The 55150-nt window shown below is 49.1% G+C and carries 63 protein-coding genes, 1 tRNA gene and 1 rRNA gene (1 of these 65 cut by a window edge); 8 read left to right on the forward strand and 57 right to left on the reverse strand.

Annotated features, from left to right (window positions below):
• Positions 1 to 167: 167 nt before the first annotated feature.
• The 10 genes from AC6R03_RS15885 to AC6R03_RS15930 form a co-directional block, all read right to left on the reverse strand.
• A tRNA-Ile gene (locus AC6R03_RS15885) sits at positions 168 to 244 on the reverse strand.
• A gap of 182 nt (positions 245 to 426) precedes the next feature.
• Positions 427 to 1980, reverse strand: a 16S ribosomal RNA gene (locus tag AC6R03_RS15890).
• Positions 1981 to 2576: 596 nt separating this feature from the next.
• Positions 2577 to 3353: a phosphoadenylyl-sulfate reductase gene (locus AC6R03_RS15895; RefSeq protein ID WP_334554553.1), complete on the reverse strand. Its 777-nt coding sequence runs from the start codon at positions 3351 to 3353 to the stop codon at positions 2577 to 2579.
• Positions 3346 to 5079, reverse strand: coding sequence for an assimilatory sulfite reductase (NADPH) hemoprotein subunit (gene cysI, locus AC6R03_RS15900; RefSeq protein WP_334554555.1), 1734 nt, complete (start codon positions 5077 to 5079; stop codon positions 3346 to 3348). Before cysI ends, AC6R03_RS15895 begins: the two co-directional genes overlap by 8 nt.
• Positions 5079 to 6932 carry an assimilatory sulfite reductase (NADPH) flavoprotein subunit gene (locus tag AC6R03_RS15905; protein ID WP_500627539.1) on the reverse strand — a complete coding sequence of 618 codons (1854 nt, stop codon included), beginning with the start codon at positions 6930 to 6932 and terminating at the stop codon, positions 5079 to 5081. The genes cysI and AC6R03_RS15905 overlap by 1 nt, the downstream gene beginning before the upstream one ends.
• A 215-nt stretch (positions 6933 to 7147) precedes the next feature.
• Positions 7148 to 7378 (reverse strand): hypothetical protein, encoded by a 231-nt coding sequence (locus tag AC6R03_RS15910; RefSeq protein ID WP_334554559.1) that lies wholly within the window; start codon positions 7376 to 7378, stop codon positions 7148 to 7150.
• A 241-nt stretch (positions 7379 to 7619) separates the two neighbouring features.
• Positions 7620 to 8285: a TIGR04219 family outer membrane beta-barrel protein gene (locus AC6R03_RS15915; protein WP_500630371.1), complete on the reverse strand. Its 666-nt coding sequence runs from the start codon at positions 8283 to 8285 to the stop codon at positions 7620 to 7622.
• A 100-nt stretch (positions 8286 to 8385) separates the two neighbouring features.
• A complete protein-coding gene (gene pspG, locus AC6R03_RS15920; protein WP_334554563.1) occupies positions 8386 to 8598 on the reverse strand; it encodes an envelope stress response protein PspG in 213 nt (70 codons plus the stop codon).
• 156 nt (positions 8599 to 8754) lie between these two features.
• Positions 8755 to 9777, reverse strand: coding sequence for a tRNA dihydrouridine(20/20a) synthase DusA (dusA, locus tag AC6R03_RS15925; protein WP_500630370.1), 1023 nt, complete (start codon positions 9775 to 9777; stop codon positions 8755 to 8757).
• Positions 9778 to 10054: 277 nt separating this feature from the next.
• The gene (locus AC6R03_RS15930; RefSeq protein WP_500630369.1) at positions 10055 to 12178 is read right to left on the reverse strand and encodes a methyl-accepting chemotaxis protein; all 2124 of its coding nucleotides are present in this window, start codon (positions 12176 to 12178) and stop codon (positions 10055 to 10057) included.
• A gap of 413 nt (positions 12179 to 12591) precedes the next feature.
• Here AC6R03_RS15930 and AC6R03_RS15935 point away from each other — a divergent pair, with 413 nt between their 5' ends.
• The gene (locus AC6R03_RS15935) at positions 12592 to 13800 is read left to right on the forward strand and encodes an IS256 family transposase (protein ID WP_500625857.1); all 1209 of its coding nucleotides are present in this window, start codon (positions 12592 to 12594) and stop codon (positions 13798 to 13800) included.
• A gap of 56 nt (positions 13801 to 13856) precedes the next feature.
• Here AC6R03_RS15935 and AC6R03_RS15940 read toward each other — a convergent pair whose 3' ends face one another.
• The 4 genes from AC6R03_RS15940 to AC6R03_RS15955 form a co-directional block, all read right to left on the reverse strand.
• Positions 13857 to 14069, reverse strand: coding sequence for a hypothetical protein (locus AC6R03_RS15940; protein WP_500627535.1), 213 nt, complete (start codon positions 14067 to 14069; stop codon positions 13857 to 13859).
• A 15-nt stretch (positions 14070 to 14084) separates the two neighbouring features.
• The gene (locus AC6R03_RS15945) at positions 14085 to 14228 is read right to left on the reverse strand and encodes a hypothetical protein (RefSeq protein WP_500627534.1); all 144 of its coding nucleotides are present in this window, start codon (positions 14226 to 14228) and stop codon (positions 14085 to 14087) included.
• Between the two features lie 378 nt (positions 14229 to 14606).
• Positions 14607 to 14819 (reverse strand): transcription antiterminator/RNA stability regulator CspE, encoded by a 213-nt coding sequence (gene cspE, locus AC6R03_RS15950; RefSeq protein WP_500627533.1) that lies wholly within the window; start codon positions 14817 to 14819, stop codon positions 14607 to 14609.
• A gap of 229 nt (positions 14820 to 15048) precedes the next feature.
• Positions 15049 to 16110 (reverse strand): sensor domain-containing diguanylate cyclase, encoded by a 1062-nt coding sequence (locus tag AC6R03_RS15955; RefSeq protein ID WP_500630332.1) that lies wholly within the window; start codon positions 16108 to 16110, stop codon positions 15049 to 15051.
• Between the two features lie 274 nt (positions 16111 to 16384).
• Here AC6R03_RS15955 and zur point away from each other — a divergent pair, with 274 nt between their 5' ends.
• Positions 16385 to 16843, forward strand: coding sequence for a zinc uptake transcriptional repressor Zur (gene zur / locus AC6R03_RS15960; RefSeq protein ID WP_487903286.1), 459 nt, complete (start codon positions 16385 to 16387; stop codon positions 16841 to 16843).
• Positions 16844 to 16893: 50 nt separating this feature from the next.
• Positions 16894 to 17355, forward strand: coding sequence for a chemotaxis protein CheX (locus AC6R03_RS15965; protein WP_500627531.1), 462 nt, complete (start codon positions 16894 to 16896; stop codon positions 17353 to 17355).
• Positions 17356 to 17473: 118 nt separating this feature from the next.
• Here the strand turns inward: AC6R03_RS15965 and cysC are convergent, their stop codons facing one another.
• The 5 genes from cysC to cobA are packed head-to-tail and all read right to left on the reverse strand — an operon-like array spanning position 17474 to position 23215.
• The gene (gene cysC, locus AC6R03_RS15970; protein ID WP_487903287.1) at positions 17474 to 18091 is read right to left on the reverse strand and encodes an adenylyl-sulfate kinase; all 618 of its coding nucleotides are present in this window, start codon (positions 18089 to 18091) and stop codon (positions 17474 to 17476) included.
• A 59-nt stretch (positions 18092 to 18150) separates the two neighbouring features.
• Positions 18151 to 19875 (reverse strand): SLC13 family permease, encoded by a 1725-nt coding sequence (locus tag AC6R03_RS15975; RefSeq protein ID WP_500627530.1) that lies wholly within the window; start codon positions 19873 to 19875, stop codon positions 18151 to 18153.
• A gap of 29 nt (positions 19876 to 19904) precedes the next feature.
• A complete protein-coding gene (gene cysN, locus AC6R03_RS15980) occupies positions 19905 to 21338 on the reverse strand; it encodes a sulfate adenylyltransferase subunit CysN (RefSeq protein WP_500627529.1) in 1434 nt (477 codons plus the stop codon).
• A 20-nt stretch (positions 21339 to 21358) separates the two neighbouring features.
• On the reverse strand, positions 21359 to 22333 hold the full coding sequence (cysD, locus tag AC6R03_RS15985) for a sulfate adenylyltransferase subunit CysD (protein WP_334554971.1): 975 nt from the start codon (positions 22331 to 22333) through the stop codon (positions 21359 to 21361).
• A gap of 6 nt (positions 22334 to 22339) precedes the next feature.
• Entirely contained in the window at positions 22340 to 23215 is an 876-nt protein-coding gene (gene cobA, locus AC6R03_RS15990; RefSeq protein ID WP_334554583.1) for a uroporphyrinogen-III C-methyltransferase, read from the reverse strand.
• A 262-nt stretch (positions 23216 to 23477) separates the two neighbouring features.
• On the opposite strand from cobA, the gene AC6R03_RS15995 reads away from it, so the two are divergent.
• Both AC6R03_RS15995 and AC6R03_RS16000 read left to right on the forward strand, forming a co-directional pair.
• Entirely contained in the window at positions 23478 to 25439 is a 1962-nt protein-coding gene (locus tag AC6R03_RS15995; protein ID WP_500630333.1) for a bifunctional 2',3'-cyclic-nucleotide 2'-phosphodiesterase/3'-nucleotidase, read from the forward strand.
• Positions 25440 to 25582: 143 nt separating this feature from the next.
• Complete coding sequence (locus tag AC6R03_RS16000) at positions 25583 to 26038, forward strand: GNAT family N-acetyltransferase (RefSeq protein ID WP_500630334.1); 456 nt, start codon at positions 25583 to 25585, stop codon at positions 26036 to 26038.
• A gap of 46 nt (positions 26039 to 26084) precedes the next feature.
• Here AC6R03_RS16000 and AC6R03_RS16005 read toward each other — a convergent pair whose 3' ends face one another.
• Positions 26085 to 26780 carry a LysM-like peptidoglycan-binding domain-containing protein gene (locus AC6R03_RS16005; protein ID WP_500627526.1) on the reverse strand — a complete coding sequence of 232 codons (696 nt, stop codon included), beginning with the start codon at positions 26778 to 26780 and terminating at the stop codon, positions 26085 to 26087.
• A 247-nt stretch (positions 26781 to 27027) separates the two neighbouring features.
• Here AC6R03_RS16005 and bamJ point away from each other — a divergent pair, with 247 nt between their 5' ends.
• Both bamJ and AC6R03_RS16015 read left to right on the forward strand, forming a co-directional pair.
• The gene (bamJ, locus tag AC6R03_RS16010) at positions 27028 to 27648 is read left to right on the forward strand and encodes a BamJ family beta-barrel-assembly machinery protein (RefSeq protein WP_500627525.1); all 621 of its coding nucleotides are present in this window, start codon (positions 27028 to 27030) and stop codon (positions 27646 to 27648) included.
• A 203-nt stretch (positions 27649 to 27851) separates the two neighbouring features.
• Positions 27852 to 28331 carry a DUF2780 domain-containing protein gene (locus AC6R03_RS16015; protein WP_500630335.1) on the forward strand — a complete coding sequence of 160 codons (480 nt, stop codon included), beginning with the start codon at positions 27852 to 27854 and terminating at the stop codon, positions 28329 to 28331.
• Positions 28332 to 28461: 130 nt separating this feature from the next.
• Here AC6R03_RS16015 and rplQ read toward each other — a convergent pair whose 3' ends face one another.
• The 37 genes from rplQ to kefG form a co-directional block, all read right to left on the reverse strand.
• The gene (rplQ, locus tag AC6R03_RS16020; RefSeq protein WP_005383141.1) at positions 28462 to 28842 is read right to left on the reverse strand and encodes a 50S ribosomal protein L17; all 381 of its coding nucleotides are present in this window, start codon (positions 28840 to 28842) and stop codon (positions 28462 to 28464) included.
• Between the two features lie 26 nt (positions 28843 to 28868).
• Complete coding sequence (locus AC6R03_RS16025) at positions 28869 to 29861, reverse strand: DNA-directed RNA polymerase subunit alpha (RefSeq protein WP_334554594.1); 993 nt, start codon at positions 29859 to 29861, stop codon at positions 28869 to 28871.
• 24 nt (positions 29862 to 29885) lie between these two features.
• On the reverse strand, positions 29886 to 30506 hold the full coding sequence (gene rpsD, locus AC6R03_RS16030; protein ID WP_334554596.1) for a 30S ribosomal protein S4: 621 nt from the start codon (positions 30504 to 30506) through the stop codon (positions 29886 to 29888).
• Positions 30507 to 30533: 27 nt separating this feature from the next.
• A complete protein-coding gene (gene rpsK, locus AC6R03_RS16035) occupies positions 30534 to 30923 on the reverse strand; it encodes a 30S ribosomal protein S11 (protein WP_001118870.1) in 390 nt (129 codons plus the stop codon).
• An 18-nt stretch (positions 30924 to 30941) separates the two neighbouring features.
• Complete coding sequence (rpsM, locus tag AC6R03_RS16040) at positions 30942 to 31298, reverse strand: 30S ribosomal protein S13 (RefSeq protein ID WP_005435100.1); 357 nt, start codon at positions 31296 to 31298, stop codon at positions 30942 to 30944.
• 148 nt (positions 31299 to 31446) lie between these two features.
• Positions 31447 to 31560, reverse strand: coding sequence for a 50S ribosomal protein L36 (gene rpmJ / locus AC6R03_RS16045; protein WP_000868186.1), 114 nt, complete (start codon positions 31558 to 31560; stop codon positions 31447 to 31449).
• Positions 31561 to 31599: 39 nt separating this feature from the next.
• Complete coding sequence (gene secY / locus AC6R03_RS16050) at positions 31600 to 32934, reverse strand: preprotein translocase subunit SecY (RefSeq protein WP_500627523.1); 1335 nt, start codon at positions 32932 to 32934, stop codon at positions 31600 to 31602.
• Positions 32935 to 32954: 20 nt separating this feature from the next.
• On the reverse strand, positions 32955 to 33389 hold the full coding sequence (gene rplO / locus AC6R03_RS16055) for a 50S ribosomal protein L15 (protein WP_500627522.1): 435 nt from the start codon (positions 33387 to 33389) through the stop codon (positions 32955 to 32957).
• Between the two features lie 5 nt (positions 33390 to 33394).
• Positions 33395 to 33571 (reverse strand): 50S ribosomal protein L30, encoded by a 177-nt coding sequence (rpmD, locus tag AC6R03_RS16060; protein ID WP_000201159.1) that lies wholly within the window; start codon positions 33569 to 33571, stop codon positions 33395 to 33397.
• A gap of 7 nt (positions 33572 to 33578) precedes the next feature.
• Positions 33579 to 34082 (reverse strand): 30S ribosomal protein S5, encoded by a 504-nt coding sequence (gene rpsE, locus AC6R03_RS16065; protein WP_500627521.1) that lies wholly within the window; start codon positions 34080 to 34082, stop codon positions 33579 to 33581.
• 14 nt (positions 34083 to 34096) lie between these two features.
• On the reverse strand, positions 34097 to 34450 hold the full coding sequence (gene rplR / locus AC6R03_RS16070; RefSeq protein WP_334554606.1) for a 50S ribosomal protein L18: 354 nt from the start codon (positions 34448 to 34450) through the stop codon (positions 34097 to 34099).
• Between the two features lie 9 nt (positions 34451 to 34459).
• Positions 34460 to 34993 (reverse strand): 50S ribosomal protein L6, encoded by a 534-nt coding sequence (rplF, locus tag AC6R03_RS16075; protein WP_334554608.1) that lies wholly within the window; start codon positions 34991 to 34993, stop codon positions 34460 to 34462.
• A 12-nt stretch (positions 34994 to 35005) separates the two neighbouring features.
• On the reverse strand, positions 35006 to 35398 hold the full coding sequence (rpsH, locus tag AC6R03_RS16080) for a 30S ribosomal protein S8 (RefSeq protein WP_500627520.1): 393 nt from the start codon (positions 35396 to 35398) through the stop codon (positions 35006 to 35008).
• Between the two features lie 29 nt (positions 35399 to 35427).
• Positions 35428 to 35733, reverse strand: coding sequence for a 30S ribosomal protein S14 (rpsN, locus tag AC6R03_RS16085; RefSeq protein ID WP_334554612.1), 306 nt, complete (start codon positions 35731 to 35733; stop codon positions 35428 to 35430).
• 17 nt (positions 35734 to 35750) lie between these two features.
• A complete protein-coding gene (rplE, locus tag AC6R03_RS16090; protein WP_334554615.1) occupies positions 35751 to 36290 on the reverse strand; it encodes a 50S ribosomal protein L5 in 540 nt (179 codons plus the stop codon).
• A gap of 24 nt (positions 36291 to 36314) precedes the next feature.
• Positions 36315 to 36632 carry a 50S ribosomal protein L24 gene (gene rplX / locus AC6R03_RS16095; RefSeq protein ID WP_334554617.1) on the reverse strand — a complete coding sequence of 106 codons (318 nt, stop codon included), beginning with the start codon at positions 36630 to 36632 and terminating at the stop codon, positions 36315 to 36317.
• A gap of 13 nt (positions 36633 to 36645) precedes the next feature.
• Positions 36646 to 37017 (reverse strand): 50S ribosomal protein L14, encoded by a 372-nt coding sequence (gene rplN, locus AC6R03_RS16100; RefSeq protein ID WP_334554619.1) that lies wholly within the window; start codon positions 37015 to 37017, stop codon positions 36646 to 36648.
• A 163-nt stretch (positions 37018 to 37180) separates the two neighbouring features.
• Positions 37181 to 37435, reverse strand: coding sequence for a 30S ribosomal protein S17 (gene rpsQ / locus AC6R03_RS16105; protein ID WP_500627519.1), 255 nt, complete (start codon positions 37433 to 37435; stop codon positions 37181 to 37183).
• On the reverse strand, positions 37435 to 37626 hold the full coding sequence (gene rpmC / locus AC6R03_RS16110; protein ID WP_334554623.1) for a 50S ribosomal protein L29: 192 nt from the start codon (positions 37624 to 37626) through the stop codon (positions 37435 to 37437). Before rpmC ends, rpsQ begins: the two co-directional genes overlap by 1 nt.
• A complete protein-coding gene (gene rplP / locus AC6R03_RS16115; RefSeq protein WP_005379577.1) occupies positions 37626 to 38036 on the reverse strand; it encodes a 50S ribosomal protein L16 in 411 nt (136 codons plus the stop codon). Before rplP ends, rpmC begins: the two co-directional genes overlap by 1 nt.
• Before the next feature lie 11 nt (positions 38037 to 38047).
• Positions 38048 to 38746, reverse strand: a complete 699-nt coding sequence (rpsC, locus tag AC6R03_RS16120) for a 30S ribosomal protein S3 (protein WP_334554625.1) — start codon at positions 38744 to 38746, stop codon at positions 38048 to 38050.
• A 17-nt stretch (positions 38747 to 38763) separates the two neighbouring features.
• The gene (gene rplV / locus AC6R03_RS16125) at positions 38764 to 39096 is read right to left on the reverse strand and encodes a 50S ribosomal protein L22 (protein WP_334554973.1); all 333 of its coding nucleotides are present in this window, start codon (positions 39094 to 39096) and stop codon (positions 38764 to 38766) included.
• A 10-nt stretch (positions 39097 to 39106) separates the two neighbouring features.
• On the reverse strand, positions 39107 to 39385 hold the full coding sequence (gene rpsS / locus AC6R03_RS16130; protein ID WP_005435078.1) for a 30S ribosomal protein S19: 279 nt from the start codon (positions 39383 to 39385) through the stop codon (positions 39107 to 39109).
• Between the two features lie 20 nt (positions 39386 to 39405).
• Positions 39406 to 40230: a 50S ribosomal protein L2 gene (gene rplB / locus AC6R03_RS16135; RefSeq protein WP_334554627.1), complete on the reverse strand. Its 825-nt coding sequence runs from the start codon at positions 40228 to 40230 to the stop codon at positions 39406 to 39408.
• 16 nt (positions 40231 to 40246) lie between these two features.
• Positions 40247 to 40549: a 50S ribosomal protein L23 gene (gene rplW, locus AC6R03_RS16140; RefSeq protein WP_004398471.1), complete on the reverse strand. Its 303-nt coding sequence runs from the start codon at positions 40547 to 40549 to the stop codon at positions 40247 to 40249.
• Positions 40546 to 41148, reverse strand: a complete 603-nt coding sequence (gene rplD / locus AC6R03_RS16145; protein WP_005379556.1) for a 50S ribosomal protein L4 — start codon at positions 41146 to 41148, stop codon at positions 40546 to 40548. Before rplD ends, rplW begins: the two co-directional genes overlap by 4 nt.
• A gap of 17 nt (positions 41149 to 41165) precedes the next feature.
• Complete coding sequence (rplC, locus tag AC6R03_RS16150) at positions 41166 to 41795, reverse strand: 50S ribosomal protein L3 (protein WP_500630336.1); 630 nt, start codon at positions 41793 to 41795, stop codon at positions 41166 to 41168.
• A gap of 14 nt (positions 41796 to 41809) precedes the next feature.
• Positions 41810 to 42121 carry a 30S ribosomal protein S10 gene (gene rpsJ / locus AC6R03_RS16155; RefSeq protein WP_001181007.1) on the reverse strand — a complete coding sequence of 104 codons (312 nt, stop codon included), beginning with the start codon at positions 42119 to 42121 and terminating at the stop codon, positions 41810 to 41812.
• Positions 42122 to 42634: 513 nt separating this feature from the next.
• Entirely contained in the window at positions 42635 to 43372 is a 738-nt protein-coding gene (rlmB, locus tag AC6R03_RS16160) for a 23S rRNA (guanosine(2251)-2'-O)-methyltransferase RlmB (protein ID WP_334554633.1), read from the reverse strand.
• Positions 43373 to 43428: 56 nt separating this feature from the next.
• Positions 43429 to 45909 (reverse strand): ribonuclease R, encoded by a 2481-nt coding sequence (rnr, locus tag AC6R03_RS16165; RefSeq protein WP_500630337.1) that lies wholly within the window; start codon positions 45907 to 45909, stop codon positions 43429 to 43431.
• Between the two features lie 300 nt (positions 45910 to 46209).
• Positions 46210 to 46848: a flagellar protein MotX gene (gene motX, locus AC6R03_RS16170; protein WP_500627516.1), complete on the reverse strand. Its 639-nt coding sequence runs from the start codon at positions 46846 to 46848 to the stop codon at positions 46210 to 46212.
• A 345-nt stretch (positions 46849 to 47193) separates the two neighbouring features.
• Complete coding sequence (locus AC6R03_RS16175; protein ID WP_334554640.1) at positions 47194 to 48510, reverse strand: adenylosuccinate synthase; 1317 nt, start codon at positions 48508 to 48510, stop codon at positions 47194 to 47196.
• A gap of 161 nt (positions 48511 to 48671) precedes the next feature.
• Positions 48672 to 49613 (reverse strand): isoaspartyl peptidase/L-asparaginase family protein, encoded by a 942-nt coding sequence (locus AC6R03_RS16180; RefSeq protein WP_500630338.1) that lies wholly within the window; start codon positions 49611 to 49613, stop codon positions 48672 to 48674.
• A 151-nt stretch (positions 49614 to 49764) separates the two neighbouring features.
• Positions 49765 to 50349 (reverse strand): peptidylprolyl isomerase, encoded by a 585-nt coding sequence (slyD, locus tag AC6R03_RS16185; protein WP_487903342.1) that lies wholly within the window; start codon positions 50347 to 50349, stop codon positions 49765 to 49767.
• Between the two features lie 97 nt (positions 50350 to 50446).
• Positions 50447 to 50641, reverse strand: a complete 195-nt coding sequence (locus AC6R03_RS16190; RefSeq protein WP_334554646.1) for a YheV family putative zinc ribbon protein — start codon at positions 50639 to 50641, stop codon at positions 50447 to 50449.
• Between the two features lie 75 nt (positions 50642 to 50716).
• The gene (gene kefB / locus AC6R03_RS16195; protein ID WP_500630339.1) at positions 50717 to 52510 is read right to left on the reverse strand and encodes a glutathione-regulated potassium-efflux system protein KefB; all 1794 of its coding nucleotides are present in this window, start codon (positions 52508 to 52510) and stop codon (positions 50717 to 50719) included.
• Entirely contained in the window at positions 52494 to 53138 is a 645-nt protein-coding gene (gene kefG / locus AC6R03_RS16200; protein WP_500630366.1) for a glutathione-regulated potassium-efflux system ancillary protein KefG, read from the reverse strand. The genes kefB and kefG overlap by 17 nt, the downstream gene beginning before the upstream one ends.
• Before the next feature lie 226 nt (positions 53139 to 53364).
• Between kefG and AC6R03_RS16205 the strand changes: the two genes are divergently transcribed.
• Positions 53365 to 55150: the 5' portion of an ABC transporter ATP-binding protein gene (locus AC6R03_RS16205; RefSeq protein WP_500630340.1), read on the forward strand. The gene runs 143 nt beyond the window's last position; the window shows 1786 of its 1929 coding nt (coding positions 1–1786); its start codon is at positions 53365 to 53367; its stop codon lies beyond the right edge, outside the window.

Genomic DNA, 55150 nt, shown 5'->3' on the forward strand with positions numbered 1-55150 from the left:
ACCTCCTGCGTGCAAGGCAGGCGCTCTCCCAGCTGAGCTATAGCCCCATCGATGGATAAATCCATTAACAGTCTTATGACCGGGATAATTTCTCTTTAGGCAAGGCAGATTGTGAGGCCGTGTACACCAGTACACAACGAGCAATCTAACGCAGCATAAAGATAAATTGGTGGGTCTGAGTGGACTCGAACCACCGACCTCTCGCTTATCAGGCGAACGCTCTAACCACCTGAGCTACAGACCCAATTTCTTGCTTCGTGCTTTTCCTTATTTATTCGTCAGGCTGCGCTCTTCGCTCAGTTACATACCTATGTATGCGCCTTCGCTCATCGCTTCCCTTCCTCTAACTAAGAAAAATCACTGTGCAATCATCTCTTTTACAAACCATATCAATCTGTGTGGACACTCATAACGATAATCATCGTATAAGGAGGTGATCCAGCGCCAGGTTCCCCTAGCGCTACCTTGTTACGACTTCACCCCAGTCATGAACCACAAAGTGGTGAGCGTCCTCCCCGAAAGGTTAAACTACCCACTTCTTTTGCAGCCCACTCCCATGGTGTGACGGGCGGTGTGTACAAGGCCCGGGAACGTATTCACCGTGGCATTCTGATCCACGATTACTAGCGATTCCGACTTCATGGAGTCGAGTTGCAGACTCCAATCCGGACTACGACGCACTTTTTGGGATTCGCTTACTCTCGCAAGTTCGCCGCCCTCTGTATGCGCCATTGTAGCACGTGTGTAGCCCTACTCGTAAGGGCCATGATGACTTGACGTCGTCCCCACCTTCCTCCGGTTTATCACCGGCAGTCTCCCTGGAGTTCCCACCCGAAGTGCTGGCAAACAAGGATAAGGGTTGCGCTCGTTGCGGGACTTAACCCAACATTTCACAACACGAGCTGACGACAGCCATGCAGCACCTGTCTTACAGTTCCCGAAGGCACCAAAGCATCTCTGCTAAGTTCTGTAGATGTCAAGAGTAGGTAAGGTTCTTCGCGTTGCATCGAATTAAACCACATGCTCCACCGCTTGTGCGGGCCCCCGTCAATTCATTTGAGTTTTAATCTTGCGACCGTACTCCCCAGGCGGTCTACTTAACGCGTTAGCTCCGAAAGCCACGGCTCAAGGCCACAACCTCCAAGTAGACATCGTTTACGGCGTGGACTACCAGGGTATCTAATCCTGTTTGCTCCCCACGCTTTCGCATCTGAGTGTCAGTATCTGTCCAGGGGGCCGCCTTCGCCACTGGTATTCCTTCAGATCTCTACGCATTTCACCGCTACACCTGAAATTCTACCCCCCTCTACAGTACTCTAGTCTGCCAGTTTCAAATGCAATTCCGAGGTTGAGCCCCGGGCTTTCACATCTGACTTAACAAACCACCTGCATGCGCTTTACGCCCAGTAATTCCGATTAACGCTCGCACCCTCCGTATTACCGCGGCTGCTGGCACGGAGTTAGCCGGTGCTTCTTCTGCAGCTAACGTCAAATCCATACGCTATTAACGCATGAACCTTCCTCACTGCTGAAAGTACTTTACAACCCGAAGGCCTTCTTCATACACGCGGCATGGCTGCATCAGGCTTGCGCCCATTGTGCAATATTCCCCACTGCTGCCTCCCGTAGGAGTCTGGACCGTGTCTCAGTTCCAGTGTGGCTGATCATCCTCTCAGACCAGCTAGGGATCGTCGCCTTGGTGAGCCCTTACCTCACCAACTAGCTAATCCCACCTGGGCATATCCTGACGCGAGAGGCCCGAAGGTCCCCCTCTTTGAGCCGAAGCTATTATGCGGTATTAGCCATCGTTTCCAATGGTTATCCCCCACATCAGGGCAATTTCCCAGGCATTACTCACCCGTCCGCCGCTCGACGCCCTTAACGTTCCCCGAAGGTTCAGTTAAGTCGTTTCCGCTCGACTTGCATGTGTTAGGCCTGCCGCCAGCGTTCAATCTGAGCCATGATCAAACTCTTCAATTTAAAGTTTTGTTCGGCTCAATGAATACTGATAAGTTCCTAGTGACTAGAAGCTAGTTCCTAGAAAACTTGAATTGACTGTGCTGAGTCCTAAGACTCAATGGTCACTCAGTTCATTGAAACCTAATTTGAAACCGCTCTTTATTAAGAGAAATTTCTAATTGGATTATCATCAACGAGTGCCCACACAGATTGATAGGTTTATATTGTTAAAGAGCGTTCTTGGCTGTGACTCAGGTCACTCACAAGAGGCGGCCATTCTAGCGACTTAATTTTCAGTGTCAAACACTTTTTTAAGTTTTTATTTCAACGTTACCGCTGAGCTAGTTGACCCTGTCGATAACGCTGAACCCTTATGAGCTCTGCCCTGTCGACGAGGTGGCATTATAGAGATCGAAATCACATTGGCAAGTGATATTTTCATAAAAATGTAAAAATAGAGCCTAAATGAGCAATTAGCGCTCAAGCTCCTATTTATCCAACTTTACCCAACTATTTACCACATAATAACCACAGAGTTATCCACAGCGACTAATTCCAAGCGATAAAAAAGGCCGCATACGCGACCTTTTTTGAGGTTCATTGACGCAATTACCGCATCAAATACCCGAGCCATCGAGTTCGTTATCTTCTTCATGCAGACCACACTCTCTCTTTAAGCCGAAGAAACGTGTTTCTTCTTCTGCCATTCCAGGCTCCCACTTCTTAGTGGTATGCGTATCACCGACAGAGAGATACCCTTCATCCCAAAGTGGGTGGTAAGAGAGACCGTGCTCTTCTAGGTAATAGTGGATGTCCTTATTACTCCAATCAATCACTGGTAGAAACTTGAACACGCCATTTTGAATCGACAAAATGGGTAGTCCAGCTCGCGACTTAGATTGCTCGCGGCGTAAACCGGAGAACCAAGTGCTGACATTAAGCTCCTCTAGCGCGCGGCGCATAGGTTCCACTTTGTTTATCTTGTTGTACTTCTCGATGCCCTCTATACCTTGCTCCCAAAGTTTGCCATAGCGCGCCTCTTGCCATTGCGGGCTCTCTTTAGCGCGATACACTTTTAGGTTGAGGTTCAATTTCTCTGTCAATTGATCGATAAAACGGTACGTTTGCGGGAACAAGTAACCGGTGTCGGTCAAAATGACTGGCACGTCCGGTTTCTGCTCAGTGACGAGGTGAAGCATCACCGCCGCTTGGATACCGAAACTCGACGAGACCGCGAACTCGCCATCGAGGTTTTCAAGCGCCCATTTTACTCGCTGCTGTGCTGACAGTTGCTCAAGCTCGACATTGATCTGGGCAAGATGAAGACTTTGCTCGGTCTTGGTCAGTTTAAGCAGTTCTGCCAGCTCCGGTTTTGAAGCTACAGAATCAAGCATAAAAATCTCTCTTAGATACCAATACTTCTTGGATGATGCCAACACGGATAACGAAGTCACCGAAACACTCACCTTGCTCACGCTCAGTAGCCCAGCGACCGACCAGTTGATCTATCTCTTCGAGTATCTGACTATCTGTAATGTTCTCTTTGTACATTTTCGGCACGCGTGTTCCAGCGCGGTTGCCCCCTAGGTGCAGGTTGTATCGACCTGGCGCCTTACCCACTAGACCAATTTCAGCCAGCATCGCGCGGCCACATCCATTAGGACAACCCGTCACGCGCAGAATGATGTTGTCTTCTTTTGGTAGATTGTGTTTCGCCAAAATGCCTTCTACGTCGGTCACGAACTGCGGCAAGAAACGTTCCGCTTCCGCCATGGCGAGCGGACAAGTTGGGAAGGCCACACACGCCATCGAGTTTTTACGTTGCTCGCTGACCGCGTCGTCCATCAAACCGTGTTCGCGCGCAATTTTCTCGATCTTCGCTTTGTTGCTTTTCGACACACCCGCCACAATCAAGTTTTGGTTGGCCGTCATGCGAAAATCGCCTTTATGGATTTTGGCAATTTCAGCCACACCGGTTTTAAGGGGCTTGCCTGGGTAATCCAATAGTCGGCCGTTTTCGATAAACAAGGCGAGATGATGTTTACCATCAATGCCCTCTACCCAGCCGATACGATCGCCACGTTCTGTGAATTCGTATGGACGGCTAGCTTGGAACTGAACACCGGCACGTTTTTCCACTTCCGCTTTAAACACATCAATACCGACGCGATCAAGCGTGTATTTGGTTTTGGCGTTCTTACGGTTTGAACGGTTACCCCAGTCACGTTGCGTAGTCACAACCGCGGCTGCCACATCCAACGTTTTTTCAAGTGGAATAAAACCAAAGTCATCCGCTCGACGTGGATAGGTCGACGTATCACCGTGAGTCATCGCAAGACCACCACCAACTAAAACGTTGAAACCCACCAGCTTGCCGTTATCGGCTATCGCGACAAAGTTCAAATCGTTCGCATGCACATCCACATCATTTTGCGGCGGAATCACCACGGTGGTTTTGAACTTACGCGGTAGGTAATTACTGCCAAGGATCGGCTCTTCGTCTGTGGTCTCAACCTTCTCACCGTCTAGCCAGATCTCTGCGTACGCGCGCGTCTTAGGCAGCAGGTGCTCACTGATCTTTTTCGCCCACTCGTACGCCTCTTGGTGTAACTCAGATTCCACAGGGTTAGTGGTACACAATACGTTTCTGTTCACGTCACCTGCGGTGGCGATAGAGTCAATTCCAATACTGTTGAGCGTTTGGTGCATCAATTTGATGTTTGGCTTTAATACGCCGTGGAACTGGAACGTTTGTCGAGTCGTTAGACGGATACTGCCGTACAGAGAGTGCTCTGTAGCAAACTTGTCAATCGCCAACCATTGCTTCGGCGTGATAATGCCGCCCGGCATGCGCGCACGAAGCATCACATTGTGTAGAGGCTCCAGCTTTTGTTTCGCACGTTCGTTGCGAATATCACGGTCATCTTGCTGATACATACCGTGGAAACGGATCAGCTGGAAGTTATCCGCCGTAAATCCACCGGTGATGCGATCTTGCAGATCCGCTTCGATCGTCCCACGTAGGAAGTGACTTTCTCTTTTAAGACGTTCGTTATCGGAAAGCGGCCCTAACTCTTCGCCCAGTACCACCTGCTTGTTATTTTCAGTAGAAAAAGTCATTAGTACACATCCCTTTGATAACGTTTTGCTTTGCGTAACTCATTAATAAATTCTTCTGCGTCATCACGCGATAGATTGCCTTGCTGCTCAGCGACGATGATCAGCGCGTCATGAACGTCTTTTGCCATACGAGTGGCATCACCACAGACATACAGATACGCGCCATCTTGAATCCACTGCCACACTTGTGCCGCGTTCTCTAAAATGCGGTGCTGAACATACACTTTCTCGGCTTGATCGCGGCTAAAGGCCACATCCAAACGGCTGAGTACCCCTGATTTTAGGTATTTCTGCCACTCCACTTGGTAGAGGAAGTCCTGAGTAAAGGTACGATCGCCAAAGAACAACCAGTTCTTTCCAGACGCATCACGGTTCTCTCGCTCCTGGATAAAACTGCGGAATGGGGCAATCCCAGTGCCTGGGCCAATCATGATAATCGGCGTGCTGTCATCTTGAGGTAATTTGAAGTTGTTGTTGTTTTCAACAAACACTTTGACCGCACCGCCCTCTTCGAGGCGCTGAGCCAAGAAGCCTGAGGCACCACCAAAGCGAGACTCGTCACCTTGCTGGTATTCCACCAGCCCAACAGTCAAATGCACTTCTTCATCCACTTCGGCTTGGCTTGAGGCAATCGAGTAGAGTCTTGGCGTCAAGCGGCGCAACAAACCAATCAGTGCGTCTGCCGATAGGGTGGTTTTCTTCTCCGCTAACACGTCAACAATTTGCGTGTTGGCGGCGTACTCACGAAGCTTGTCTTTGTCTTCGACCAATTTTTGCAGTTTCTTGCTGCCTGACAGCTCAGCAAATTTTGTGACAAACTGAGGATTAGAAGCGGTGATTTCGAATTTAGTGACCAACGCGCTGTGAATCGACAAGCTCTCGCCATCCACTTCAACGCTTTCCACACCTGACAGACCCACTTTAGCTAGGATAGCATTGGCGAGCTCAGAGCTGTTCTCAAACCATACGCCCAAGGCGTCGCCTGGCTGATAAGTCAAACCTGAGCCTTCAAGATCAATTTCAATGTGACGCACGTCTTTTCCAGAATCACGCCCGGTGATCTTCTGGCTAGTCAGCAAAGTCGCGGTGTATGGGTTTTGCTTGTTGTAGGACGACACGACCGCCGATTGACCTACTGGCAACTGAACGACTTCAGCTTCTACGCCACCAGCCAACTCTTCTTTAACGATAGAGAGCGCTTTTTCACGCCACTCACTGGCTGGCGCTTCATAATCGACGTCACAGTCAACACGCTCAATAAAGGCCGTCGCGCCCAACTTGGAGAGATAAGCATCGAAGTCTTTACCGGTTTGGCAGAAAAACTCATAGCTTGAGTCACCGAGCGCAATCACACCATATTTGAGGTTCGGAAGTTTCGGCGCTTTCTTCGACTGCAAGAATTCATGCAGTTCAATGGCGTTGTCTGGGGCTTCACCTTCACCATTGGTTGACGCCACGATAATCACGTGGGTCTCTTTGGCTAAGCTTTTGCCTTTGTAATCACTGGCATCAAAGAGCGCCACATCAATGCCCTGCGCTTTTGCGTCATGCTCGAGCGCTTCAGCCACGCCTTTCGCATTGCCAGTTTGCGAGGCGAAAATGATCGTTAATTTACCTGCAGGCTTGGCTGCCACCGCAACCGCCGCTTGACTGATGGGTGCAGACGCTGCTGCGGTTTGAGGCTGTTGTGCTAGGCCCCAAAAGTAGCCGCTGACCCATGCCAGCTGCTGAGTAGATAAACCAGCAACAGTTTGTTGCAAAGACCCTAGCTGCTGATCATTCAGCGGCGCAGCCAAAGCCGGTAATTCTTGTGATGCGTTTCCTTCAGAGGAGACGTTGTTTTTTAATGACATGGTCACGACATCCCTATTCATTGCGTGACGATAGATTAACCACTCTCCTTAATAACAAGAAAGAATAGAAGTGAATGTTTTATAACTTTTGGAATTAAAGGAAACGTGCAGCGCCTGAACGCCGTCAGCCAGTCGCGCGCCTTTACGCAGTACAAGCAGGGGAGGTAATAATGAGAGGTGATAGACAAGGCGTCTTTTTCTGTGAGTGGTGGGGACTATTTGGCTTCGACCCGTACGTGCTTAAAGCCCACCGCCATTGCCGACTTGGAGGCTAGATCAAGGTCTAGGTACTGACACTCCTCACCTTGAGCATCGGTCAATAACACGAAACCACCTCTAGCGTGGCGAAATTCCACCACCCAACTGCCCTCTTGGACAGACGGTTCAATAATGGCTTCCACCAGTTGATTGTCTCGATATAGGCTTCTTAGTTCATTAATCGTCATGAGATTCCCTTCTCTGGCTAGAAACAAGCGCCATCTATAAGCATGGAAGAAACTGACGATATCGCGACATTTTTTCGTGCATTTATAATGAATAGATATAAAAAAACAGTTCGATAGATACAAAAAAGCGCCACATCAATCGCAGCGCTCTTTTTCTAGTTATAATGAAAGGCATAAGGCAGTCATACATCATGCTATCGAGAAGACGCATACATATTCTTCACTGGGAAGAATCGCTGACTTAGAAGCTCCACTCCGCGCCAACAAAAAAGCCATTGGCGAAGATAAACGATTTACCGAGGTCCTCGGATTTCGCATCGAACTTGCCCGACTCCAAATCAATCACGCGATAGCCACCTCGGAAAGCCAACGTCGTCTCTTTCAGTGGCAGGCGGTACTGAACGCCCGCCATCAAATCGGTACTTTTGATGTCGTTGTTGTTGCCAAAGTTCATCTCACCGATGATATCAAAATGCGTATTGGGCACCGTCAGCTCTGCATAGCCGTACCACGCCCAGATAAATCCATCGAAATCGACTGGATTGTTGATGTCTTCGGCATTGACGTACTTGGTATCGGATAAATCCGTCAGGGTCACCCCCGCATCGAAATGCATTAAATCATGCTCAAGCAGGCGGTAGTAGAGCGTCAGGTCGAGCTTATCAAACGCCATGTAATCGGCGTCAACACTGGAGTAACGCAAACGGGCATCGGGAAGGTATGGCGTGTCATGCTCAATCGCCAAATAGCCGCTGGGTGTGGTGTCGCTGTCGCGGTTTACTTCATTGACCTTGGTTTTCGGCCACCACATCTCTGCACCGACTTTCGCCGTGTACGAGGACTCCGCCATCGCCCATCCCGAAACCATCGAGGCGATAGTGAAAATTGCAGCCGATTTGATACCCATTGATTAAACTCTCCACACTGTTGCTATGCATCATAGATGACGTAGCGAAAATAGTACCACATTCACCGAGCTTGCCCGCAACAATTTAGCCTAAACAGCGCTAGGATCTTGGCTGCGCGACCACGCTTTTAAAAAACCATACCGCTATCGCGATAACCACTAACCAAGGGATTAATTTAATCACCGCCGACATCATCCCGAGCAGCAACATCACCACCATAGCAAAGCCAATGGCGGCCAATACGGTCAGAAAGGTCACGCCTGTGACCAGCAACGTCGCCGCGAAGATCAAAGCAAAAATCAATTCAAACATAGTGCTCTCCTTTTTGCTCAATCAATACAGATAGTGTGCCAAGATTAAAAATCAAGATAAGATCATGTTTTATATAGACAAACAAAAAGAGGCAGGGTCTAACCCTACCTCTTCATATTCATCTATTGGTAAATTTAACCACTCGTTTGGCGATTTTTACACATCCAACTCTTGAGGGATTTTCGCCAGCGCCGATTGTACCACTTCAATTCCGGAACCCGGTTTATGGGCGTTCTCACTGATGTAACGACGCCATTGACGCGCGCCTGGCATGTTTTGGAACAAGCCCAACATATGACGAGTGATGTGGCCTAAGTAGGCTCCCTTCGCCAACTGCTGCTCAATGTATGGGTACATCTCTTCGACTACTTGGCGACGCTTCTTCACTGGTGTGTCGAGACCGAAAATCGTCTGATCAACGTGGGCCAATAGGTACGGGTTTTGGTAAGCCTCTCGCCCAACCATGACGCCATCAAGGTGCGCTAAATGCTCTAACGACTCATCCAAGGTTTTAATGCCGCCATTGACGCCAATGTTCAAGTGGGCAAAGTCTTGTTTGATTTGATACGCGCGCGGGTAATCCAGCGGCGGGATCTCTCGGTTCTCTTTCGGGCTTAAACCGCTTAACCACGCTTTACGAGCGTGAATCGTAAACTGCTCACAGCCACCTTTTTCAGACACAATGCGCACGAAGTCAGTTAGAAACTCATACGAGTCTTGATCGTCAATGCCGATGCGCGTCTTAACGGTCACAGGAATATCAACCACATCGCGCATGGCGGCAATACACTCCGCCACCAGCACAGGCTCCGCCATCAAGCAGGCGCCAAAACGGCCATTTTGTACTCTGTCCGACGGGCAACCGACATTGAGGTTAATTTCGTCATAGCCACGCTCAGCCGCCAACTTCGCACACGTCGCTAAATCTTGCGGGTTGGAGCCACCAAGTTGCAGCGCCACTGGGTGCTCCTCCTCGTTGTACGCCAAGAAGTCGCCTTTACCATGAATGATCGCGCCGGTTGTCACCATCTCTGTGTAGAGCAAGGTCTCTTTAGTGAGGAGCCGATGGAAGTATCGACAATGGCGATCTGTCCAATCGAGCATGGGTGCAATAGAGAATCGAGAGCTTGGAAAAACCCCGTTGTGAGTCGGTTTTTTCTCTTCGTTAGTGTCTAACATTGAACTCGCCTTTGTTTGCATCTTCTCACCCTATCAGCGCCCAACTCGCTGCCTCAAAGCTGCTTTGGGGCGCTATTGTGCCAAAAGCAGTCAGTGCTCGAATCGTGGTTTCATTAAAAAGAGCGCAGATTCTACATCAAGTTATCGCTGTGCCCAAGCATGGCGAGACACCACACAGACCTTAGAAATCTAAATCGTTGATCTTGCGATATTGAACCTGTGTTTTCACACCATGCCAAGCAGTGGGGCATTTAACTCTCCCCACTCTACTGGGTCACTATGACGCTCGAGCGATTTCAAAACGGCCTGTCAGTTGATCGAGACGCTTCAGTGCATTTTGCATTAAGGCTGTTCGACGCGCGAGCTGTTGAGAAGAGATAATCAATTGTTCGGAGGTCACTTGAGCTTGATCGACCGTTTTACTGTGTTGAACACTGTTTTCAGCAATACCGTTAATAATGCGAAACAGTTCGGTAACTCGGTTCTGGAGAACCTCATTGCCATCCGTTCCATTGACCATCATGGCGTTGCTTTCGACGTTATCAATACCTTGCTGCATAAAGCTAACGGCTGTCTTTGATTGTGAACGAAGCTTTTGCAGCATGGTGCCGATATTGTTCGCTGCTTGAGAGGTTTTGTCTGCTAACGTACGAACTTCATCTGCAACCACGGCAAACCCACGTCCGTGCTCACCGGCTCTCGCGGCTTCAATCGCCGCATTTAATGCCAGCAAATTCGTCTGTGCCGTGATTTCAGAGATGATGTCGACAATGTCGGTGATCTTTTCCATTTCAGCGTTCACATCATTGACACTCTGAGCTGACGCTTCAACGATTTCTTTGATACCGTTGGCGGACTCAACCGCACGTTGATACTCCAGCGCCGCATGTTCAATTGTGCTTTGCATCGCTTTATCCATTTCTGTTGCAGAAAGGTTCGCACACTCGATGTCAGTTTGCTGGCCTTTACTAAGCACTATCATATCTTCAATGGAAGCACAGGTGTCTTGGCTAGCGGTGGTGAGCACTTGGCTGCGACGCAACAAAGAGGCGGACACTTGATTTACCTCTTTGCTTGCAAAGACCAACTCCGTGACCACGCCCTCTAAGTTATCGATAAAGCTATTGGTCCAGCGGCCAAGCCCGCCAATTTCATCAGGCTTCAAATGCTCCGTTTCAAGGCGCTGAGTCAAATTGCCATCCCCCTCTGCAAGGGTACGAATCACATTCGTCATTTCCTCAACACGTCGAGACAGTGGACGTGCACAGAGAGCGTGAAAAGAAAACGTCACCGCCATACAAACCAGTGCCGTCAACAGCCAGACAAACACTTGCGAAAGTTGAAAGTAGTGCGCAGCGAAAGACGGAAGCAATACAGAGGCCAAAACCCCGAACGCAAAATGTCGAGTTTGAGTTAAAGACAAACTTCGGTGTCGATAGACTTCTTCTAAGTCCGACTCACACATCATCCCCCAACGGTCCGGTGAACCGGGCAACTGAAACGTAACCCCTTTACCAATAACGGGAATGTGACGGTAGTCAGAGTAGCCTGGGTATTCAATATAGAGATTTTGCCCGTGACGAATGGTTTCTCTGACGCCAGGGTGTAACTCTTTCGTTGCCGGGTCTGTGAACAGAATTTCAAACTCAGTGTGATGACGAACTTTCACCACACCGAACTCAGTGGTGATCCCTTGTTTTAAATTCTCTCCATGAGAAAAGGTATTGTCTTCAAAACGTGAGCGCGATAATGCCGTTCCCGGCAGAATACTTGGATCATGCTTGGCTTCAACCATAAACAGGTAGTTGTCACCAGATTCACTGTAGATGTGCCCTGCTTCGCGTTGAATAATGTCGCCAATCACATCGTTGGGAATTCGACCGCAAAGGCATGCTTGCTCCTCACCAGGCTTACCCAACGGTTGATAGAACATCAATGTCACCGCATCATGAAATGTGGAACTTGAAGGGCCAACAGCCAGTGTGCGCTCATCCACATAAGGGCCTAGCAAGTATGGCGCCTTTAGACCCGATGCCAGCGCCATATTATCGACGATATGACTGCCGATATGATTCTTATGACTGGAGTGAGTGGTCATGCCCTGACTATCGACAATAAACAATTCTGAGAAGTCTTTTCCCCTCTGAGTCAGTTCCTCTAATGTCGTATTACGCTCATTGATAGGTTTACTTGAAAGGTAGAGCGCGGCATTGGTCAAAAAGGCCCATTGATTGTTCGCCCAATCCTGAAGCAAGTTCACTCGTGTGTGTGCGATATTCTCAAACGTTTGTTCGAGCTCATTTTTTCTATGGCGATTTAAATAGCACGCCTTTTTCATGGCAAGCTTCCCTGTGCTACCAAGCCACGGTAGCCAACGTTGTTCACTCTGAGTTAGGTTCATCCTTGTCCCTTATTATTATCTTATCGTATACAATCAAAACGGCCTCGAGTGATGCAAGTTTCACACCCGCCTCAACAAAGAAATAACCATTTGATTTTAAATAACAAAAAATAAGACCTCACCAAAAAAGCACAACAACTTGCACTAAAACCAAGCACTTAAAAAACAAAGCACTTACTTGGTGCAAATGACATTAACTCGGATGAACAAGGTAAAAGTAGAGAAGAAGTAATCGTAGCGAGGTGAAGGAGTGAACGCGCTGATGGCGATTCGTCCCGTGAAGGATACAGTAGCTCAACCTCTCACGTCTTGAGCAGAGCGCTACGATGAAGAGGTTGGAAGCAATTTGAGAGAGTGTCCTGAATTCTGTGTAACTGTCTAAACTTAAGCCTTAAAGGCTAAGGATGGACAATATGGATAAGAAAGCACTCGAAGCTTTTGCTCGTGAAGCAGCAAAGTCAATTAAGACTGAATCCGATCTTGATGACTTCCGAAAAATGTTAACCAAGGTGACCGTTGAAACGGCGTTAAACGCTGAACTCGATGAGCACCTTGGGTATCAAAAACACCAACCTAGAACCAGCTCCAACTCCCGCAATGGCTACTCGGGTAAGTCCATTATCACCGATGATGGAGAGGTCGATATCGACGTCCCTCGTGACCGTGAAGCTAGCTTTGAGCCTCAACTCGTCCGCAAGCACCAAACTCGATTCCAATCCATGGACGACAAGATATTAAGCCTATATGCGAAAGGCATGACCACACGTGAAATCGTCGCAACGTTCAAGGAAATGTATGATGCGGATGTCTCGCCAACGCTGATATCAAAGGTGACCGACTCGGTACTCGAGCAAGTGATTGAATGGCAGTCGCGACCTCTCGACGAAATTTACCCTATCGTCTATCTCGATTGCATCGTGGTTAAGGTGCGTCAAGACAAGCAAGTCATCAACAAAGCGGTCTATCTTGCGTTAGGCGTCAACATGGAAGGCCAGAAAGAACTGCTCGGCATGTGGCTCTCTGAAACGGAAGGCGCCAAGTTCTGGCTTAACGTGCTGACAGAGCTTCAAAACCGTGGGGTAAAAGACATCCTTATCGCTTGCGTTGACGGACTAAAAGGTTTTCCTGACGCCATCAACACTGCGTTCCCAGAGACGCAAATACAGCTCTGTATCGTCCACATGGTGCGAAACTCGGTCAAATACGTCCCTTGGAAAGACTACAAAGCGGTGACGGCTGACCTGAAGAAAATCTACCAATCAGCCACAGAAGATGAGGCACTGCTCGCTTTAGAGCAGTTCTCTGAACGATGGGATAGCAAGTATCCTCAAATCAGTCGCTCTTGGACGGCGCATTGGGACAACCTCAACACCCTGTTTAACTACCCAGAGGATATTCGCCGAGCCATTTACACGACTAACGCCATTGAATCCCTCAACAGCGTTATTAGAAAAGCGATCAAGAAGCGCAAGCTCTTCCCAACGGATGAGTCAGCTAGAAAGGTGATCTACCTGGCTATCCGAGATGCTTCCAAGAAGTGGACGATGCCGATTAGAAACTGGCGACAAGCTCTAAACCGCTTTATGATTATGTTCGAAGACCGACTCACTGAATACATGTAACCCCCGACAGTTACACAGAATTATTTACAGGGTCCAATTTGACGTTGACGCGCCGATTATTGATTGGCGTTAAGAAAGCGCTCGGCGCTGGCGAACAGTGCGTCACATTTCTTTTTCTGTTTGGCGTGTTCTGCGTCGCCTTCACTCATGGCGTCCAAGAGCTCTTTCTGTTTGTTGTATTCACCCACCATGAGAGAAAACTTATCTTCAAAGTCACTCTTACGCATTTTCTTGCCTGATTTTCTTGCAGGTCTTGCTGGTTTTCTCATTGTTTTCTCTCCAATTTAGAGTTCAATTCGTTCTTTCTGATCACGTTCTAAAAGAATGTCTTCAATTCTCTTGCGAATTTGATGGATGTTTTGGGGCTGGTCTTCTTGTTTCGTTGAAGCCTCTTCTGCAGGCTTACGAGGTTTTGCGTTCTTCTTCAATGCTTAATCCTTATCCGATTCGATATGGAAAGAGCCTAAAACCACACCGTCAGAATTTTGAAATTGACCAGACTCACTCACTTCACAAAATGAAAAATGTAAATCTAAATCGTCGGTGTTTAACTGAGGCAGCACGTGCCGCTTGAGAACGTCGCTATTGAGCTGGTGAAGGGAGGCAGACCAAGATGTCGACCTAGAGTAAAGGTGATAGTGTATTTTGAACAATGGCACTTTGCCCTTTAGGTAATTTTTGTTCGCGAAGAACATAATACCAATATGTTTTTCGGTTAGATTTTCTAGTCATTGAACTCCTTGATAAGCAATGAAAACAAAAAGACCTCGCCATCTGAATGAGACAGCGAGATCTCTTAAGTACAATTACAGTACAGTTACGTCAGCAGCTTGTGGGCCTTTGCCACCTTGCTCAACGTTGAACGCCACTTTTTGGCCTTCTGCGAGAGTTTTAAAACCATCGCTAACAATAGAACGGAAGTGAACGAAAAGATCCGCGCCACCGTTGTCTGGAGTGATGAAGCCAAAACCTTTAGTTTCGTTAAACCATTTTACTGAACCAGTTGTCTTATTAGACATAAATACCTCGATACATTGATACATTAATGAAGAAAATAGAAGCTACTAAGGAAAGCATGTAGAAAAAGGTATCGCAGGATAAGTATGACGACTGAATCGAAATGAAACTGTGAAGATCTTGAACTAGATATTACATTAATAGCCCGCTTTTTGAGCTGACGACACTATACACCTTGTAAAAATAATAGATAGTGATTTCTCACATTTTTATTTTCAACTCGCTTTTTCGTCAGCCCGCCCTGTCTTGGCGCAGCTCTGTGCTGGCTCGAACACAATTTCGCCCTGCCGCTTTTGCCTCGTACAAGGCTTGGTCAGCGCGTTTAAGTAAACTTTCAGGTGTGAGATCGAAAGCGCTAGGTGCCACCGCCCCTATACTGACGGTGATCGACATCCGAGTGCCATCATACTCATACGGGTATTGTGCGAGCGTGGCTCGAAGCGACTCAAACACCGACATCGCAGATTCCAGTTCTGACTGACGAACAATAAGCGCAAACTCTTCACCGCCAATGCGCGAGACATGCCCTAACCCTTTCATTTGCTGCATGGTGAGCGTCACCACTTGCTTTAAGACCTGATCCCCCGCTAAATGGCCATAGCGATCATTGAGCGGTTTAAAATGGTCAATATCCATCAAGCCAAGTACAAAGCCTTGGTGTTGCTCATGAAAATCCGACAAGGTTTGTTGAATCTTGGCTGAAAATACCCGGCGATTGGCAGCGCCAGTGAGCTCATCCGTCGTGGCCAGTTGGTTTAGCGCCATCACTTGCTGATGCAGTTGGATATTGAAGCTGACCCAATTGGCAATACATTGCAAAGTAATAGCTTGCTCTTCAGTAAAGTAGTGACTTTGATCGTGGCCAATATTAAGAGTACCCAAACATTGGTCACCACACACGAGAGGGGCATCCATACAGGTCTTTAGCCCAGAATCCCGCAGCATGACGCAATCTAACTCCTCAGAGGTGGCAAGATCGTCACAAATGAGCAGTGTACGAGTTGAGAAGGCTCGGCCGACGAGCGTTTGCGCAATAGGGAGATGGGAATCGAGTGGAATGGCTTTATTGCCACTGATCGAGTAGACCTTGAGCGTATCTCCGCCTTCCTTAAGCGTAATGCTGGCTCTTTGGGAGGCAAACATCTGCGACATCCATTGGGAGACGGTATCGAGCACCGCTTGCAGTGAGGTTGACACCGACAACGCCTGTATAAAGGCCGCAGGCAGTGTCACATGATGGCCTCGTTCTAATTCGGCAAGCTTCGAAAGACCATAGGCTCTTTCTGACCGCATAGCTCCCCCTAATGGTGCATTGTCGTTATTATAATTTTTGATGATTGACCCATTAAACATTAACCCTATTTCTGACAGATGCAAGCAACAAACACAAAGGGCACGCGTTATTGGTATCGTTTTCCCTGTAGATAAGGTAACTTATGCGCAAGTGTCAAAATGATGCTCTGTGTCCGGTGAGGGTAAATAACGCACTGACACACTTATCAGAAAATGCCTTACGCGCGACGCTAAAGTTGCGGAAATGGTATATTATTAAACATGTCCAATGGTTATGGTGAGAAATTTGGACCCACAGCTAGTCACACAAATTGAAGAAATCTGTGTCGCGAGAGGCGTACGGCTAACCCCTCAAAGAAAACGAGTCTTTGAGTTGATTTGTGCCAGCCCGAAAGCGTCCAGCGCGTATGAACTTTTAGAGGAGCTGAAACTCAGTGAACCGCAGGCTAAGCCGCCAACCGTTTATCGAGCACTCGATTTTCTGTTAGAGCAAGGTTTCATTCACCGAGTCGAGTCGACCAACAGTTTCATACAGTGCTGCTCTTGTAACGCACACAAGCACTTTTCTCATCTACTGATCTGTGACAAGTGTGGAAATGTCATTGAATTACAAGATGATAGTTTGATAGCCTTACTGGCAGACAACGCGGAAAGGCACGGTTTCAGACTCACAAACCACGTGATTGAATCACATGGGACTTGTCAGTCGTGCAGCGCTGACAAAGTGCAATAAGTCTCACAGTAAAATAAGTTTCACAGTCCATTAATGAATAGAAGAAGATTATGCGCGCTGAATTTGTAAACCCGTTTTTAGCCTCACTGATGAATGTGTTGAAGACCATGGCATCACTGGAGCTAAAACCGCAAAAACCTCGTGTAAAAAAGGATGAGATCGCTCGCGGTGATATTTCCGGTTTGATTGGTATGGTTGGCCAGCAAACGCGTGGTTCGATGTCTATTACCTTTGATGAAAACTTGGCGCTGGAAATCATGCAAAACATGTTGGGTGAACGCCCGAATGGTTTGAATGATGAAGTCACCGATATGGTGGGCGAAATCACCAACATGGTCACTGGCGGTGCAAAACGCATCTTGGCAGAAAGCGGCTTTGATTTTGATATGGCGACGCCTGTCGTGGTGTCAGGGAAAGGCCACACGATTCGCCACAAGTGCGAAGGCTCGATCATCATCATGCCGTTCACCTCGCAATGGGGCAACGCCTTTATCGAAATCTGTTTCGAATAAGCACAGCGCATCCCTCACGGCGTATCACAATGGCGCACATGAATGGCACACACGCGTGTTAAGCCTTGATGCTAAAACACGGGTGATAAAAAAGCTTCCGACATGGAAGCTTTTTTGGTTAAGCGATGATCTGCCGCTCTTTTAATGTCTCAAGACACATTGCCACCAGCTCATCGATGCTCTTTTCACCCGCAGGTAAATCGATTTCTGGGTTAAGCGGTGCTTGATACTCAGAATCAATACCGGTGAAGTTTGGGATCTCCCCTGCTCTTGCCTTTTTGTACAGCCCTTTTGGATCGCGCTGCTCACAGACATCGAGCGATGCGTTGACAAACACTTCCAAAAACTCGCCCTCAGGCAGCAGTTCACGCACCAGCTGACGCTCGGTTCGATGCGGTGAGATAAACGCAGACAGGACAATCAAACCGGCATCGGCCATCAATTTCGCCAGCTCACCGATGCGGCGAATATTCTCGCGTCGGTCTTGCTCTGAAAATCCTAAATCACTGCACAGGCCATGACGAACATTGTCGCCATCAAGCAAATAGGTGTGGTAACCCAGCTGCGCCAACTTGGTTTCAAGCGCGCCAGCCACGGTCGACTTTCCCGCTCCAGATAGCCCGGTAAACCAGAGTACCGCAGGGCGCTGATTTTTAAGTTTGGCACGCTGCGCTTTATCAACGGCGTGTGAGTGCCAAACGATGTTTTCGTCTTTTTCGCGGGTTTGTGTGGTCATAGTCAGTCCTTGTCAATCATTCCACTCTGCGAGCGAGGCAAAGCGGAGAAATAGCTGCATCAGAAGGGAAAAAAGATCGGGATAAGCCCAAGCACCAGTATCGAATAGACGATAGAGAGTGGAATTCCTACTTTGACATAATCCAGTAATGTGTAGTTGCCAACGCTATACACCAATAGATTGGTTTGATAGCCATACGGCGAAATAAAGCTCGCACTCGCGCCAAACAGCACGGCCATGATAAACGGCATCGGGTCTACCCCATAGCCCAACGCCATACTGTAGCCAATCGGGAACGCCAAGGCCGCGGCGGCATTGTTGGTCACCAGCTCTGTCAAAATCAGGGTTAAGAAGTAGGTCGCGACCAGTGCGCCAAAGACGCCCCAACCGTTAAATGCCTCGATAAACATCTGCCCTAAGTTTTCCGACAGGCCCGTCGAAAGCATCAATTGGGCAATCGACAGCGCCGAGCCGACAATGACAACGATATCGATAGGAAAACGGCGCCTCAGTTCGTTGATGTGGACAATGCCCGTCATCAAAGTCGCCAGCAAAAATACGCACAGCCCCTTAATGAGCGGCAGGACCTCCATCAGGGCGAGCCCAATCACCAGAGCAAAGCCCAGCAGCACCAAGGCGGATTTGTTGCCATCGAGGCGAGCACTCGAATCGAGATCATTCATCACCACAAACTCTTTGCGGTGAGCTTGCCTTTCTTGCTCAAAACGTTTCCCAGGCACCAATACTAAGGTATCACCCGCATTCAGCACTATGTTACCCAAGCCGCCTTCCAAACGCTCATGGCCACGACGAATCGCCACCACCACCGCATCAAAGCGATCGCGGAAGTGACTCGATTTTAACGTCTTGTTGCAAAAGCTCGCCGAAGAGCTCACCACCACTTCCACGTAGTTTTGCCCGTTGATGTGGTGCTGACCAAACAGCGTTAAGCCTTGGATCTCTTGCAAGGTCGCGACGCTTTCTATATCGCCACAAAAGAGCAAGCGGTCTCTGGCCTGCAAGACAAAATCAGGGTCCACCGATGGCATGGTTTGCCCATCACGGATCACTTCGGCCAAAAAGAGTTTACGCAGCGCACGCAAATTGTTCTCACTGATACTGCGCCCAACCAGCGGCGAGCCAGGCTCAACCCGCGCTTCTAAAAAGTACGGTAAGTCGTCTTGGCTGTGATCATCATAGTTTGGCAACAGATAACTCAGAGGGATCAAGATAAGCAGCCCGCCAACCAAGACTGATAAACCAATCAAAGTCGGGGTAAAAAAGCCCAAACTTGGCAATCCAGCGTTTTCAACAAAGCTGCTGATGATCAAATTGGTCGAGGTACCAATAAGGGTTAACGTACCGCCTAAGATGGCGGTATACGAGAGAGGGATCAATAACTTCGACGGGGCGTGTTGCTGGTTGCGCTTAATGGCGCCAATCAGCGATACCACCACCGCCGTATTATTAGTAAACGAAGAGAGCAGCGCCGTGGAGATACCCAACTTCGCCACGACGGTGCCTAATTTGCCCGTCGACAAAGAGCGGCTCACCCAGCTGATCAGACGCGTTTTTTCTAGCGCGCACGATGCCAAGATGAGCAGCACCAGCGTCACCAATGAGGCATTGGTGAAGTTAGAGGCGATCTCACTGACGTCAATCAAGCCGGCAATGAAGGCAATAAACGCTGCGCTGGCAAACAGATAGCTCGGTTTAACTCGTGTGCTGACTAAACAGGTCACAACCCCGACCAACAACGCCAGCACCACTCCTTGCTGCCACATTTCGCCTCTCCCTACTCGCTTACCTTGGCTTACTTCTGGCCAAGCAGTTGGCTGAGATCAGCCGCACCCCAATGAGGGAAGTGCTTACGAATCAGTGCATTGAGCTCAACTTCAAACTCAGAGAACTGACCTTCACCACGCGCAACCTGCGACAAGCTTTCGCGAATCAATCCCGCGCCGACTGTCACATTGGTTAAGCGATCAATCACGATAAAACCGCCGGTGTCTTGGCAAGCGAGGTATTTGTCCAGTGCGACCGACTCGTTCAAGGTCCATTCGCACAAACCGATCCCGTTTAACGGTAACTCGTCAGCACTGTGGCTCGAGAGGTTGTTGATATCGTACTGGTGACGAATCGTTTGCACCTGACCTACCGTTTTCTTACCCGCGATCTTGATGTCGTAATCACGTCCCGGTTTAAGCGGCTGCTCGGTCATCCATACCACATCGGCCAGCAGGTGGTTACTCGACTCCACAGAAGAGGACTCCAGTACGAGCAGATCGCCGCGGCTAATGTCGATTTCATCTTCCAGCGTCAACGTCACCGCAAGTCCGGCTTGCGCCTTCTCCAAATCGCCATCAAAGGTCACAATACGCGCCACCGTTGAGGTTTTGCCTGATGGCAACGCTTTAATTTTGTCACCTACGCTGACACTGCCAGAGGCAATCGTGCCGGCAAAGCCACGGAAATCGAGGTTCGGGCGGTTAACGTATTGCACAGGGAAGCGGAAATCGCCCACTTCTTTTTCGCTGTCTACATCGACAGACTCCAAAAGCTCAAGCAGTGATGGGCCTTTGAACCAGCTCATGTTGGCACTGGGCTCAACCACGTTATCGCCTTCGAGCGCAGACAGCGGGATGATCTGAATGTCCGTCTCACCTTGCAGGTTCTTGGAAAACTCAAGGTATTGCTCACGAATCTCTTCAAAGCGCTGCTGTGAGTAATCGACCAAGTCCATCTTGTTAACCGCCACCACAAAGTGCTTAAGACCAAGCAAATTAGAGATGAAGGAGTGACGACGCGTTTGATCCAAGACGCCCTTACGCGCATCGATCAAGATCACCGCCAGATCACAGGTTGACGCACCGGTCGCCATGTTACGCGTGTATTGCTCATGCCCCGGTGTATCCGCAATGATGAATTTGCGTTTTTGGGTAGAGAAATAACGGTAGGCCACATCAATGGTGATGCCCTGTTCACGTTCCGCTTGCAGACCATCGACCAACAGCGCCAAGTCTGGGCGCTCTCCGGTGGTGCCGACACGCTGAGAATCAGAGTGGACCGCCGCCAACTGATCTTCATAAATTTGTTTTGAGTCATGCAGCAAGCGACCGATCAAGGTACTCTTGCCGTCATCAACTGAGCCACACGTTAAGAATCTAAGTAGTGACTTGTATTGGTGCTGTTTTAGGTATCCCTCGATACCAAGCTCTGCGAGCTCCGCTACGACTGCGCTGTTCATTTTCTTTCCTTAGATCCTACTTAGAAGTAACCTTGACGTTTTTTGAGCTCCATCGATCCTGACTGATCGTGGTCGATCGCTCGACCTTGGCGCTCACTCGACGTCGCCACTAACATCTCTTCGATAATACCGGTCAACGTGTTGGCGGTGGACTCAATCGCCCCAGTCAGTGGGTAACAACCCAAGGTACGAAAACGCACGCTTTTCTCTTCCACCACTTCACCCGGTTGCAGCTTCATGCGCTCGTCATCCACCATGATCAACATGCCATCACGCTCAACAACAGGACGCGTATCCGCCAAGTACAAAGGCACAATCTCGATGTTCTCTAGGTAGATGTATTGCCAGATGTCGAGCTCAGTCCAGTTCGACAGTGGGAACACACGAATGCTTTCGCCTTTGTTGATTTGACCGTTATAGGTGCGCCATAGCTCTGGACGCTGGTTTTTCGGGTCCCAGGTGTGGTTTTTATCTCGAAATGAGTAGACTCGCTCTTTCGCTCGAGACTTCTCTTCGTCACGGCGGGCACCGCCAAAGGCAGCGTCAAAGCCGTATTTGTTCAGCGCCTGCTTTAACCCTTGGGTTTTCATGATGTCCGTGTGTTTCGAAGAGCCATGATCGAATGGGTTGATGCCCATCGCCAGACCTTCTGGGTTCTTATGGACCAAAAGCTCAAAGCCATACTTCTTCGCGGTTCTATCGCGAAATTCGATCATTTCTCTAAACTTCCAGTCGGTATCGACGTGCAGCAGTGGAAATGGGATCTTGCCTGGGTAAAACGCTTTACGCGCAAGATGCAGCATTACTGATGAGTCTTTACCGATGGAGTACATCATCACAGGGTTATCAAACTCAGCGGCAACTTCGCGGATGATATGAATACTCTCCGCTTCCAGTTGCTTGAGGTGAGTTAAACGTTCTTGGTCCATGTTGGTGCTTCCTTTACGGCTCGCGTTGAGCTTCTGACTATTAAATTCAGGGTGATGTGCAAAAATTAAGCGCTATGCGCTCTGGCGGCCAAGTTGGCTTATGGGCGCCTCGGTTTGCGCGCGGGCAAACCAATCGAGCTTTTCGGACAACGCCACCACTTCACCGATCACAATCAATGACGGGGACTCGGCGCTTTTGGCCAATTCACTCAAATCGCTCAATTGACCTTTCAGTACGCGTTGGGCTTGCTGCGTACCACGCTCGATAATGGCAATTGGCGTGTGCGCGGCGCGGCCATGCGTAATCAACTGGCTTTGGATGTAATCGGACTTCATCAGCCCCATATAGATGACTAGCGTTTGATTGCCACGCGCCAATGTCGACCAATCCATCTCATCACGTTCGGCTTTGAGATGACCGGTAATAAACATCGCCGACTGAGCGTAATCTCGGTGGGTCAATGGAATGCCTGCGTAGGCCGTCGCGCCAGCAGCAGCGGTGATCCCTGGTACCACGTGAAAGGCGATACCCGCGTCAGCCAACACTTCGAGCTCCTCTCCGCCGCGACCAAAAATAAACGGATCGCCACCTTTAATGCGCACGACTTTATGCCCTTGCTGCGCAAAATCGACCAACAGTTGATTGGTTTTCTCTTGCGGTACGCTGTGGTGACCCGCACGTTTGCCAACGCAAACCAAAATGGTGTCGCTTGGCACCAGTGCCATGATCTCGTCTGACACCAAGTAGTCATACAGCACCACATCGGCCTGCTGTAAAAAGCGCAACGCTTTGAGCGTCAGCAACTCCACATCGCCTGGCCCTGCGCCAACCAATGCCACTTCACCGGCTTTCAAACCACTGCGGCCCATTGCGTGCAACGGCGGTAGGTTGCGCTCGACTTGGGGCTGGCGAAGTGGAAAGGGAGAGACAGTTTCCTTGTGCGCCATAACGTCATCCTTTTGCTAATCTATGGATGGCATTATGGCGCTGCGAACATATTACCTGAAATTCTAAAATTTCATTTTTTATACCAATTGCTGATAAGAGACGATTCTTGTGACACCGAATCGAGGCAAAAAGTGAGAGTTGGGCACCACAACCCGTTGATACCAACGGTTAAGATCACGTTTTCCTGATGAATGAAATTCTTGTTTCATACAACTTTGTTACATTATGCAGTACTGTTGACCCCCCTCATCGGAGCAAAAAATGAACGTAGCAGTGAAACCTCTCTCTCTGGCTGTCCTTAGCGGGATGCTGGTTATGGCCAGCCCAGCGATGGCAGAAACCATCAAACTTCGCATTATCGAGACCACCGACATCCACACCAACGTGATGGATTACGACTACTACAAAGACAAACCGTCACAAAAGATTGGTTTGACTCGCGCCGCAACCTTAGTCAAAGCCGCGCGCAGTGAAGTCGAAAACAGCGTCTTGGTTGATAACGGTGATTTGATTCAAGGCAGCCCAATGGGTGACTACATGGCGGCCAAAGGCATTGAGAAGGGCGAAGTTCACCCTGTTTACAAGGCAATGAATCAGCTTGGCTACGATGTGGGTAACATCGGTAACCACGAGTTCAACTACGGCTTAGAGTTTCTGGCAAAATCGCTGGAAGGTGCCGAGTTCCCTTATGTCAGCGCAAACGTTTTTGACCAAAAAACCGGTGAGCACTACTTCAAACCTTACCTGATTAAGTCGCACATGTTTAAAGATGTCGATGGTGTCGAACACGAAATCAAAGTCGGCTACATCGGCTTTGTGCCGCCACAAATCATGGTATGGGATAAGAAAAACCTCGAAGGCAAAGTGTTTGCCAAAGACATCAAAGAATCAGCGATGACCCTAGTGCCACAAATGAAGGCTGAAGGCGCAGATGTGATTGTCGCCATCCCGCACTCAGGCGTATCCTCTGATCCGCACAAAATGGGCGCAGAAAACTCCACTTACTATCTCTCTGAAGTAGAAGGCATTGATGCGATTGCGTTTGGTCACTCGCACGCCGTCTTCCCAGGAAAAGGCTTTGAAAACATCCAAGGTGTGGATAATGAAATGGGTACCATCAACGGCGTTGCCGCCGTCATGCCAGGACGTTGGGGCAGCCACGTTGGTGTGATTGACCTAGAGCTTAAGCAAGAAGGTGAGCAGTGGGTGGTGGTGAAAGGCCAGTCGGAAGCACGCCCAATCTTTGATTCAGCGACTAAACAGCCTATCGCCGACGCGGATGCCGGTATCGTCAAAGCGCTTGAAGCAGACCACAAAGCGACGCGCGACTTTGTCAATCAGCCGATTGGTAAAGCCAGCGACGTGATGTACAGCTTCCTCGCCTTGGTGCAAGACGATCCCACCGTACAAATCGTCAACCTTGCACAAAAAGATTACGTTGAGCGCTTTATCCAAGGCGATCCTGATTTATCAGACATCCCTGTCCTCTCAGCGGCAGCGCCATTTAAAGCGGGCGGTCGTAAAAACGATCCGAATAACTACACCGAAGTGGAGTCAGGTCAGTTGACCTTCCGTAACGCTGCGGATCTCTACCTCTACCCGAATACCTTGGTGGCGATGAAAGTCAGCGGTCACGAAGTGAAAGAGTGGCTGGAGTGCAGCGCCGGTCAATTTAACCAGATCGATACCAACAGCAGCGCCGCACAAAGCCTGATTGATTGGGATGGCTTCCGTACTTACAACTTTGACGTCATTGATGGGGTTAACTACCAGATTGATGTGACCCAGCCAGCGAAATACGACGGCAACTGTAACCTCATCAATGAAGATGCTGAGCGTATCGTCGGTTTGACTTATCAAGGTAAAGCGATTGATCTGAAACAGCCATTTATCATTGCGACCAACAACTACCGTGCGTACAGCAACAAGTTCCCAGGCACAGGTGCCGAGTTTGTTGCGTTTGACTCGCCAGATGAAAACCGCTCGGTTGTGGCTGCGTACATTACCCGCGTCAGTGAAGAAAACGGTGAGTTTGTACCAAGCGCAGACAACAACTGGTCTTTCGCCCCTATCCAATCGGATAAAAAACTCGATATCCGTTTCGAAACCTCACCGGGTGAAAAGGCAGCTAAGTTCATCGCAGATAAAGGTCAATACCCAATGGCCTTCGTTGAGAATGATGATGTAGGCTTTGCGGTCTACCAAATCGATCTGCAAAAATAGCACTTTGCTCAATCAGAGATTCTTTCATTAAGCCGCAGTCACTGCGGCTTTTTTCTCTCTATTTTACAAAGATCGTTAATATTGCAGCCACTTATCTCAGGTTGATATGATGGCGTCCCTTATTTACCACCAATAGGTGTCCGATGGATTGGCAACTGCGTACCTTTGAAGCTTTGAGCAACCACGAACTGTATCAATTACTCAAACTAAGAGTGGATGTGTTTGTGGTCGAACAAACCTGCCCATACCCCGAGCTCGATGACAAAGACCCAATCACGGGGGTGTATCACCTACTGGGTTATGAGCAAGGCCAACTGGTCGCCTGCGCGCGCTTACTGCCTGCGGGGATCAGTTATCCGAGCGTCAGTATTGGCCGAGTGGCGACACATGAAAAAGCGCGTGGCAACGGGCTGGGTCATCAACTGTTGGAGCAAGCGATTCATCAATGCCAACGTTTGTGGCCAAACAGCGCAATTGAAATCGGCGCGCAGGAGCACTTAAGTGCCTTCTATGGCCGATATGGATTTGTTGCCACCTCTGAGGTCTATCTCGAAGATGGCATCCCTCATATTGATATGAAGCGAGAGAGTGAGGCTTGAGGGGTAAAGGGTTATGGGTTATGGGTTATGGAAAGAGAGTATGTAATTACTTACTTCGGCCAAATCCACCATCTGATAGTCTAAAGAACATCACCGATTGCTGATTTTTCTCGAGCTGAAGAATATCAAGCTGACCTTCATCGGTCACTTTGTAGCGCACTAACTGGCCTTGGCGAATTTGGCTAAGCGGTTTATCTTGCCCCTCGACTTTGACGAGTGCGTTTAAGTCCGCCATTGAGAGCCCATTGCGTCGAAACATCTCAGCTAGGGTATCGCCACTTTTCACCGTATCTTCTTGCCACGGGTTCGTGACTTGTCTTGGGTTTGTTACTTGTTCTTGATGTGAGACTGGCGTTGAGCTTTGCTGGCTCAGTGAGGTGGTGTTGATATCAATGGAGACACGTTGAGGTGACGCAACCTGCACCGAAGCCGTCTCCGGTGTCGACTGTGATGTGGGCAACATCAGCAAAATGACAAGTAGTGGAACCAGTACCATCAACCCACGTTGATGCCACTTAGGTAGACGATGCCAAAGCGCCTTGCCTTGCTCGGGTAACGTGCGCCATTTAGCCCCAAGGGGAGACGATGGGTTCGTCTCAGGCGTGCTTGAGTCGGGCTGACTAGGCCCTTGCTTTTTCAGCTTGAGTGCGCCCAACGGGTTTGAATGACGAAAGCGCGCCAACTGTGTTTTCAATACCTCAGCATAATCGACACGTTGTGGTTTTTTCTTTCTGCGATTCATCGCCCTATTTCTCCCAATACTACCCTGCCCCAAGTATAAAAATGATAATCAACCGAGTATAGGGATTTTGCGCGCGTTAAGTAATAACTCGGTCAAATCTCACGGAATTCTCATCGATAGGCGCATTTCACCCCGAGAGTGATAGTTATTCTCCCCCGAGAGTGACAGTTAAAAGGGCGCTATCGTTTCATCACTGTGTGAGAACTGGTAGACTTGATGACTTTATACACCCAACAAGAGAGACATCATGTCTGAAGTGAAATTTGAAACTGTAGAGCAAAAAGCCAGCTACGGAATCGGCCTACAAATGGGTCAACAACTTGCGGGTTCTGGTCTTGACGGCCTAAACGTTGACGCCATTGCTGCGGGTATCGCAACAGCATTGGTTGGTGACATGCCAGCAATCGAAGTAGACGAAATCAACAAAGCGCTGCAAGAGCTGCACACTCGTGCAGAAGCAGTACGTCAAGAAGCGGCAAAAGCGGCGGCGGCAGATGGCGAAGCCTTCCTAAAAGACAACGCTCTACGTCCAGAAGTGACCGTACTAGAGTCAGGTCTTCAGTACGAAATCATCACTGAAGGTACGGGTGAAATCCCAACTTCAGACAAGCAAGTTCGCGTTCACTACCACGGTGAATTGACTGACGGTACGGTATTTGACAGCTCAGTGTCTCGTGGCCAACCAGCAGAATTCCCAGTTACTGGCGTGATCAAAGGTTGGGTAGAAGCCCTACAACTGATGCCTGTTGGCTCAAAGTGGAAACTGTACATTCCTCAAGACCTTGCCTATGGTGAGCGCGGCGCTGGCGCGGCGATCCCTCCATTCGCAGCCTTGGTCTTCGAAGTAGAATTGCTGGCTATCCTGTAATAGCCTGGCAGAACAGCCGAAAGTTCAAGACAGACAGCGGTGCTCTATGAGCGCCGCTTTTTTTTCATCTTGACGCAGAGATGGCTCTATTCACTGTGAGATGAGTGTGATACAAGTATCGCTTATGGAAGCAATATACCCATTGATCCATTCAATCACTCTGGCCTATCAGAGTGTTAAAGTGAACACTGCATGGAGGCTCTATGCGCAAACACCTTCTTACTGCGGCGCTGCTGGCTCTGTCTGCCGGACAAGCGCACGCCTTTCTCGATTCCATTACTGAAACATCAAGCCAAGAGGGTTTGATGGACATGGTTAGCCAAGGGCTCAACCTGCAATCTTCACCAGTAAGCGAGCTGTTGACCAGTCAGCTTCCTGTGACCAGCGAACAAGCGACAGCGGGCGGCGGCGCACTGTTGGCGTTCGCACAAAGTCAGTTATCTTCTACAAACAGCAACGAATTAGAGTCTTTAGTACCTGGCCTCTCGCAACTCAACGATGCGGGTGGGCTCTTTAGTCAACTTGAAAGTATCGAGGCGGTGCGCGGCGTCTTTGAAAAAGTGGGGCTAGACCCTTCGATGATCAGCCAATTTGCACCTGTTATCCTTGGCTATCTTGGCGACCAAGGCGCCAGTGACAATCTATTAGGCTCGCTCGGTGGACTCTGGACCGATTTAGAATAGTCGTCAGTGAGTAGAGTGGTGCTCTGCATTAAATCTTGATGTCTCGATGAGATAACGTACAGAGACATTACTTATACGACAGGCACAAAAAAGCCGAGCTAACGCTCGGCTTTTTCGTTATACGAACTGATTACTCAGCAGCTTCTTCAGCAGCTGGGCGATCAACAAGCTCAATGTAAGCCATTGGAGCTTTATCACCAGCACGGAAGCCAGCTTTTAGGATACGAGTGTAACCGCCCTGACGAGCAGCAAAACGTGGACCTAGTTCGTTAAATAGTTTTGCAACTACTTCGTTGTCACGAGTACGTGCAAATGCTAGACGACGGTTAGCAACGCTGTCAGTCTTAGCTAGTGTAATCAAAGGCTCAACTACGCGACGTAGCTCTTTTGCTTTTGGCAAAGTAGTCTTGATAACTTCATGACGTACTAGAGAGCTAGCCATGTTGCTGAACATCGCTTTGCGATGTGAGCTGTTGCGGTTGAGTTGACGACCACTCTTACGATGGCGCATGACCTAATCCTTCTAACTAGTATCGATTAATCTTCAGCGATAGACGCTGGTGGCCAGTTTTCTAGGCGCATGCCCAGAGACAGACCACGTGATGCAAGTACGTCTTTAATCTCAGTAAGAGATTTTTTACCAAGGTTTGGCGTTTTAAGTAGCTCAACCTCAGTGCGCTGTACAAGATCACCGATGTAGTGAATCGCTTCTGCTTTCAGACAGTTAGCAGAGCGAACTGTTAGTTCAAGATCGTCTACAGGACGCAGTAGGATCGGATCGAATTCTGGCTTCTCTTCCTTCTCCTCAGGTACACGTACATCACGAAGATCTACGAACGCATCCAATTGCTCAGCAAGAATAGTTGCTGCGCGACGGATTGCTTCCTCAGGGTCTAGAGTTCCGTTCGTTTCCATGTCGATAACAAGCTTGTCTAAGTCTGTACGCTGCTCTACACGAGCGGCTTCAACAGCGTAAGCAATCTTGTCTACTGGGCTGTACGTAGCGTCAACCAGTAGGCGGCCAATTGGACGCTCATCTTCTTCAGTATGGATACGAGCTGAAGCTGGAACGTAACCGCGACCACGTTCAACTTTGATACGCATAGCGATCTCAGCGTTGTCATCCGTTAGGTGACAAATTACGTGTTCTGGGTTAGCGATCTCTACATCACCATCATGGGTGATGTCACCTGCAACCACAGGGCCTGAGCCTGATTTGTTCAGTGTAATAAACACTTCATCTTTGCCTTCGGCAACGCGAACAGCCAAACCTTTAAGGTTTAGAAGAATTTCAAGAATATCTTCTTGAACGCCTTCTTTAGTGCTGTACTCGTGCAGAACGCCTTCAATTTCAACTTCAGTCACTGCGCAACCTGGCATAGACGAAAGCAAAATACGGCGAAGTGCATTACCTAGAGTGTGACCAAAGCCACGCTCTAATGGCTCAAGAGTTACTTTTGCGTGTGTCGTGCTGACTTGTTCGATGTCAACCAGACGTGGCTTAAGAAATTCTGTTACAGAACCCTGCATTGTGTCCTCTCTTTAGTTTAAACCTTACTTAGAGTAAAGCTCGACGATCAGTTGTTCGTTGATGTCAGCAGACAGATCAGAACGCTCAGGCAGACGCTTGAACGTACCTTCCATCTTAGTGCCATCTACTTCAATCCAAGTTGGTTTTTCGCGTTGTTCAGCAACTTCTAGTGCACCTTTGATGCGAGATTGCTGTTTCGCTTTTTCGCGAATAGAAACAACGTCGTTAGCCGCAACTTTGAAAGAAGGAACGTTTACAACTTTACCGTTAACTAGGATAGCTTTGTGGCTAACTAGCTGACGTGCTTCTGCGCGAGTCGCACCAAAGCCCATGCGGTAAACTACGTTATCAAGACGACCTTCAAGAAGCTGAAGCAAGTTTTCACCTGTGTTGCCTTTAAGGCGAGCAGCTTCTTTGTAGTAGTTACGGAATTGTTTTTCTAGAACGCCGTACATACGACGAACTTTTTGCTTCTCACGAAGCTGAACGCCATACTCAGATAGACGACCGCGACGAGCGCCGTGTACACCTGGTGCGTTATCAATTTTACACTTGGTATCGATCGCGCGTACACCAGACTTAAGGAATAAGTCAGTACCTTCGCGACGGCTAAGCTTCAGCTTAGGACCCAAATATCTTGCCATGATCTTTCTCCAGTAATCTAAAAAACGTTATACGCGACGTTTCTTAGGTGGACGACAACCGTTATGAGGGATTGGTGTAGCATCAACAATGTTTGTGATGCGGAAACCAGCAGCGTTCAGTGCGCGAACAGTAGATTCACGACCTGGACCTGGACCCTTAACCATAACTTCCAAGTTCTTTAGACCGTATTCTTTAGCCATTTCAGCACAACGCTCAGCAGCAACCTGTGCAGCGAACGGAGTAGACTTACGAGAACCACGGAAACCTGAACCACCTGCAGTAGCCCAAGCTAGTGCGTTACCTTGACGGTCAGTGATGGTTACGATTGTGTTGTTGAAAGAAGCATGGATGTGCGCAACGCCATCTGCAACTTGCTTGCGTACGCGCTTACGAGCGCGAGTTGGTTGTTTAGCCATTGTACTCTACCTTCCCGATTATTTCTTGATCGGCTTACGCGGACCCTTACGGGTGCGAGCGTTGGTTTTAGTACGCTGTCCACGTAGTGGTAGACTGCGACGATGACGAAGACCACGGTAACAACCAAGGTCCATAAGACGCTTGATGTTCATAGATACTTCACGACGTAGATCACCTTCTACAGTGTACTTAGCTACACCATCACGCAGTTGATCGATCTGCTCTTCAGTTAGTTCACTGATCTTAACATCTTCAGCAATACCCACTTCAGCTAGGATAGCTTGAGAGCGAGTTTTACCGATGCCGTAGATTGACGTTAGTGCAATCACAGCATGTTTCTGATCAGGAATGTTAATGCCTGCAATACGGGCCATTATTCACTCCTAGTGTTTCTTAAAAAGAATTAGCCGCAACAAAGCCCGTTATGGATACGTTGCGGAATACTACTTCTTTTGCACGCAAAAGGTAGGCCGAGGAATATACTCGACCTAACCTTCTATTTCAAGTAAAAATTTCTGCTAATTAGCCTTGGCGCTGCTTGTGCTTTGGCTCACTGCAAATCACGCGAACGACACCGTTACGCTTGATAACTTTACAGTTACGGCAGATTTTTTTAACGGAAGCACGAACTTTCATTGCTAAACTCCGTAAATGAAATCTGAGACTACCGCCGAATTAACGGCCATAACCTTTCAGATTCGCTTTCTTCAACACAGAATCATATTGTTGAGACATCATATGAGTCTGTACCTGTGCCATAAAGTCCATGATAACAACAACTACGATAAGTAGTGATGTACCGCCGAAGTAGAAACGTACGTTCCATGCGACCATCATGAACTCCGGAATCAGACAGATAAAGGTAATGTAAAGCGCGCCCGCAAGGGTTAGTCGCGTCATTACTTTATCAATGTACTTAGCTGTCTGCTCACCTGGGCGGATGCCGGGTACGAATGCACCTGACTTCTTCAAGTTATCTGCTGTCTCACGCGGGTTGAATACCAACGCCGTGTAGAAGAAACAGAAGAAAATAATCGCTGCTGCATAAAGCATTACATACAGAGGTTGACCTGGGCTAAGAGCCAAAGACACGTCAGTTAACCAACCGAACGCGCTGCTCTCACCGTTCTGACCGAACCACTGAGCCAATGTTCCTGGGAACAGGATAATGCTCGAAGCGAAGATTGCTGGAATAACACCGGCCATATTAATTTTTAATGGCAGATGCGTACTTTGCGCAGCAAATACTTTGCGACCTTGTTGACGCTTCGCGTAGTTGACAACGATACGACGTTGACCACGTTCCATGAAAACAACAAAGTAAATGACAGCGAAAGACAATACAGCAATCAACAGCAGAAGAAGTACATGCAATTCACCTTGACGCGCTTGCTCAATTGTTTGGCCGATTGCCGAAGGCAATCCAGCAACAATACCTGCAAAGATTAGCAACGAGATACCGTTACCAATTCCGCGCTCTGTAATTTGTTCACCTAACCACATAAGGAACATGGTACCGGTTACTAAACTTACGGTCGCAATAAGCGTAAACATGGTTTGATTGATAACAACCAGATTGTCGACCATGTTTGGTAGGCCTGTTGCAATACCAATAGCTTGGAAGGTTGCAAGTACAAGCGTGCCGTAGCGTGTATATTGGCTTATCTTACGACGGCCTGCTTCACCCTCTTTTTTGAGTTCAGCTAACGCTGGATGAACTACAGTTAGCAGTTGGACAACAATCGATGCCGAAATGTACGGCATGATGCCCAACGCTAATATAGATGCACGCTCAAGAGCACCACCGGAGAACATGTTAAACATCTCTACGATGGTACCTTTTTGCTGTTCGAACAATTGGGCAAGTACAGCAGCATCAATACCAGGTAGTGGTACAAAGGAACCTGCACGGAATACCAAAAGTGCGCCTAAAACGAACAATAAACGCGACTTTAATTCCGCCAATCCATTCTTTGCACTACTAAAATCTTGTCCTGGTTTTTTAGCCATCTGTACCCTTCCTTCGAAGATTATTCTTCGATTTTACCGCCTGCAGCTTCGATTGCAGCTTTAGCGCCTTTAGTCACACGTAGACCTTTAACAGTCACTGCTTTGTTAATTTCACCAGAAAGAACAACTTTTACAAATTCGATGTTCTTAGTGATGACGTTAGCAGCTTTAAGGCTGTTTAGGTCAACCACGTCACCTGTTACTTTCGCTAGCTCAGCTAGACGAACTTCAGCAGACACTAGGCTCTTACGAGAAGTGAAACCGAACTTAGGTAGACGTTGTTTTAGAGGCATCTGACCGCCTTCAAAACCTGGACGAACACTGCCGCCAGAACGTGATTTTTGACCTTTGTGACCACGGCCACCAGTTTTACCAAGGCCAGAACCGATACCACGGCCAACTCGCTTCGCAGGAGTCTTAGCGCCCGCAGCCGGTGCTAGAGTATTCAAACGCATTCTGATTACTCCTCAACTTTAACCATGTAGTAAACCTTGTTGATCATACCGCGTACACACGGAGTATCTTCAAGTTCTACTGTATGGTTGATTTTACGAAGGCCCAGACCACGCAAAGTAGCTTTGTGCTTTGGTAGGCGACCAATTGAGCTTTTAGTTTGAGTAACTTTAATAGTTGCCATGGTGTTCTTACTCCGAAATAGATTCAACAGTTAGACCACGTTTAGCAGCAACCATGTCTGGTGACTTCATGCTACCTAGCGCATCGATCGTCGCACGAACGATGTTGATAGGGTTCGTAGAACCGTATGCTTTAGATAGTACGTTGTGTACACCTGCTACTTCTAGTACTGCACGCATCGCACCACCTGCGATAACACCTGTACCTTCAGCCGCTGGCTGCATGTAAACTTTAGAGCCCGAGTGGCGACCTTTTACCGGGTGGAAAAGTGTGCCTTCGTTAAGCGCGATCGTAGTCATGTTACGACGTGCTTTTTCCATTGCTTTTTGAATCGCTGCAGGTACTTCACGGGCTTTGCCGTAACCGAAACCTACGCGACCGTTACCGTCACCAACTACAGTTAGTGCAGTAAAGCTCATGATTCGACCGCCTTTAACCGTTTTAGATACACGGTTAACTGCGATTAGCTTTTCTTGCAAATCATTCGCTTGAACTTGTTGTTCTTTAGCCATCTTCCAACCCTACCTTAGAATTTCAGACCAGCTTCGCGAGCAGATTCTGCTAGCGCCGCTACTCGACCGTGGTATTGGAAACCAGAACGATCAAATGCAACTGCGTCAACGCCTTTTTCAAGCGCACGCTCTGCAATAGCTTTACCTACTGCTTTTGCTGCATCGATGTTACCAGTGTTCTTCACTTGCTCACGGATCGCTTTTTCTACAGTAGAAGCTGCTGCGATTACCTCAGAGCCGTTTGATGCGATAACCTGTGCGTACACGTGACGAGGAGTACGGTGTACTACTAGGCGAGTTGCACCCAGTTCTGCAATCTTACGACGTGCGCGTGTAGCACGACGGATGCGAGATGCTTTCTTATCCATAGTGTTACCTTACTTCTTCTTAGCTTCTTTAGTACGCACATTTTCATCTGCGTAACGAACACCTTTGCCTTTGTATGGCTCAGGCTCACGGTAAGAACGAATGTCAGCCGCAACTTGACCAACTAGTTGTTTGTCACAACCAGTGATAACAATTTCAGTTTGGCTTGGACACTCAGCTTTGATACCCGCTGGCAACTCGTGCTCAACTGGGTGAGAGAAGCCTAGTGTTAGACCTACAGCGTTGCCTTTGATAGCAGCACGGTAACCAACACCTTTAAGAGTTAGCTTCTTGGTAAAGCCTTCAGTAACACCAACAACCATGTTGTTCACTAGAGCGCGAGCAGTACCTGCTTGAGCCCATGCGTTAGCAACACCTTCTTTAGGACCGAAAGTAAGGTTGTTCTCTTCCTGAGCGATAACAACAGCGTCGTTAAGAACGCGAGTTAGTTCGCCCTTCGCACCTTTTACAGTGATTTCTTGGCCGTTCAGTTTCACCTCTACGCCAGCTGGAATAGCGACAGGTGCTTTAGCAACACGAGACATTTTCTACTCCTATTACGCTACGTAAGCGATGATTTCACCACCAAGACCTGCTTTACGTGCAGCACGGTCTGACATCAGACCCTTGGAAGTTGAAACGATAGCAACACCAAGACCACCCATTACAGAAGGAAGTTCATCTTTCTTCTTGTAAACACGTAGACCTGGACGAGAAACACGTTTAAGTTGCTCGATTACTGGTTTCGCTTGGAAGTACTTAAGAGTAACTTCTAGCTCAGGTTTTACTTCGCCTTCAACAGCGAAATCAACGATGTAACCTTCAGCTTTTAGTAGTGCAGCAATTGCAACTTTAAGCTTTGAAGAAGGCATTTTAACAGAGACTTTGTCTGCTGCCTGACCGTTACGAATGCGGGTCAGCATATCCGAAATCGGATCTTGCATGCTCATATGATTTACTCCAAATGATTAAGTGGCAATTACCAGCTAGCCTTACGAAGTCCAGGAATCTCGCCTTTCATGCAAGCTTCGCGAACTTTGATACGGCTTAGACCGAACTTACGTAGGTAACCGTGTGGACGACCAGTTTGGTTACAACGGTTGCGCTGACGTGATGCACTTGAATCACGTGGAAGAGTTTGCAGTTTAAGCACTGCATCCCAACGATCTTCTTCAGATGCGTTTACATCGCTGATGATAGCTTTAAGAGCCGCACGCTTTTCAGCGAACTTAGCTACAAGCTTCGCACGCTTTGCTTCACGTGCTTTCATAGAATTTTTAGCCATAACAGTAACCCTTCACCTTACTTACGGAATGGGAAGTTAAAGGCAGCCAGCAGAGCACGGCCTTCCTCATCAGTACCAGCAGACGTCGTAATAGTGATGTCTAGACCGCGTACTCGATCAACTTTATCAAAGTCGATTTCCGGGAAGATGATTTGCTCGCGAACGCCCATGCTGTAGTTACCGCGACCGTCAAAAGACTTAGCGCTAACACCACGGAAGTCACGTACACGTGGAAGAGCGATCGAAATTAGACGCTCAAGAAAATCCCACATACGTTCGCCACGCAAGGTTACTTTACAACCGATAGGGTAGCCTTCACGAATTTTGAAGCCTGCAACAGATTTACGCGCTTTAGTGATAAGTGGCTTTTGACCAGAGATCGTTGCCATATCAGATGCTGCGTTTTCTAGCAGTTTCTTGTCGTTGATTGCTTCACCAACACCCATGTTAAGGGTGATTTTCTCGATTCTAGGGACTTGCATGACGCTTGAGTAACCGAACTGTTTGGTCAGTTCAGCGACTACAGACGACTTGTAGTAATCATGCAGTTTCGCCATAGTAGAACTCCAAATTACTTTCTATTAGTTAGAAACAGTTTCGCCGTTAGACTTGAAGAAACGAACTTTCTTGCCATCTTCGATACGGAAACCGATACGGTCAGCTTTACCAGTAGCTGCGTTGAAAATCGCCACGTTAGAAACGTCGATTGCTGCTTCTTGCTCTACGATACCGCCTTGGATACCCATAGCAGGAACAGGTTTCTGGTGTTTCTTAACAAGGTTGATACCTTCAACGATAACTTTACCAGTAGCTAGGACCTTAGTTACTTTACCTTTCTTGCCTTTATCTTTACCAGCAAGAACGATTACTTCGTCATTACGACGGATTTTAGCTGCCATCTTTACGTGCTCCTTACAGAACTTCTGGAGCCAGTGAAACAATCTTCATGAACTTATCGTTACGAAGTTCGCGTGTCACAGGACCAAAGATACGTGTACCGATTGGTTGCTCAGTATTGTCATTTAACAGTACGCAAGCATTACGGTCGAAGCGAATGACAGAACCGTCTGGACGACGTACGCCTTTACGGGTGCGAACTACCACCGCCTTCAGTACATCACCTTTTTTAACTTTACCGCGAGGAATTGCTTCCTTAACAGTAACTTTGATGATGTCACCGATATGTGCATAACGGCGGTGAGAGCCACCCAGAACCTTAATACACATTACGCTGCGAGCGCCTGAGTTATCAGCTGCGTCCAGCATACTTTGCATTTGGATCATGTTAGTGCTCCGCTAAATATATAAAAAAACTAGACCCTCACGGGTCGGGCTGCCTCTTTAAAAGGGACGCGAATTGTACCACCCTTTTTTTCACTTGGGTAGTCAAAAAATAAACGGCCCCAAAAAAACTTTTTGGAGCCGTTTCATCATAGAATTAACGAGATTACATCTTCGCTTTTTCTACAACTTTCACCAAAGTCCAAGACTTAGTCTTAGACAGTGGACGACACTCTGCGATTTCAACTTTGTCGCCTAGGCCACATTCGTTGTTCTCGTCATGTGCGTGTACTTTTGTCGTGCGTTTTACGAACTTACCGTAAATTGGGTGTTTTACGAAACGCTCGATAGCAACAGTGATAGACTTGTCCATCTTGTCGCTGATTACACGACCTTGTTGAGTACGTTTTACTTCGCTCATTATGCGCCTGCCTTCTCAGTCAAAACAGTTTTCACACGTGCGATATCACGGCGTACAGCTTTCAGAGTATGAGTTTGCTGTAGTTGACCAGTCGCAGCTTGCATGCGCAAGTTGAACTGTTCACGTAGCAAACCTAGAAGCTCTGCATTTAGCTCTTCAACGCTTTTTTCGCGTAGATCTTGTGCTTTCATCACATCACCTGCTTAGTTACAAATGTCGTCTTGAATGGCAGTTTACGAGCCGCTAGGCGGAACGCTTCACGTGCCAATTCTTCAGGTACACCACCCATTTCGTACATCACCTTACCAGGTTGGATTTGGGCTACCCAGTACTCAACGTTACCTTTACCCTTACCTTGACGAACTTCAAGTGGTTTCTCTGTGATAGGCTTGTCTGGGAACACACGGATCCAGATTTTACCTTGACGCTTAACGTGACGTGTCATTGCACGACGTGCCGCTTCGATTTGACGAGCAGTTAGACGACCACGGCCAACAGCTTTAAGACCGAATTCGCCGAAGCTTACATCAGTACCTTTAGCTAGACCACGGTTACGACCAGTCTGAACCTTACGGAACTTAGTACGTTTAGGTTGTAGCATCTGTCGACTCCTTACTTACGGCCTTTGCGCTGCTTCTTAGGCTTGTCGCCTTTAGGCTCTACAGCGTTAGCTGCTGGCATGCCGCCTAGGATCTCACCTTTGAAGATCCAAACTTTAATGCCGATTACACCGTATTGGGTGTGAGCCGAAGAAGTTGCGTAATCAATGTCAGCACGTAGAGTGTGTAGAGGCACACGGCCTTCACGGTACCACTCTGAACGTGCGATTTCAGCGCCGCCTAGACGACCGCTTACTTCCACTTTGATACCTTTAGCACCTAGACGCATTGCGTTTTGTACCGCGCGCTTCATAGCACGACGGAACATCACACGACGCTCTAGCTGAGACGCGATGCTGTCACCAACAAGTTGCGCATCCAGTTCAGGCTTACGTACTTCAGCGATGTTAATTTGCGCTGGTACACCTGCAATTTTAGCTACAGCTGCGCGTAGCTTCTCAACGTCTTCACCTTTCTTACCGATAACAACGCCTGGACGAGCAGTGTGAATAGTCACACGGATGCTCTTAGCAGGACGCTCGATAACGATACGTGAAAGAGACGCTTTCGAAAGTTCCTTAGTTAGGAACTGACGTACCTTGAAGTCGCCGTCTAGGTTGTCAGCGAATTCTTTGGTGTTAGCAAACCATGTAGCATTCCAAGGCTTAACGATGCCTAGACGAATACCATTAGGATGTACTTTTTGACCCATTGCTTACTCTCCTAGTCTCAAGCGTCTGCAACAACAACAGTGATGTGGCTTGAACGCTTCAAGATACGATCCGCACGACCTTTAGCACGAGGCATAATACGCTTCATGATCGGGCCTTCATCTACGAAGATTTTAGCGACTGATAGATCGTCGATATCTGCACCTTCGTTGTGCTCCGCGTTCGCGATAGCTGATTCAAGAACTTTCTTGATCAGTTCAGCCGCTTTTTTGTTGCTGAACGTCAAGATTTCTAGAGCTTGATCAACTGATTTACCACGAATTTGATCTGCAACTAAGCGAGCTTTCTGAGGCGAAATGCGAGCAAAGTTATGTTTAGCTACTGCTTCCATCATCTACTCCTTAACGCTTCTTAGCTTTCTTATCCGCAGCGTGACCGCGGTAAGTACGTGTTGGTGCGAATTCACCCAGTTTGTGACCGATCATTTCTTCGGTAACGAAAACTGGAACGTGCTGACGACCATTATGGACAGCGATGGTCAAACCGATCATTGTTGGAATGATCATTGAGCGACGGGACCAAGTCTTAATAGGCTTTTTGTCTCCGCTTTCCACCGCTTTCTCTACCTTCTTCAGCAAGTGTAGGTCAATAAATGGACCTTTCTTGAGAGAACGTGGCATGGCTTATCCTCTTATATAGATTACTTGTTACGACGACGTACGATGTACTTGTCAGTGCGTTTGTTCTTACGGGTCTTGAAGCCTTTAGTTGGCATACCCCAAGGAGAAACTGGGTGACGACCACCAGATGTACGGCCTTCACCACCACCGTGTGGGTGGTCTACTGGGTTCATTACCACACCGCGAACGGTTGGACGAACACCGCGCCAGCGGTTAGCACCAGCTTTACCTAGTTCGCGTAGCATGTGCTCAGCGTTGCCTACTTCACCGATTGTTGCACGGCCTTCAGACAATACTTTGCGCATCTCACCAGAACGTAGACGGATAGTCACGTACGCACCGTCGCGAGCAACGATTTGAGCGTATGCACCAGCCGAGCGAGCTAGCTGAGCACCTTTACCAGGCTTAAGTTCAACACAGTGAACAGTAGAACCTACAGGGATGTTGCGCATCGGCAGGGTGTTACCTGCTTTGATAGGCGCATCAACACCAGATTGGATCTGATCACCAGCTTGAACACCTTTAGGTGCAATGATGTAACGACGCTCACCGTCTGCGTACAGAACTAGAGCGATGTTTGCGCTACGGTTTGGATCGTATTCTAGACGCTCAACTTTCGCTGGAATGCCATCTTTAGTACGTTTGAAATCGATAACGCGGTAGTGGTGTTTGTGACCACCGCCGATGTGACGTACTGTGATACGACCGTTGTTGTTACGACCACCGTTCTTAGAGTTTTTCTCTAGAAGAGGTGCGTAAGGCTTACCTTTGTGAAGGTCAGCGTTAACAACTTTAACTACGTGACGACGACCAGGGGAAGTCGGCTTACATTTAACAATAGCCATTGTTTAACTACTCCTGTTATTCCGCACCGCCAACGAAGTCAAGATCTTGACCTTCTTTCAAAGTAACGTACGCTTTCTTAACGTCGCTGCGGCGACCTTGGCGTAGACCTTGACGTTTGGTCTTACCCTTAGTGATAAGAGTATTTACAGACTTAACTTCAACTTCAAATAGCTTTTCTACGGCTGCTTTGATCTCTTTCTTAGTCGCATCTTTTGCTACTTTGAAAACGATAGTGTTCGCTTTCTCAGCAGCCATCGTTGCTTTTTCAGAGATGTGCGGTGCACGTAGAACTTTTAGGATACGCTCTTCAGTGATCATGCTAGCATCTCCTCAACTTGCTTAACTGCTTCAGCAGTCATTACAACTTTGTCGAACGCGATCAGTGAAACTGGGTCGATACCAGCAACATCACGTGCGTCAACTTTGTATAGGTTACGAGCCGCTAGGAATAGATTCTCATCTACTTCGCTAGTCACGATTAGAGCGTCAGTTAGCTCAAGCTCTTTCAGCTTAGCTACAAGCTCTTTAGTTTTTGGCGCTTCAACTGAGAAGTTATCAACAACGATTAGACGCTCTTGACGAACTAGCTCAGAAAGAATGCTCTTCATAGCACCACGGTACATTTTCTTGTTTACTTTTTGGCTGTGATCTTGTGGTTTCGCAGCAAAAGTAACACCACCTGTACGCCAGATTGGGCTACGGATTGTACCAGCACGAGCACGGCCAGTACCTTTTTGACGCCATGGCTTAGCGCCACCGCCAGAAACTTCTGAACGTGTTTTTTGAGCACGAGTACCTTGACGAGCACCTGCTGCGTACGCAACAACTACTTGGTGTACAAGAGCTTCGTTAAACTCACGTCCGAAAGTAGTTTCGGAAACAGTTAGTGCATCAGCACCTTTAACCATTAGTTCCATTACTTACTCCTGAGACGTTATGCTTTAACAGCTGGTTTAACGATCACGTTGCCGCCAGTTGAGCCTGGGACTGCACCTTTAATAAGAAGCAGGTTGCGCTCAGCGTCAACACGTACGATCTCTAGGTTTTGAGTCGTTACACGCTCAGCACCCATGTGACCTGCCATTTTCTTGCCTTTAAATACGCGACCTGGAGTCTGACATTGACCGATAGAACCAGGAGCACGGTGAGACAATGAGTTACCGTGAGTCATATCTTGAGTACGGAAGTTCCAACGCTTAACAGCGCCCTGGAAGCCTTTACCTTTCGATGTACCAGTAACGTCTACTTTCTTAGTTTCGTTGAACAGTTCAACAGTTAGCTCAGCGCCAACTTCAAACTCTTCGCCGTTTTCCAAACGGAATTCCCAAAGACCACGACCAGCTTCAACGCCAGCTTTAGCAAAGTGACCTGCTTCAGCTTTGTTTACGCGGTTGGCTTTCTTAGCACCAGCAGTTACCTGAATTGCTGCGTAGCCGTCTGTTTCAAGAGTTTTCACTTGAGAAACGCGGTTACCTTCAACTTCAACAACAGTAACTGGGATAGAAACGCCATCTTCAGTAAATACGCGGGTCATGCCCACTTTACGACCGATTAGACCAATCATTCTTCTAATCTCCCTTAACCTAGGCTAATTTGTACGTCAACGCCCGCTGCAAGGTCTAGACGCATCAGAGCATCAACAGTTTTGTCTGTTGGCTCAACGATGTCGATTAGACGTTTGTGAGTACGGATTTCGTACTGATCACGAGCATCTTTGTTAACGTGTGGAGAGATAAGAACTGTGAAACGCTCTTTACGAGTTGGCAGTGGGATTGGACCACGAACCTGTGCGCCAGTGCGCTTAGCTGTTTCAACGATCTCCGCTGTAGAAGCGTCGATTAGTTTGTAATCGAAAGCTTTTAGGCGGATACGAATACGTTGGTTCTGCATGAGACAGAGCTCCAATAGTTATTTATTACACAAACAATATCGCCACTCAGACTCGCTAAGGCGAGAGAATGTACGATTGATTTATGTGAAACCGTAGCATCCAAGATTAGGACGCATTGTCAGCTAATTTTCGATTAGCTCTCGAGAAGAGAAACATTGCTGTTTGTTTTCAAGAGGTGAACTAATTGTATTAACCGCGAACATAAGCTGAGTTTACATTACCTAATTTACCAAGCGGTAAATCAGCTCCTCGCTGCTCATTGGTTCACAACTGGCTTAACCAGTGCGGGGAATTATACAGATCACAGTTTCACATGCAAGGGTTGTTTGAAAAATAGTCGCAGAAAAAGAGGGGGGAGAAAAAGAAGTGCCTAGTTTCTAGTTCCTAGAAGGAGCGTATAGAGAGCCAGAGGGGTGCTTAAAGAAAGTGAGAGGGGGAGAAGAAAAAAGTGAAAAGAAGTGCCTAGTTCCTAGAAGTCGCCCTCTAGGAACTAGGCACTCGCCACTAGGACCTTACCCCAACCTCTGACGGACGGCTTCGAAGAGGCAGATGCCTGAAGCAACCGAGACGTTTAAGCTCGAGACTGAGCCGGCCATTGGGATTTTGATTAGGTCATCACAGGTCTCGCGCGTTAGGCGGCGCATGCCGTCTCCTTCGGCACCCATGACGATGGCCAGTGGGCCAGTCAGTTTGGCTTGATAGATATCGTGCGTCGCCTCGCCAGCGGTGCCGACAAACCAGATGCCCTGCTCTTGCAAGCTGCGCATCGTGCGCGCCAGATTAGTCACGCGCACTAAGGGTACGGTTTCTGCTGCGCCACACGCCACTTTGCTAACCGTTGCCGTCATTGGCGCCGACTTATCTTTCGGCACGATGACCGCGCAAACACCCGCCGCATCAGCGTTACGTAGGCAAGCACCTAAGTTATGGGGATCGGTCACCCCATCCAGTACTAGCAGCAGTGGATTGTCGTGCTTGGCGATAATGTCATCCAAATCATGCTCGTTGAGCGGCTTGGCGGGCTTAACACGAGCAATCACACCTTGGTGATTGGCGCCATGCGCTTTGTCGTCGAGGGTTTTGCGCGTCATCTGCTGGATGGAAACGCCTACCGCTTGCAACTCGTTGAGGATAGGTAGCAGGCGGTCGTCTTGACGCCCTTTAAGAACATACGCTTCAACAAAACGTTCAGGCTCTTTGGCCAACACTGCTTTGACGGCGTGGATGCCATAAATAAATTCGTTACTCATTAGTTAACCTGTTTTGATTCAAGAGAGAGGCGTGATGCGCCCCTCTCTTCGATAGATTATCGTGTGGCTTTTTTCGGCTTACGACCGGGCTTTTTCTTGATGGCCTTTTTGACTTTTGGCTTTTTCGCCCCCTCAGCGCTCGCGTCGCCACGAGACTGACCTTTCGCGCCCGCTTTACCGCGCTCAGTGTCAGGACGCTTAGTCGGCTCCACTGCAGGGATGGCGCGGCGCTCGCCTTTTCCGCTGGCGTTACGCTTCTTCTCTTTTGCTTTACGCTGCGCTTCTGCCGCGCGTTTTTTCGACGTTTTGCCTTTACCACGTGGCACTCGGCTACTTTCCACCAACTCAAAATCGATCTGTCTGTCGTCCAAGTTAACCGACAGCACCTTCACTTTGACGCTATCGCCAAGACGATAAATGGCGCCAAAGCTCTCGCCGATCAAGCGCTGGCCGATTGGATCAAACTGATAGTAGTCGTTCGCCAAGTTAGAGATGTGCACTAAGCCATCGATGTGCAACTCACTCAAACGGACAAAGAAGCCAAAGCCCGTGACGTTGGCAATCACACCGTCTAGCTCTTCACCAACATGATCTTGCATGTACTCACATTTGAGCCAATCCGACACCTCACGCGTCGCGTCATCAGCGCGGCGTTCGGTCATCGAACACTGCTCACCGTAGAAGTCCATGTCATCAAATGAATAGTGGTAGCCGCCTGTTGGGGTCCAGCGATCGTGATTAGTGCCCGCTTGTTTGGCAATCAAATACTTAATCGCGCGATGAAGCAGCAAGTCTGGGTAACGACGAATCGGCGACGTAAAGTGCGCGTAACGCTTCAACGCCAAGCCAAAGTGGCCACAGTTGTCGGCATTGTACACCGCTTGCTTCATCGAGCGTAGTAGCATGGTTTGAATCAGCTCTTTATCAGGGCGCTCACCGATATGCTTCATCAAATCCGCATAATCCGTAGGAGAAGGCTCCAAACCGCCTTTCAAATCCAAGCCAAGCTCAGCCAAGAAATCTCTAAAGCCCGTTAAGCGCTCCTCGCCCGGCGTTTCGTGAATACGATATAGCGCTGGCTCTTTGGCTTTTTCCACCAAGGAAGCCGAGGCGATGTTGGCCAGAATCATACACTCTTCAATGATCTTGTGCGCATCGTTACGCACCACAGGCTCAATACTTTCGATTTTACGCTGCGCATTGAAGATAAATTTGGTTTCGACACTTTCAAACTCGATCGCCCCACGCTGATCGCGCGCTTCTTTTAGCACTTTGTACATCGCGTGCAGCTGCTCAAGATGCGGCACCAAAGCTTGGTAGCGCTCACGCAGCTCTTCATCCCCTTCGAGGATGTCATGCACTTTGCTGTAGGTCAGACGCGCGTGAGAATTCATCACCGCTTCGTAATGCTTGTAGCCTGACAGCTTGCCGGTTTCTGAGATGGTCATCTCGCACACCATACACAAGCGGTCCACCTGTGGATTCAGTGAACAGAGTCCGTTAGAGAGTACCTCAGGCAACATTGGCACCACTTGTGATGGGAAGTAGACCGAGTTACCACGGTTGATGGCCTCTTTATCTAACGCGCTATCGGTACGAACGTAATAGCTGACATCCGCAATCGCCACCCAGAGACGCCAGCCGCCCCCTTTCTTCGCTTCACAGTAGACAGCATCATCGAAATCGCGCGCGTCTTCGCCATCAATGGTGACCAATGGCAAGTCGCGCAAGTCAACACGACCGACTTTCGCCTCTTCCGGGACCTCTTCACCCAGGCCTTCAATCTGCTTCTCAACCGCTTCGGGCCATTCGTGAGGAATTTGGTGGGTACGAATGGCAATTTGCGTCTCCATACCTGGCGCCATATTCTCACCCAAAACTTCAACCACTTTGCCCATCATGCCACGTGAGCGTGAGCCACGGTCGGTCAATTCAATTACGACCACGTTGCCCATACGAGCCCCTGCTCGCTGGTCATTAGGAATCAAAATATCTTGGCTAATTCGAGAGTCATCCGGCACCACATAGGAGTAGCCATACTCCATGAAAAAGCGGCCGACGATCTGCGTCTGACGCTCTTCCAACACACGCACCAGGCGCCCTTCTTTGCGGCCGCGCTTCGAGTTATCGGTCGGTTGCACTAAGACGTAATCACCATGAATGATGTTTTTCATCTGATGATGCGGCAACACGATGTCGTTATCTTTGCCGACACTGCCTTCCGGTCTGACCCAACCATGACCGTCTTTATGGCCAATCACATAGCCTTTCACCATCTCGAGTTTTTCTGGCAAGGCGTAACATTGACGGCGCGTAAACACCAACTGCCCGTCACGCTCCATCGCGCGCAAACGGCGGCGCAAACCTTCGTATTGCTCTTCGCCTTCGAGTTTGAGCGCCTCAAACAGATCGTTGCGGTTCATGGGCACTCCCGCGTTAGTGAGATACTCAAGAATGTACTCACGACTTGGGATGGGGTTTTCGTAATTTTCAGATTCACGATCGGCAAAAGGATCGTTGGGCATTGTGTCAGACATAGGCACGCCTATTTTTTCCAGAGGAGTTAATAACAGTATATCGGCTCAAGTGAGCTTTTAATACTAAGCTAGCGTTTTTAAAGTGAAAGGTGGTCTTTTTAGGCAGAGTTTGCAAGTAGAAGGGTTAGCGGATAAAAGGTGAGGAGATAAAAGCAAAATACCCAGCCGAGCTGAGTATCACCATCACTGGCCACAAAGGCCAATCCAGAGTGCAGGTTGGATAAGCCGCGTGGTGTCTGTTTCGAATTCTAAGTCCGTCGCCTGCTAGCGCGAGCCCCGCCCCCTAGCAGAACGAGTGCGTTACCAGAACGTGTCGCGTTTTTTGGCGCGCGCGATGATGTTTTGCGGCATACGGCGCTCCAGCCCCTGACGCAAAATAGAGATGCGTTTGTGGGTGCGCTGATCCGCGGTGACGGAGTTGTAGAGCCAGCGGTAGGCATCTTCATAATCGAGCGGGCTGCCATAATCACGCAGCAGCAATTCTGCCAGATGAATACGCGCGTTCAGGTTGCCCATCGCAGCGGCTTCACGCAGATAAGGAATCGCGCGCTCTTTGTCTTCTTGTACCAAGGTGCCTCGAGAGTAGTAACGCCCGAGCTGCTCCAGCGCGGCAGGTAAACCTTGATGGGCAGCGTTCTCCATATAGTAGAGACCCAGTTCCACATCCTGCTCCACACACACACCCCACGCCAACATATCGCCATACAAAAACTCGTAAGACGGTAGGCTAATGCGCGTTGCGCGCGCGACAATGTCTTCCACCAGCTGACATTTGTCGGCTTTGACTTGCTCAAGGTGCTTGTTGTCGTTAATCAGTTTGATCAGTTCAGCTTCGGTATAAATCGGGACCGGTTCACCAATCTCCGCTAGCTCATTCGCGGTGACCGTTTGAGCGCCCAACATCAATACCATCGAAGCCGCTAACATTTTTAGCGTCATTATCTGCACTCTTTACTTCGATTGTTTGTCCATTGTTAACTGGGATGCGCGACTCAACACCACACCTCAATTGCGAGCGACCACCACCGATTGACTCCACTGCTGGAGTCGACGCCAACAAACCGGCGAAAGAGGTGGCAAGCTTGAACCTTATATCGACCAAGATTGATAACTCTTTAATCAAAATTGCCGCTACAAGGCAAATTGTTGCCGCGAAAGGGAGAGAATTCAAGCTGTAAAGACGTAAAAAAACCAGCGCAAGGGCGCTGGTTTATCAGATTCACTATTCACTGTTGTGGCAGCTATTAGCTATTAGCTATTAGCTATTAGGAATGCCAGCCTAGATTAGGCGTTAAACGGGTGAACTTTGATGATGGTTTCGTTACGGTCAGGACCGGTTGAGATGATGTCAACAGGCACGCCGGTGAGCTCTTCAATACGCTTGATATAGTTCAGCGCAGCTTGAGGCAAATCATCGATAGACTTGGCACCGAAGGTGTTCTCAGACCAACCAGGCATGGTTTCGTAGATAGGGGTTGCCTTCTCGAACGCTTCTGCCGCCATTGGTGACACTTCAAGGATAGCGCCATCATCCATCTTGTAACCCGTACAGATTTTCAGCTCTTTCAAGCCATCCAGTACGTCCAATTTCGTCAAACAGAAACCGGACACTGAGTTGATTTGGATCGCGCGGCGCATTGCCACAGCGTCAAACCAACCGGTACGACGTAGACGACCTGTCGTTGCACCAAACTCGTGGCCAACCGTGCCTAGGTGTTTACCGATAGGATCTTGCTTGTCTTGACCATCGTACAGTTCCGTCGGGAATGGGCCTGCACCAACACGTGTGCAGTACGCTTTCGCGATACCAAGAATGTAACCAATGTGACGAGGACCAAAGCCAGAGCCTGCCGCAACACCACCTGCTGTAGTGTTCGATGAGGTCACGTATGGGTAAGTACCGTGGTCGATATCAAGCAGTGTGCCTTGTGCACCTTCGAACATGATCTTGTCGCCGCGCTTACGAGCCGCATCCAGTTCGTCAGTGACATCAATCACCATAGAAGTGAGAAGGTCTGCGTAGCCTTTCGCTTGCTCAAGCACTTCGTCATAGCTCACCGCTTCCGCTTTGTAGAAATTCACAAGCTGGAAGTTGTGGTATTCCATCACTTCTTTCAGTTTCTCAGCAAACGCGTCCATGTCGAACAGATCGCCAACACGAAGACCACGGCGCGCCACTTTATCTTCATACGCAGGACCGATACCACGGCCTGTTGTACCGATCGCTTTTTTACCACGCGCAACTTCACGCGCTTGGTCCATAGCGATGTGGTATGGAAGAATAAGAGGACAGGCTTCAGAAATGAAAAGACGCTCGCGCACTGGAATGCCGCGCTCTTCAAGAGGTTTCATTTCTTTCAGTAACGCTTCTGGCGAAAGAACAACGCCATTACCGATAACACATTTAACGTTATCGCGAAGAATACCTGATGGAATTAAGTGGAGAACGGTTTTTTCACCGTCAATGACTAGAGTGTGACCTGCGTTGTGACCGCCTTGGTAGCGAACCACATATTTTGCATCTTCAGTTAAAAGGTCTACGATTTTACCTTTACCTTCGTCACCCCATTGGGTGCCCAGAACGACTACGTTATTTCCCATCTTTCCAAGTCTGATTGCTAGTTAAAAAAGGATTCTAGCACCGAATCACACTTCGTGCAGTCATTTTTTAATCATCCCAAAGGAAACCCCGCTAGTGCTCTGGTACGCAACGAGATTTTCAGATCCTATTATCCATTTTGACTCACAGTCAGTGTCGGCTTTCATTCATCGGCGTAAATTTTCACACATAAATTACCCGCGGCATCAATACTAGCGCGATACATGCCTGAGCTGTTCATGGCAAAGTGCACTTGCCCGTGCGCATCGAGAGCAATCAGGCCACCTTCTCCACCTAACGATTTGAGCTCCCCTTGAATGATGCTGTCGCTGGCTTGCTGGACGCTCTCCTTGAGATAGCGCATGCGCGCCGCAACATCAACGGCCACGGTTTTGCGAATGAAGTACTCACCCATTCCCGTGGTGGAGACCGCCACAACGCCATTTTCTGCGTACGTGCCCGCGCCAATCAACGCAGAGTCACCGACTCGGCCATACTTCTTGTTGGTGATACCGCCGGTGCTGGTTGCCGCTGCCAAATTCCCGTTGGCATCGAGCGCCACCGCTCCGACCGTGCCGTACTTGTTGTCATCCGGATAGCGCGACTCCGACAGGGCAAACATCCCTTTCTCTTTCATCGACTGAAGCTGCTCATAGCGGCGCTCGGTAAAAAAGTAATCTTGCTCGGTATAGGTATAGCCGTGCTCAAAGGCGAACGCTTCCGCGCCCTCTCCGATCAAGAGCACATGGTCGCTCTGCTGCATCACTGAGCGGGCAACTTCTACCGGATTTTTAATATGGCGCACCCCCGCCACCGCGCCAGCATCACACTGGGCGCCATGCATCACTGAGGCATCCATCTCGACAAACTCTTTGTGGGTCAGCACCGAGCCTTTCCCTGCATTGAAGTGCGGCGAGTCTTCCAGCACTTTCACCGCCGCGACCGCCGCATCGAGCGCGTCGCCACCGGCCGCTAACAAGCAGTGCCCAGCGCGCACCGCGCTCTCCAAATCAGACAATATGGCCGCTTTTAGTGAGTCGCTCATTTGCTCTCGCAGTATGGTCCCTGCCCCGCCATGTATGGCGATTGAAATTGGTGAATTCACTCTTTTCTCCTTGATGTTGCTCAGTCACCCTATCCCCAAACAACAAAAAAGCGCAAGTCGATCACTCAACTCACGCTCCTGGTAGCTTCTTTAGTCTCTCTGCCTACCTCTAGGAACTAGGCACTAGAAACTAGAAACTAGGCACTTGCGATCAATGCGAGCCGCAACCACCGCCACCGCAGCAACCGTCTTTTTTCTCGCCATGGTCATGGCCTTCACCGCCACAACAGCCGCCTTCGTGATCGTGGTCGTGATCATGACCACAGCCACCTGCTTGATGTACGTGACCGTGCTCGATCTCTTCCGCTGTCGCTTCGCGTAGCGCAACCACTTCCACATCAAACGTCAGTGTTTGACCCGCAAGCATATGGTTACCATCAACCACCACTTCATCACCGTCTACTTCTGTCACTTCGACAGGAATAGGACCTTGGTCAGTGTCTGCTAGAAAGCGCATGCCCACTTCAATTTGATCCACACCTTGGAATACGTCAGCAGGAACGCGCTGAACCAATGCGTCATTATGCTCGCCGTACGCTTCTTCTGGTGAAACCGTCACAGAGAACTTCGCACCTGCTTCTTTGCCTTCAAGCGCAGTTTCCAAACCCGTGATCAGGTTGTTGTTACCGTGTAGGTAATCTAGCGGCGCATCGGCAGTTGATTGGTCAACGACAACGCCGTCTTCCATTTTCACTTGGTAAGCAAGGCTTACAACTACGTTCTTTTCGATTTTCATAATGACTCCAAGGAGAGTGAATAACAGAGCAACACAAACGCTCCGTAAAATAGTGTCGTCTAAGCGGACATTATGGGGATGATTTTTATAAACTCAATCAATCTGGCTTAAAAATACCGATCATATCTTGACCAGCATGGGGCGTTTTCTCCACCTCTTGCGGTTTTCGTTGATCGGTATGCTGGCATTCCACGCACTCGACCCACTCGATATTGTTCTCTATCCACCAGCGCAGGGTATCTTGAGCTTGGCAATGTGGGCAACTCGCCCCAGCTATAAATCGTTTTTTCATGGTGCTCTTGTTATTGGGTTTGTAGGGTTATGGGTTATGGGTTATGGGTTATGGGAAGTTTAGAGCTTGATGGGCTCAATCCCAGTAGTTTTTCGATTGCTGGTCGCTTTCCATCTCACGACCAAAAATCTCTTCCAGCTCTTTACGCGCCTCTTTGGCTCTCAGCGCCAGCTGCTTATCTTCGTTGTGCTGCGGCAGAAGCTCTTTGAGCATCGCATTGTCTAACTTTCTAAAATGCGCCTCAGCACGCTTGGCCTGATAGGGGTGCATGCCCATCTCAACCAAGGCTTGACGCCCTAAGTCTAACGCGCCCAAAAAGGTTTCGCGCGAATAGTTGTCTACACCGTGACTGAGAAGCTGATACGCCTCCACTCGGCTGCGCGCACGAGCAAGCAGCTTTAGGTGCGGAAAATAGTGCTGACAAAGCTCAACGATCTTCATGATTTCATCCGGTGAGTCGGTACAGATGATCATCGCTTCCGCCTTGTCGGCGCCGGCGGCACGCAGTAAATCCAGTTGCGTCGCGTCACCATAAAATACCTTGTAGCCATATTTACGCAGGAGCTTAATTTGGCTGGCATCACTTTCCAACACGGTCACTTTGATTTTGTTGGCGTACATCAGTCGGCCCACAATCTGCCCGAAGCGCCCAAAACCGGCAATGATCACCCGCGGACGTTTGTTGATGATGTCGCTTTGCGCCGACTGACCTGAGGTATTGAGCCCGCGTGCATACCACTTGTTCTGCGCCATCAACAGCAAAGGCGTGGTGACCATAGAGAGGCTGACCACCACCAATAAAAACGCGGTTTGATCTTTACTCAACAACCCTTGACTGCTCGCAGCGGTAAAAATCACAAACGCAAACTCACCACCTTGACTCAAAATGGCCGCCATTTTACTGCGCGCTTTGGGTCGGCTGCCCGACGCCTTAGCCAGCAAGTACAAAATCAGCCCTTTGATCGATACCAGGCCAATCACCGATATCAGCACCGCCAACGGCTCTAGCGCCAACAGACCAAGGTTGACCGCCATGCCTACGGCAATAAAAAACAGCCCAAGCAACAAGCCTTTAAACGGCTCAATCGCTATCTCGAGCTCATGTCGGTATTCACTTTCTGCCAGCAGCACGCCCGCAAGAAAGGTCCCGAGCGCCATTGATAGCCCCAAAGACTGCATCAACAAAGCGATGCCGATCACCAGCAGCAAGGCACACGCGGTAAACAACTCTCGCACACCACTTAATACGATGTAGCGAAACAAAGGGCGCAATAAATAGTGACCACCGACCAGCAAACCTATCACGCCGCCGACCATCCACACGGCGCTGAGCCAATCACCACTGGTGTGCCCAGCCAGAAGCGGCAACACCGCCAGCATAGGGATCACCGCTATATCTTGAAACAGCAACACCGCAAACCCTGATTGCCCGGCCTCACTGCCGCCTAGCCCTTGCTCTTCAATCACTTTCAACGCGATGGCGGTAGACGAAAGTGCCAACCCCATACCGATCACCACGCTGGTTTGCCAACTCACGCCAAAGAGATTGGCAATACTCGCCAATACGAGCGTAGTCAACACCACTTGAGCGCCGCCCAAGCCCAAAATCGGCCCTTTCATTTTCAGCAGTTTTTTGGGATTGAGCTCAAGGCCAATCAAAAACAGCAGCAGCACCACACCAAATTCGGCAAAATGGAGAATCGCTTCCACATCACTAATCAGCCCCAGTCCCCAAGGACCAATCGCCACGCCCGCCAACAGATAACCGAGCACAGAGCCCAGGCCTAAACGCTGAGCCAGTGGCACCGCCACCACCGCAGCGGTCAGGAAAATCACGCTGCTTTGCAGAAAATCACTTTCCAGAGCCATCTTGCCCCCCTTGTAAGCGCGCTTTCGCCTCGCTCAGCTCGGCCCCCGTAGTCATCGGCGCAAGCGGATCGTTGAGCCATTGACGGTACTCTTCGGCATGTTGATAACGCTCCAAGTCAGTCACATTGCGCGCCCAGTAAAGCACCAGCGGTTCAATCCACTCCATTTGACACAAGGCGGCGGTCAACTCAAACGGCTGCAAAATCTCGGACAGTGGATAGCGGTTGTAGCCCGATTTGGCGTACGCATCAAAATGACCGCCTGTGGTGATCACGCTGCGCCACACTTTGCCCTTGAGCGCTTCGCCTTTGCCAAAGGCAAACCCTTTGCTTAACACGCGATCGATCCACTCTTTGAGCAGCGCCGGGCAAGAGTACATATAAAGAGGGTGATGAAAGACAATCACATCGTGCTCGAGCAGTAGTTGGTGCTCAGCAGCGACATCAATAAAGAATTCAGGATAGTGCGCGTACAAATCGCGCACAGTAACGTGCTCAAGTGAGGCTATTTTCTTAAGCATGATCGTATTGGCCACTGAACCTTGCGACTCTGGGTGCGCGTACAGCACCAGCACTTTAGGTTTATGCTTAAGTGTCTGCTTAGACGTGGGGGTCGATGACAGTTCCATCCGTGAATCACCATCCATTCTTCTCTGTTGCCTTTGACAATACGTGGTTCGCTGCTAATTCTCAATGCTAATCAATCAATTCACACCACCAATAGGCCCAAGAAAAGCGCAACCCGAAACAACACATACGCCAGCAACACCGACGCAATGATCGACTTTTTACGCCAATCCCCCTACTATGCGACGCAAGACCAGTCCACATCGCGAGAACCCAACGGGTAACATTATGATCACCTTTTCTGACATCGAATTGCTGCGCGGCGGCAAACCCCTGCTTGAACACGCTACGGCGACGATTCATCCGGGGGACAAAGTCGGCCTAGTCGGCAAAAACGGTTGTGGTAAATCCACACTGTTTGCGCTGATCAAAGACGAACTCTCTATCGATGGCGGAAACTTCACTAAACCCGCTCACTGGGAACTCTCTTGGGTGGCTCAGGAAACGCCCGCCCTAGAGCGCTGCGCCCTTGAGTATGTGATTGATGGTGACCGCGAGTATCGTGCACTGGAAGCGCAATTGGCCGAAGCGGAACAGAAAGACAACGGCACGCTCGTCGCTGAGATCCACGGCAAAATCGAAACCATTGGCGGCTACAGCATTAAAGCGCGCGCCGCGGAGCTGCTCGATGGCTTAGGCTTTAGCCAAGCGCAGATGAGCTGGAATTTAACTCAGTTTTCCGGTGGTTGGCGGATGCGCCTTAACTTAGCGCAGGCGCTGCTGTGTCGCTCTGACTTGCTGCTGCTCGACGAACCGACCAACCACTTGGATCTGGATGCCGTGATGTGGCTTGAGCGCTGGCTGCAAAATTACCCGGGTACTTTAATCTTGATTTCTCACGACCGAGACTTTCTCGATCCGATTGTCGGTCGCATCATTCATATCGAGAATCAGACGATGAATGAGTACACCGGTAACTATTCGTCATTTGAAGAGCAGCGCGCGCAAAAACTGATCCTGCAACAAGCGCAATTTCAGAAGCAGCAGAAACAGATGGCGCACATGCAAAGCTACATCGACCGCTTCCGCTACAAAGCCTCCAAAGCGCGCCAAGCGCAAAGCCGCATTAAGGCGTTGGAGCGCATGGAGAAAGTCCTGCCGGCACAATTTGATAACCCGTTTAGCTTTGAGTTCCGTGAGCCGTTGGCCCTACCTAACCCAATCATCATGATGGATGAGGTCAGTGCCGGTTATGGCGATGCCTTAATCCTCGACAAAATTCGTCTCAACCTGGTTCCTGGCAGCCGAATTGGCCTGCTCGGGCGCAACGGCGCCGGTAAGTCAACGCTGATCAAACTGCTCTCGCGTGAGCTCAAGCCTCAAGGTGGCGATTTGACCTACTCACAAGGGGTCAAAATTGGCTACTTTGCCCAGCATCAGCTCGAAACCTTGCATCCCGAAGAGACGCCATTACAACACATGATGCAAATCGCCCCGGATAAAAACGAGCTAGAGCTGCGTAACTATCTTGGCAGCTTTGGCTTTCAAGGTGATAAGGCACTGGAAAAAGTCGCGCCCTTCTCCGGCGGCGAAAAAGCGCGCTTGGTGCTGGCGCTGATTGTGTGGCAAAAACCGAACTTGCTGCTGCTCGACGAACCGACCAACCACCTCGATCTCGATATGCGTGAAGCGCTGACCCTTGCGTTGCAAACCTTCGAGGGTGCGATGGTCATCGTCTCGCACGACCGTTACTTGTTGCGCGCCACCACCGACGACCTCTATTTGGTGCACGACCGACAAGTCGCGCCCTTCGATGGCGATCTCAATGACTACTATAAATGGCTGACGGAACAGCAAAAACAAGAGAGGCGTGACGCGCAAGACGCTCAACCTGAAAAAAGCACCACCAACAGCGCAGCCGCCAAAAAGGAGCAAAAGCGTCGTGAAGCAGAATTTCGTAAGCAGACCGCCCCTCTTCGCAAAACTCTGACAAAACTCGAAGAAAAAATGGATAAGTTGGGTAAAGCGCTCAATGACGCTGAAGTACAGCTGTCTGACAACAGCCTGTATGAAG

Source organism: Vibrio sp. R10-SG-ISO4 (assembly GCF_059834135.1).

Bases quoted from the DNA above. Each gene is read 5' to 3' on its own strand.
- zur (WP_487903286.1), top strand. From the start codon at position 16,385: ATGGTGAGAAATTTGGACCCACAGCTAGTCACACAAATTGAAGAAATC.
- slyD (WP_487903342.1), bottom strand. From the start codon at position 50,349: ATGAAAATCGAAAAGAACGTAGTTGTAAGCCTTGCTTACCAAGTGAAA.
- rpsH (WP_500627520.1), bottom strand. From the start codon at position 35,398: ATGAGCATGCAAGATCCGATTTCGGATATGCTGACCCGCATTCGTAAC.
- rplV (WP_334554973.1), bottom strand. From the start codon at position 39,096: ATGGAAGCAGTAGCTAAACATAACTTTGCTCGCATTTCGCCTCAGAAA.
- AC6R03_RS15930 (WP_500630369.1), bottom strand. From the start codon at position 12,178: ATGAACCTAACTCAGAGTGAACAACGTTGGCTACCGTGGCTTGGTAGC.
- motX (WP_500627516.1), bottom strand. From the start codon at position 46,848: ATGACGCTAAAAATGTTAGCGGCTTCGATGGTATTGATGTTGGGCGCT.
- AC6R03_RS16005 (WP_500627526.1), bottom strand. From the start codon at position 26,780: ATGAATCGCAGAAAGAAAAAACCACAACGTGTCGATTATGCTGAGGTA.
- AC6R03_RS16175 (WP_334554640.1), bottom strand. From the start codon at position 48,510: ATGGGAAATAACGTAGTCGTTCTGGGCACCCAATGGGGTGACGAAGGT.
- AC6R03_RS15935 (WP_500625857.1), top strand. From the start codon at position 12,592: ATGGATAAGAAAGCACTCGAAGCTTTTGCTCGTGAAGCAGCAAAGTCA.
- AC6R03_RS15965 (WP_500627531.1), top strand. From the start codon at position 16,894: ATGCGCGCTGAATTTGTAAACCCGTTTTTAGCCTCACTGATGAATGTG.
- rpsC (WP_334554625.1), bottom strand. From the start codon at position 38,746: ATGGGTCAAAAAGTACATCCTAATGGTATTCGTCTAGGCATCGTTAAG.
- AC6R03_RS16000 (WP_500630334.1), top strand. From the start codon at position 25,583: ATGGATTGGCAACTGCGTACCTTTGAAGCTTTGAGCAACCACGAACTG.
- AC6R03_RS15915 (WP_500630371.1), bottom strand. From the start codon at position 8,285: ATGGGTATCAAATCGGCTGCAATTTTCACTATCGCCTCGATGGTTTCG.
- rplR (WP_334554606.1), bottom strand. From the start codon at position 34,450: ATGGATAAGAAAGCATCTCGCATCCGTCGTGCTACACGCGCACGTCGT.
- rplN (WP_334554619.1), bottom strand. From the start codon at position 37,017: ATGATCCAAATGCAAAGTATGCTGGACGCAGCTGATAACTCAGGCGCT.
- AC6R03_RS15895 (WP_334554553.1), bottom strand. From the start codon at position 3,353: ATGCTTGATTCTGTAGCTTCAAAACCGGAGCTGGCAGAACTGCTTAAA.
- kefG (WP_500630366.1), bottom strand. From the start codon at position 53,138: ATGGAACTGTCATCGACCCCCACGTCTAAGCAGACACTTAAGCATAAA.
- kefB (WP_500630339.1), bottom strand. From the start codon at position 52,510: ATGGCTCTGGAAAGTGATTTTCTGCAAAGCAGCGTGATTTTCCTGACC.
- AC6R03_RS15940 (WP_500627535.1), bottom strand. From the start codon at position 14,069: ATGAGAAAACCAGCAAGACCTGCAAGAAAATCAGGCAAGAAAATGCGT.
- AC6R03_RS15975 (WP_500627530.1), bottom strand. From the start codon at position 19,875: ATGTGGCAGCAAGGAGTGGTGCTGGCGTTGTTGGTCGGGGTTGTGACC.
- rnr (WP_500630337.1), bottom strand. From the start codon at position 45,909: ATGTCTGACACAATGCCCAACGATCCTTTTGCCGATCGTGAATCTGAA.
- AC6R03_RS15995 (WP_500630333.1), top strand. From the start codon at position 23,478: ATGAACGTAGCAGTGAAACCTCTCTCTCTGGCTGTCCTTAGCGGGATG.
- rpsM (WP_005435100.1), bottom strand. From the start codon at position 31,298: ATGGCCCGTATTGCAGGCATTAACATTCCTGATCAGAAACATGCTGTG.
- rpsE (WP_500627521.1), bottom strand. From the start codon at position 34,082: ATGGCTAAAGAACAACAAGTTCAAGCGAATGATTTGCAAGAAAAGCTA.
- rpsK (WP_001118870.1), bottom strand. From the start codon at position 30,923: ATGGCTAAACAACCAACTCGCGCTCGTAAGCGCGTACGCAAGCAAGTT.
- bamJ (WP_500627525.1), top strand. From the start codon at position 27,028: ATGTCTGAAGTGAAATTTGAAACTGTAGAGCAAAAAGCCAGCTACGGA.
- rplE (WP_334554615.1), bottom strand. From the start codon at position 36,290: ATGGCGAAACTGCATGATTACTACAAGTCGTCTGTAGTCGCTGAACTG.
- cobA (WP_334554583.1), bottom strand. From the start codon at position 23,215: ATGGCGCACAAGGAAACTGTCTCTCCCTTTCCACTTCGCCAGCCCCAA.
- rplQ (WP_005383141.1), bottom strand. From the start codon at position 28,842: ATGCGCCATCGTAAGAGTGGTCGTCAACTCAACCGCAACAGCTCACAT.
- rplB (WP_334554627.1), bottom strand. From the start codon at position 40,230: ATGGCTATTGTTAAATGTAAGCCGACTTCCCCTGGTCGTCGTCACGTA.
- cspE (WP_500627533.1), bottom strand. From the start codon at position 14,819: ATGTCTAATAAGACAACTGGTTCAGTAAAATGGTTTAACGAAACTAAA.
- rplP (WP_005379577.1), bottom strand. From the start codon at position 38,036: ATGCTACAACCTAAACGTACTAAGTTCCGTAAGGTTCAGACTGGTCGT.
- secY (WP_500627523.1), bottom strand. From the start codon at position 32,934: ATGGCTAAAAAACCAGGACAAGATTTTAGTAGTGCAAAGAATGGATTG.
- cysC (WP_487903287.1), bottom strand. From the start codon at position 18,091: ATGACCACACAAACCCGCGAAAAAGACGAAAACATCGTTTGGCACTCA.
- rpsQ (WP_500627519.1), bottom strand. From the start codon at position 37,435: ATGAGCGAAGTAAAACGTACTCAACAAGGTCGTGTAATCAGCGACAAG.
- cysI (WP_334554555.1), bottom strand. From the start codon at position 5,079: ATGACTTTTTCTACTGAAAATAACAAGCAGGTGGTACTGGGCGAAGAG.
- AC6R03_RS15955 (WP_500630332.1), bottom strand. From the start codon at position 16,110: ATGCGGTCAGAAAGAGCCTATGGTCTTTCGAAGCTTGCCGAATTAGAA.
- rplD (WP_005379556.1), bottom strand. From the start codon at position 41,148: ATGGAACTAATGGTTAAAGGTGCTGATGCACTAACTGTTTCCGAAACT.
- AC6R03_RS15910 (WP_334554559.1), bottom strand. From the start codon at position 7,378: ATGACGATTAATGAACTAAGAAGCCTATATCGAGACAATCAACTGGTG.
- rpsD (WP_334554596.1), bottom strand. From the start codon at position 30,506: ATGGCAAGATATTTGGGTCCTAAGCTGAAGCTTAGCCGTCGCGAAGGT.
- rpsS (WP_005435078.1), bottom strand. From the start codon at position 39,385: ATGCCACGTTCTCTCAAGAAAGGTCCATTTATTGACCTACACTTGCTG.
- dusA (WP_500630370.1), bottom strand. From the start codon at position 9,777: ATGTTAGACACTAACGAAGAGAAAAAACCGACTCACAACGGGGTTTTT.
- rpmJ (WP_000868186.1), bottom strand. From the start codon at position 31,560: ATGAAAGTTCGTGCTTCCGTTAAAAAAATCTGCCGTAACTGTAAAGTT.
- AC6R03_RS16190 (WP_334554646.1), bottom strand. From the start codon at position 50,641: ATGAAAAAACGATTTATAGCTGGGGCGAGTTGCCCACATTGCCAAGCT.
- rplW (WP_004398471.1), bottom strand. From the start codon at position 40,549: ATGATCACTGAAGAGCGTATCCTAAAAGTTCTACGTGCACCGCACATC.
- AC6R03_RS16015 (WP_500630335.1), top strand. From the start codon at position 27,852: ATGCGCAAACACCTTCTTACTGCGGCGCTGCTGGCTCTGTCTGCCGGA.
- cysN (WP_500627529.1), bottom strand. From the start codon at position 21,338: ATGAACAGCGCAGTCGTAGCGGAGCTCGCAGAGCTTGGTATCGAGGGA.
- rpmD (WP_000201159.1), bottom strand. From the start codon at position 33,571: ATGGCAACTATTAAAGTTACTCAAACTAAAAGCTCAATTGGTCGCCTA.
- rplX (WP_334554617.1), bottom strand. From the start codon at position 36,632: ATGGCAGCTAAAATCCGTCGTAATGACGAAGTAATCGTTCTTGCTGGT.
- rlmB (WP_334554633.1), bottom strand. From the start codon at position 43,372: ATGAGTAACGAATTTATTTATGGCATCCACGCCGTCAAAGCAGTGTTG.
- rplF (WP_334554608.1), bottom strand. From the start codon at position 34,993: ATGTCTCGTGTTGCTAAAGCACCTGTCGCTATTCCAGCTGGCGTAGAG.
- rplC (WP_500630336.1), bottom strand. From the start codon at position 41,795: ATGATTGGTCTAATCGGTCGTAAAGTGGGCATGACCCGCGTATTTACT.
- AC6R03_RS16025 (WP_334554594.1), bottom strand. From the start codon at position 29,861: ATGCAGGGTTCTGTAACAGAATTTCTTAAGCCACGTCTGGTTGACATC.
- rpsN (WP_334554612.1), bottom strand. From the start codon at position 35,733: ATGGCTAAAAATTCTATGAAAGCACGTGAAGCAAAGCGTGCGAAGCTT.
- rpmC (WP_334554623.1), bottom strand. From the start codon at position 37,626: ATGAAAGCACAAGATCTACGCGAAAAAAGCGTTGAAGAGCTAAATGCA.
- rplO (WP_500627522.1), bottom strand. From the start codon at position 33,389: ATGCGTTTGAATACTCTAGCACCGGCTGCGGGCGCTAAGACTCCTGCG.
- AC6R03_RS15905 (WP_500627539.1), bottom strand. From the start codon at position 6,932: ATGTCATTAAAAAACAACGTCTCCTCTGAAGGAAACGCATCACAAGAA.
- pspG (WP_334554563.1), bottom strand. From the start codon at position 8,598: ATGTTTGAATTGATTTTTGCTTTGATCTTCGCGGCGACGTTGCTGGTC.
- rpsJ (WP_001181007.1), bottom strand. From the start codon at position 42,121: ATGCAGAACCAACGTATTCGTATCCGCCTAAAAGCTTTCGATTACAAA.